Annotated in this window: 58 protein-coding genes, 4 tRNA genes and 2 pseudogenes (2 of these 64 only partly in view); 36 read left to right on the forward strand and 28 right to left on the reverse strand. The window is 69.9% G+C overall.

Features of this window, described 5'->3' with window-relative positions; all coding sequences use genetic code 11:
- The 5 genes in view from BMY97_RS20230 to BMY97_RS20250 are tightly spaced (at most 28 nt apart) and all read left to right on the forward strand, a layout consistent with a single transcriptional unit that may run on beyond the window.
- A protein-coding gene (locus BMY97_RS20230) for an alginate lyase family protein (RefSeq protein WP_091618425.1) crosses the window boundary here: on the forward strand, positions 1–68 show its end. Its footprint begins 1,843 nt before the window's first position; only the last 68 of its 1,911 coding nucleotides appear in the window; its start codon lies off the left edge, out of view; its stop codon occupies positions 66–68.
- A 28-nt stretch (positions 69–96) separates the two neighbouring features.
- Positions 97–1,620 (forward strand): right-handed parallel beta-helix repeat-containing protein, encoded by a 1,524-nt coding sequence (locus BMY97_RS20235; RefSeq protein WP_425425302.1) that lies wholly within the window; start codon positions 97–99, stop codon positions 1,618–1,620.
- A 7-nt stretch (positions 1,621–1,627) separates the two neighbouring features.
- Positions 1,628–2,863 carry an O-antigen ligase family protein gene (locus BMY97_RS20240; protein WP_425425303.1) on the forward strand — a complete coding sequence of 412 codons (1,236 nt, stop codon included), beginning with the start codon at positions 1,628–1,630 and terminating at the stop codon, positions 2,861–2,863.
- On the forward strand, positions 2,860–4,050 hold the full coding sequence (locus tag BMY97_RS20245; RefSeq protein ID WP_091618427.1) for a glycosyltransferase: 1,191 nt from the start codon (positions 2,860–2,862) through the stop codon (positions 4,048–4,050). The genes BMY97_RS20240 and BMY97_RS20245 overlap by 4 nt, the downstream gene beginning before the upstream one ends.
- Positions 4,047–4,703, forward strand: a complete 657-nt coding sequence (locus tag BMY97_RS20250) for a phosphatase PAP2 family protein (protein ID WP_091618428.1) — start codon at positions 4,047–4,049, stop codon at positions 4,701–4,703. The genes BMY97_RS20245 and BMY97_RS20250 overlap by 4 nt, the downstream gene beginning before the upstream one ends.
- On the opposite strand, the gene BMY97_RS20255 is transcribed toward BMY97_RS20250, so the two are convergent.
- Positions 4,645–5,040, reverse strand: coding sequence for a winged helix-turn-helix transcriptional regulator (locus BMY97_RS20255; RefSeq protein WP_091618429.1), 396 nt, complete (start codon positions 5,038–5,040; stop codon positions 4,645–4,647). The genes BMY97_RS20250 and BMY97_RS20255 overlap by 59 nt on opposite strands.
- Positions 5,041–5,146: 106 nt before the next feature.
- Here BMY97_RS20255 and BMY97_RS20260 point away from each other — a divergent pair, with 106 nt between their 5' ends.
- The 4 genes and pseudogenes from BMY97_RS20260 (at position 5,147) to BMY97_RS20270 (ending at position 7,752) form a co-directional block, all read left to right on the forward strand.
- Positions 5,147–5,515 (forward strand): DoxX family protein, encoded by a 369-nt coding sequence (locus tag BMY97_RS20260; RefSeq protein WP_091618430.1) that lies wholly within the window; start codon positions 5,147–5,149, stop codon positions 5,513–5,515.
- A gap of 40 nt (positions 5,516–5,555) precedes the next feature.
- Positions 5,556–6,257, forward strand: coding sequence for an SAM-dependent methyltransferase (locus BMY97_RS20265; RefSeq protein ID WP_245787402.1), 702 nt, complete (start codon positions 5,556–5,558; stop codon positions 6,255–6,257).
- Between the two features lie 60 nt (positions 6,258–6,317).
- Positions 6,318–6,545: pseudogene (locus tag BMY97_RS49590) on the forward strand (hypothetical protein); the annotation flags it as partial.
- A 157-nt stretch (positions 6,546–6,702) separates the two neighbouring features.
- The gene (locus BMY97_RS20270; protein WP_091618431.1) at positions 6,703–7,752 is read left to right on the forward strand and encodes a S8/S53 family peptidase; all 1,050 of its coding nucleotides are present in this window, start codon (positions 6,703–6,705) and stop codon (positions 7,750–7,752) included.
- A 3-nt stretch (positions 7,753–7,755) separates the two neighbouring features.
- Here BMY97_RS20270 and BMY97_RS20275 read toward each other — a convergent pair whose 3' ends face one another.
- From BMY97_RS20275 to BMY97_RS20335, 13 genes are all read right to left on the reverse strand, one after another.
- Positions 7,756–9,066 (reverse strand): glutamate-1-semialdehyde 2,1-aminomutase, encoded by a 1,311-nt coding sequence (locus tag BMY97_RS20275; protein ID WP_091618615.1) that lies wholly within the window; start codon positions 9,064–9,066, stop codon positions 7,756–7,758.
- 5 nt (positions 9,067–9,071) lie between these two features.
- Positions 9,072–9,620: a dTDP-4-dehydrorhamnose 3,5-epimerase gene (rfbC, locus tag BMY97_RS20280; RefSeq protein WP_091618432.1), complete on the reverse strand. Its 549-nt coding sequence runs from the start codon at positions 9,618–9,620 to the stop codon at positions 9,072–9,074.
- A complete protein-coding gene (locus tag BMY97_RS20285; protein ID WP_091618433.1) occupies positions 9,617–10,801 on the reverse strand; it encodes a polysaccharide pyruvyl transferase family protein in 1,185 nt (394 codons plus the stop codon). The genes rfbC and BMY97_RS20285 overlap by 4 nt, the downstream gene beginning before the upstream one ends.
- Positions 10,798–11,751: a glycosyltransferase family 2 protein gene (locus tag BMY97_RS20290; protein ID WP_091618434.1), complete on the reverse strand. Its 954-nt coding sequence runs from the start codon at positions 11,749–11,751 to the stop codon at positions 10,798–10,800. The genes BMY97_RS20285 and BMY97_RS20290 overlap by 4 nt, the downstream gene beginning before the upstream one ends.
- On the reverse strand, positions 11,748–13,025 hold the full coding sequence (locus BMY97_RS20295; protein WP_245787411.1) for an MATE family efflux transporter: 1,278 nt from the start codon (positions 13,023–13,025) through the stop codon (positions 11,748–11,750). Before BMY97_RS20295 ends, BMY97_RS20290 begins: the two co-directional genes overlap by 4 nt.
- A gap of 41 nt (positions 13,026–13,066) precedes the next feature.
- Positions 13,067–14,332, reverse strand: a complete 1,266-nt coding sequence (locus BMY97_RS20300; RefSeq protein WP_091618435.1) for a DUF4910 domain-containing protein — start codon at positions 14,330–14,332, stop codon at positions 13,067–13,069.
- The gene (locus tag BMY97_RS20305; RefSeq protein WP_091618436.1) at positions 14,332–15,354 is read right to left on the reverse strand and encodes an NAD-dependent epimerase/dehydratase family protein; all 1,023 of its coding nucleotides are present in this window, start codon (positions 15,352–15,354) and stop codon (positions 14,332–14,334) included. The genes BMY97_RS20300 and BMY97_RS20305 overlap by 1 nt, the downstream gene beginning before the upstream one ends.
- 6 nt (positions 15,355–15,360) lie before the next feature.
- Entirely contained in the window at positions 15,361–16,008 is a 648-nt protein-coding gene (locus BMY97_RS20310; protein ID WP_091618437.1) for a PIG-L deacetylase family protein, read from the reverse strand.
- Positions 16,005–16,796, reverse strand: coding sequence for a sugar phosphate nucleotidyltransferase (locus BMY97_RS20315; protein WP_091618438.1), 792 nt, complete (start codon positions 16,794–16,796; stop codon positions 16,005–16,007). Before BMY97_RS20315 ends, BMY97_RS20310 begins: the two co-directional genes overlap by 4 nt.
- A complete protein-coding gene (locus tag BMY97_RS20320) occupies positions 16,793–18,028 on the reverse strand; it encodes a class I SAM-dependent methyltransferase (RefSeq protein ID WP_091618439.1) in 1,236 nt (411 codons plus the stop codon). The genes BMY97_RS20315 and BMY97_RS20320 overlap by 4 nt, the downstream gene beginning before the upstream one ends.
- A 215-nt stretch (positions 18,029–18,243) precedes the next feature.
- A complete protein-coding gene (locus BMY97_RS20325; RefSeq protein ID WP_091618440.1) occupies positions 18,244–19,116 on the reverse strand; it encodes an LLM class F420-dependent oxidoreductase in 873 nt (290 codons plus the stop codon).
- Positions 19,113–19,988, reverse strand: coding sequence for an LLM class F420-dependent oxidoreductase (locus tag BMY97_RS20330; protein ID WP_091618441.1), 876 nt, complete (start codon positions 19,986–19,988; stop codon positions 19,113–19,115). Before BMY97_RS20330 ends, BMY97_RS20325 begins: the two co-directional genes overlap by 4 nt.
- Positions 19,989–20,028: 40 nt before the next feature.
- A complete protein-coding gene (locus BMY97_RS20335) occupies positions 20,029–21,009 on the reverse strand; it encodes a YncE family protein (RefSeq protein WP_091618442.1) in 981 nt (326 codons plus the stop codon).
- Positions 21,010–21,154: 145 nt separating this feature from the next.
- Between BMY97_RS20335 and htpX the strand changes: the two genes are divergently transcribed.
- A complete protein-coding gene (gene htpX, locus BMY97_RS20340; protein WP_091618443.1) occupies positions 21,155–22,012 on the forward strand; it encodes a zinc metalloprotease HtpX in 858 nt (285 codons plus the stop codon).
- Positions 22,013–22,029: 17 nt separating this feature from the next.
- Here the strand turns inward: htpX and rfbA are convergent, their stop codons facing one another.
- Positions 22,030–22,911, reverse strand: coding sequence for a glucose-1-phosphate thymidylyltransferase RfbA (gene rfbA / locus BMY97_RS20345; protein WP_091618444.1), 882 nt, complete (start codon positions 22,909–22,911; stop codon positions 22,030–22,032).
- Between the two features lie 82 nt (positions 22,912–22,993).
- Positions 22,994–24,145 carry a sialidase family protein gene (locus BMY97_RS20350; protein WP_091618445.1) on the reverse strand — a complete coding sequence of 384 codons (1,152 nt, stop codon included), beginning with the start codon at positions 24,143–24,145 and terminating at the stop codon, positions 22,994–22,996.
- A 213-nt stretch (positions 24,146–24,358) separates the two neighbouring features.
- Between BMY97_RS20350 and BMY97_RS20355 the strand changes: the two genes are divergently transcribed.
- Positions 24,359–25,051, forward strand: a complete 693-nt coding sequence (locus BMY97_RS20355) for a hypothetical protein (protein WP_091618446.1) — start codon at positions 24,359–24,361, stop codon at positions 25,049–25,051.
- On the opposite strand, the gene BMY97_RS20360 is transcribed toward BMY97_RS20355, so the two are convergent.
- The gene (locus BMY97_RS20360) at positions 25,038–25,424 is read right to left on the reverse strand and encodes a nuclear transport factor 2 family protein (protein WP_091618447.1); all 387 of its coding nucleotides are present in this window, start codon (positions 25,422–25,424) and stop codon (positions 25,038–25,040) included. The two genes, BMY97_RS20355 and BMY97_RS20360, sit on opposite strands and share 14 nt — an antisense overlap.
- Before the next feature lie 102 nt (positions 25,425–25,526).
- Positions 25,527–26,018 (reverse strand): YajQ family cyclic di-GMP-binding protein, encoded by a 492-nt coding sequence (locus BMY97_RS20365; RefSeq protein ID WP_091618448.1) that lies wholly within the window; start codon positions 26,016–26,018, stop codon positions 25,527–25,529.
- Positions 26,019–26,147: 129 nt separating this feature from the next.
- Between BMY97_RS20365 and BMY97_RS20370 the strand changes: the two genes are divergently transcribed.
- Positions 26,148–26,229, forward strand: a tRNA-Tyr gene (locus tag BMY97_RS20370).
- Between the two features lie 197 nt (positions 26,230–26,426).
- Here the strand turns inward: BMY97_RS20370 and BMY97_RS20375 are convergent.
- On the reverse strand, positions 26,427–26,639 hold the full coding sequence (locus tag BMY97_RS20375) for a type II toxin-antitoxin system HicB family antitoxin (protein WP_091618617.1): 213 nt from the start codon (positions 26,637–26,639) through the stop codon (positions 26,427–26,429).
- 63 nt (positions 26,640–26,702) lie between these two features.
- Between BMY97_RS20375 and BMY97_RS20380 the strand changes: the two genes are divergently transcribed.
- The gene (locus BMY97_RS20380; protein ID WP_245787403.1) at positions 26,703–27,065 is read left to right on the forward strand and encodes an alpha/beta fold hydrolase; all 363 of its coding nucleotides are present in this window, start codon (positions 26,703–26,705) and stop codon (positions 27,063–27,065) included.
- A 51-nt stretch (positions 27,066–27,116) separates the two neighbouring features.
- On the opposite strand, the gene lon is transcribed toward BMY97_RS20380, so the two are convergent.
- The 4 genes from lon to BMY97_RS20400 all read right to left on the reverse strand — a co-directional run bounded on the left by lon (position 27,117) and on the right by BMY97_RS20400 (position 32,339).
- Entirely contained in the window at positions 27,117–29,519 is a 2,403-nt protein-coding gene (lon, locus tag BMY97_RS20385) for an endopeptidase La (protein ID WP_091618449.1), read from the reverse strand.
- Between the two features lie 88 nt (positions 29,520–29,607).
- The gene (locus BMY97_RS20390) at positions 29,608–30,447 is read right to left on the reverse strand and encodes an SAM-dependent methyltransferase (RefSeq protein WP_091618450.1); all 840 of its coding nucleotides are present in this window, start codon (positions 30,445–30,447) and stop codon (positions 29,608–29,610) included.
- The gene (locus BMY97_RS20395) at positions 30,444–31,298 is read right to left on the reverse strand and encodes an SAM-dependent methyltransferase (protein WP_091618451.1); all 855 of its coding nucleotides are present in this window, start codon (positions 31,296–31,298) and stop codon (positions 30,444–30,446) included. Before BMY97_RS20395 ends, BMY97_RS20390 begins: the two co-directional genes overlap by 4 nt.
- 102 nt (positions 31,299–31,400) lie before the next feature.
- The gene (locus tag BMY97_RS20400; RefSeq protein WP_091618452.1) at positions 31,401–32,339 is read right to left on the reverse strand and encodes a GNAT family N-acetyltransferase; all 939 of its coding nucleotides are present in this window, start codon (positions 32,337–32,339) and stop codon (positions 31,401–31,403) included.
- Positions 32,340–32,604: 265 nt separating this feature from the next.
- Between BMY97_RS20400 and BMY97_RS20405 the strand changes: the two are divergent.
- From BMY97_RS20405 to BMY97_RS20430, 6 genes and pseudogenes are all read left to right on the forward strand, one after another.
- Positions 32,605–35,234: pseudogene (locus BMY97_RS20405) on the forward strand (putative bifunctional diguanylate cyclase/phosphodiesterase).
- A gap of 77 nt (positions 35,235–35,311) precedes the next feature.
- Positions 35,312–35,384: transfer RNA gene (locus tag BMY97_RS20410), tRNA-Thr, on the forward strand.
- 50 nt (positions 35,385–35,434) lie between these two features.
- Positions 35,435–35,507: transfer RNA gene (locus tag BMY97_RS20415), tRNA-Met, on the forward strand.
- A gap of 50 nt (positions 35,508–35,557) precedes the next feature.
- Positions 35,558–35,722: a 50S ribosomal protein L33 gene (gene rpmG, locus BMY97_RS20420; RefSeq protein WP_020668467.1), complete on the forward strand. Its 165-nt coding sequence runs from the start codon at positions 35,558–35,560 to the stop codon at positions 35,720–35,722.
- 124 nt (positions 35,723–35,846) lie between these two features.
- The gene (locus BMY97_RS20425; protein WP_091618453.1) at positions 35,847–36,296 is read left to right on the forward strand and encodes an FAS1-like dehydratase domain-containing protein; all 450 of its coding nucleotides are present in this window, start codon (positions 35,847–35,849) and stop codon (positions 36,294–36,296) included.
- Positions 36,293–36,691 (forward strand): MaoC family dehydratase, encoded by a 399-nt coding sequence (locus BMY97_RS20430; RefSeq protein ID WP_177231452.1) that lies wholly within the window; start codon positions 36,293–36,295, stop codon positions 36,689–36,691. The genes BMY97_RS20425 and BMY97_RS20430 overlap by 4 nt, the downstream gene beginning before the upstream one ends.
- 4 nt (positions 36,692–36,695) lie before the next feature.
- On the opposite strand, the gene BMY97_RS20435 is transcribed toward BMY97_RS20430, so the two are convergent.
- Together BMY97_RS20435 and BMY97_RS20440 are read right to left on the reverse strand one after the other, a co-directional pair.
- Complete coding sequence (locus tag BMY97_RS20435; RefSeq protein ID WP_091618454.1) at positions 36,696–37,604, reverse strand: SGNH/GDSL hydrolase family protein; 909 nt, start codon at positions 37,602–37,604, stop codon at positions 36,696–36,698.
- Between the two features lie 73 nt (positions 37,605–37,677).
- Positions 37,678–38,568 (reverse strand): TIGR03619 family F420-dependent LLM class oxidoreductase, encoded by an 891-nt coding sequence (locus BMY97_RS20440; protein WP_218156819.1) that lies wholly within the window; start codon positions 38,566–38,568, stop codon positions 37,678–37,680.
- A gap of 305 nt (positions 38,569–38,873) precedes the next feature.
- Here BMY97_RS20440 and BMY97_RS20445 point away from each other — a divergent pair.
- The 6 genes from BMY97_RS20445 (at position 38,874) to BMY97_RS20470 (ending at position 42,554) form a co-directional block, all read left to right on the forward strand.
- Positions 38,874–38,946 (forward strand) — tRNA-Trp (locus BMY97_RS20445).
- 26 nt (positions 38,947–38,972) lie between these two features.
- Positions 38,973–39,416: a preprotein translocase subunit SecE gene (secE, locus tag BMY97_RS20450; RefSeq protein ID WP_091618456.1), complete on the forward strand. Its 444-nt coding sequence runs from the start codon at positions 38,973–38,975 to the stop codon at positions 39,414–39,416.
- 79 nt (positions 39,417–39,495) lie between these two features.
- Positions 39,496–40,356, forward strand: a complete 861-nt coding sequence (gene nusG, locus BMY97_RS20455; RefSeq protein ID WP_091618457.1) for a transcription termination/antitermination protein NusG — start codon at positions 39,496–39,498, stop codon at positions 40,354–40,356.
- 79 nt (positions 40,357–40,435) lie between these two features.
- A complete protein-coding gene (rplK, locus tag BMY97_RS20460) occupies positions 40,436–40,870 on the forward strand; it encodes a 50S ribosomal protein L11 (RefSeq protein ID WP_091618458.1) in 435 nt (144 codons plus the stop codon).
- Between the two features lie 85 nt (positions 40,871–40,955).
- The gene (rplA, locus tag BMY97_RS20465) at positions 40,956–41,675 is read left to right on the forward strand and encodes a 50S ribosomal protein L1 (RefSeq protein ID WP_091618459.1); all 720 of its coding nucleotides are present in this window, start codon (positions 40,956–40,958) and stop codon (positions 41,673–41,675) included.
- A gap of 69 nt (positions 41,676–41,744) precedes the next feature.
- Positions 41,745–42,554 carry an alpha/beta fold hydrolase gene (locus tag BMY97_RS20470; protein ID WP_091618460.1) on the forward strand — a complete coding sequence of 270 codons (810 nt, stop codon included), beginning with the start codon at positions 41,745–41,747 and terminating at the stop codon, positions 42,552–42,554.
- On the opposite strand, the gene BMY97_RS20475 is transcribed toward BMY97_RS20470, so the two are convergent.
- Positions 42,506–43,693, reverse strand: coding sequence for a CaiB/BaiF CoA transferase family protein (locus BMY97_RS20475; protein ID WP_091618461.1), 1,188 nt, complete (start codon positions 43,691–43,693; stop codon positions 42,506–42,508). The two genes, BMY97_RS20470 and BMY97_RS20475, sit on opposite strands and share 49 nt — an antisense overlap.
- Before the next feature lie 85 nt (positions 43,694–43,778).
- Between BMY97_RS20475 and BMY97_RS20480 the strand changes: the two genes are divergently transcribed.
- Positions 43,779–44,489, forward strand: coding sequence for an IclR family transcriptional regulator (locus BMY97_RS20480; protein ID WP_091618462.1), 711 nt, complete (start codon positions 43,779–43,781; stop codon positions 44,487–44,489).
- Here the strand turns inward: BMY97_RS20480 and BMY97_RS20485 are convergent, their stop codons facing one another.
- Entirely contained in the window at positions 44,490–45,326 is an 837-nt protein-coding gene (locus BMY97_RS20485) for a hypothetical protein (RefSeq protein WP_143086241.1), read from the reverse strand.
- Positions 45,327–45,843: 517 nt separating this feature from the next.
- Between BMY97_RS20485 and rplJ the strand changes: the two genes are divergently transcribed.
- On the forward strand, positions 45,844–46,398 hold the full coding sequence (gene rplJ, locus BMY97_RS20490; RefSeq protein ID WP_091618464.1) for a 50S ribosomal protein L10: 555 nt from the start codon (positions 45,844–45,846) through the stop codon (positions 46,396–46,398).
- A gap of 49 nt (positions 46,399–46,447) precedes the next feature.
- On the forward strand, positions 46,448–46,834 hold the full coding sequence (gene rplL, locus BMY97_RS20495) for a 50S ribosomal protein L7/L12 (RefSeq protein ID WP_091618465.1): 387 nt from the start codon (positions 46,448–46,450) through the stop codon (positions 46,832–46,834).
- Between the two features lie 141 nt (positions 46,835–46,975).
- Here rplL and BMY97_RS47110 read toward each other — a convergent pair whose 3' ends face one another.
- Positions 46,976–47,134 carry a hypothetical protein gene (locus tag BMY97_RS47110; protein WP_177231453.1) on the reverse strand — a complete coding sequence of 53 codons (159 nt, stop codon included), beginning with the start codon at positions 47,132–47,134 and terminating at the stop codon, positions 46,976–46,978.
- 317 nt (positions 47,135–47,451) lie between these two features.
- Between BMY97_RS47110 and BMY97_RS20500 the strand changes: the two genes are divergently transcribed.
- The 8 genes in view from BMY97_RS20500 to BMY97_RS20535 are tightly spaced (at most 41 nt apart) and all read left to right on the forward strand, a layout consistent with a single transcriptional unit that may run on beyond the window.
- Positions 47,452–48,690 (forward strand): ABC transporter ATP-binding protein, encoded by a 1,239-nt coding sequence (locus tag BMY97_RS20500; protein WP_091618466.1) that lies wholly within the window; start codon positions 47,452–47,454, stop codon positions 48,688–48,690.
- 41 nt (positions 48,691–48,731) lie between these two features.
- Positions 48,732–49,484 (forward strand): MlaE family ABC transporter permease, encoded by a 753-nt coding sequence (locus tag BMY97_RS20505; RefSeq protein WP_091618621.1) that lies wholly within the window; start codon positions 48,732–48,734, stop codon positions 49,482–49,484.
- 2 nt (positions 49,485–49,486) lie between these two features.
- On the forward strand, positions 49,487–50,323 hold the full coding sequence (locus BMY97_RS20510) for an MlaE family ABC transporter permease (RefSeq protein WP_091618467.1): 837 nt from the start codon (positions 49,487–49,489) through the stop codon (positions 50,321–50,323).
- Positions 50,320–51,654 (forward strand): MCE family protein, encoded by a 1,335-nt coding sequence (locus tag BMY97_RS20515; RefSeq protein ID WP_091618468.1) that lies wholly within the window; start codon positions 50,320–50,322, stop codon positions 51,652–51,654. Before BMY97_RS20510 ends, BMY97_RS20515 begins: the two co-directional genes overlap by 4 nt.
- Positions 51,651–52,682: an MCE family protein gene (locus BMY97_RS20520; RefSeq protein WP_091618469.1), complete on the forward strand. Its 1,032-nt coding sequence runs from the start codon at positions 51,651–51,653 to the stop codon at positions 52,680–52,682. The genes BMY97_RS20515 and BMY97_RS20520 overlap by 4 nt, the downstream gene beginning before the upstream one ends.
- Positions 52,679–53,665 (forward strand): MCE family protein, encoded by a 987-nt coding sequence (locus BMY97_RS20525; protein ID WP_091618623.1) that lies wholly within the window; start codon positions 52,679–52,681, stop codon positions 53,663–53,665. The genes BMY97_RS20520 and BMY97_RS20525 overlap by 4 nt, the downstream gene beginning before the upstream one ends.
- Positions 53,662–54,840 carry an MCE family protein gene (locus BMY97_RS20530; RefSeq protein WP_091618470.1) on the forward strand — a complete coding sequence of 393 codons (1,179 nt, stop codon included), beginning with the start codon at positions 53,662–53,664 and terminating at the stop codon, positions 54,838–54,840. The genes BMY97_RS20525 and BMY97_RS20530 overlap by 4 nt, the downstream gene beginning before the upstream one ends.
- 2 nt (positions 54,841–54,842) lie before the next feature.
- On the forward strand, positions 54,843–54,956 hold the beginning of the coding sequence (locus tag BMY97_RS20535) for an MCE family protein (protein WP_091618471.1). The gene runs 1,113 nt beyond the window's last position; 114 of the gene's 1,227 nt are visible here — the first part of the coding sequence; it begins with the start codon at positions 54,843–54,845; its stop codon lies off the right edge, out of view.

Raw genomic sequence — 54,956 nt, forward strand, 5'->3', positions numbered from 1 at the left:
CGGCGACCACCTTGGTGGGCAACGGCTTTGTCACCGAACCGCTGACCACCGTGCTCCGCTTCACCTGACCGATTCGCCGAGAGGAACGACGTGCGACTGACCAGCAGGCTGGCTCTGCTCCTGGGTGCGCTGTGCCCGCTGGTCCTGGCCGGGTGCTCCGGCGCGCCCGACGAAGACCCGGCGTCGAGCCAGGTCGCCGCGACCTCGGCGGCGCCGGACGGGCCCGTCGCCGCGGTGTGCGACAAGCTGCCGCCCGGTCCCGCCACTGCCCCGGCGGGCGCGGTGACCGTGGACCCGGCGGTGCCCGACGACCTCGCGACGAAGACCAAGGACTCCCCGCCTGGCACCACGTTCTGGCTCGAGCCCGGCGCCCACCACCTCGGCGACGACCGGTTCGACCAGGTGCAGCCCAAGGACGGTGACACCTACGTCGGCGCGCCCGGCGCCGTGCTCGACGGGCGCCGGGTCAACCAGTACGCGTTCACCGGGCACGCGAAGAACGTCAAGATCCAGTCGCTGACCGTGCAGGGATTCACCGCGCCCCGCGACGAAGGCGTGGTCAACCACGACTCCGGTGACGGCTGGCTGATCCAGCACACCACCGTCCAGGACAACGACGGCGCCGGGCTGATGGCCGGCGCGAAGCAGCAGGTGCTGGACAACTGCCTGCGGCGCAACGGGCAGTACGGCATGAACGCGTTCTCCGGCGACGGCGACATCACCGGGCTGGTGGTGCGCGGCAACGAGATCACCGGCAACAACACCGGCGACTGGGAGAAGAAGGTCGACGGCTGCGGCTGCACCGGCGGGATCAAGTTCTGGGCCGTGAACGGCGCGGACGTCGTCGGCAACTGGGTGCACGACAACCGCGGCACCGGGCTGTGGGCCGACACGAACGACAACGACTTCCTGATCGAGGGCAACCTGATCGAGGACAACGACAGCTCCGCGATCACGTACGAGACCAGCTACAACGCCGTGATCCGGAACAACACGCTGCGCCGCAACAACCTCGTCGACGGCCGCGCCTACACCGACCGCGGCGACACCTTCCCGGTGGCGACGATCTACCTGTCCGAGTCCGGCGGCGAGCCGCGGGTGCAGGCGCGGACCTCGAAGCTGGAGGTCTACGGCAACGTGCTGGAGAACAACTGGAACGGCATCACGCTGTGGGAGAACGCGGACCGCTTCTGCAACAGCCCGGCCAACACCTCCAGCGGCGTCTGCACCAGGCTCGTGCCGGACACGGCGAAGTGCGCAGCGCCGGCGATCGCACAGAAGCCGCTGTACGACGACTGCCGCTGGAAGACCCAGCGCGTGGACGTGCACAACAACCGGTTCGTGCTCGACCCGGCGGTGGTCGGCTGCCAGGAGACCTGCGCGCGGATGGGGCTGCTGTCGAACTTCGGCACCTACCCGGACTGGTCCCCGTACATGGGCGACGTGGTGCAGACCGCGATCACCCAGAGCCAGGGCAACACCTGGCACGACAACGCCTACACCGGGCCGTGGACGTTCATCGCGGGCGACCAGAGCCACATCCTGGGCATCGGCGAGTGGGAGGGCGCGCCGTACGACCAGGACGCCCGCACCACTTATCAACGCGGCGGAGGTGGCTGAATTGGCGCTGCTGAACAACATCCGGCAGCCGACGCCCGTGGAGACGGGTGAGCCGACGCCGAAGCTCGTCGGCGCGTCGTGGGCGCTGCTGATCCTCAACACGCTGGGCTCCACCGGAGCCCAGACGGTGATCCCGCTGCCGCGCTCGGTGATCCAGATCGTCACCATGGGCGCGCTGATGTCGGCGTTCGCGCTGGCGCTGGTGCTCAACCCGCGGGTGAAGGTGCGGCCGAGCGCGTACCTGATGCTGCTGAGCCTGCTGCTCGTCACGAGCATCGTGGCCAGCCTCGACCTGGAAAGCGGGCTCGGGGCGTTGTTCCGGTGCTTCCGGTTCGCGGTCTTCGTGGTGACGCTGTGGCTGCTCACGCCGTGGTGGAACGGGTCGTTCACCTTTGTGCGCCACCACATCCGGATGTTCGGGGCGGTGCTCGTCTCGGTCGTGATCGGGCTGGCCGTGTCGCCCGGCAAGGCGATGCCCGGGACGTACGGCGGGCGGCTCGCGGGCGCGGTGTGGCCGCTGACCCCGCCGCAGGTCGGGCAGTACGCGGCCGTGATCGCGGGCCTCGCGGCGCTGCTGTGGCTCGGCAAGCGGCTGGGGTACAAGCCGGCGCTGGCGGTGATCGTGCCCTCGCTCGCGCTGCTCCTGTTGTCGCACACCCGCACCGCGACGCTCGGGCTGGTCGCCGGCCTGGTCGTCGCGCTGCTTTCGCTGGCGCTGACCAGCGCCCGCGCGCGCAAGGTGTTCGCCGCGGTGGTGGTGCTCGGCGGGTTCTCGGCCGTGGTGCTCGGCGGGCTGCTGCAGGCGTGGTTCCTGCGCGGGCAGAGCGAGGAGAACTTCTCCAGCCTCACCGGCCGCGCGAAGGTGTGGGACGCGCTGCTTTCGGCCCCGCGCACGATCAACGAGTACATCTTCGGCGTGGGGCTCACCGACAAGTCCTACGACGGGCTCCCGATCGACAACAGCTGGCTCGCCGTCTACCACGAGCAGGGCTTCGTGGGGATTGCCATCGTCGCGTCGTTCCTGCTGGTGCTGATCGCGGTGGCGGTGCTGCGGCCGCCGTCGCTGGCCCGCGCCTGCGCGATCTTCCTGATCACCTACTGCGTCTCCGCGTCCTACACCGAAGCCGGGCTCGGCGACGCTTCGCCGTACCTGCTGCACCTGGCGCTGGCCGCGACGCTGCTCGCGCAGGGCGGCGGGCGCCTGCGCGAGGACGACTTCATCCCGAAAGGCCGGCCCGCATGAGGGTGCTCGTCGTCCACAACCGCTACCGCTCCGAGCAGCCGAGCGGGGAGAACAACGTCGTCGACGCCGAGGTGAAGCTGCTGCACGACGGCGGCGTGCAGGTCGGCCGGTTCGAGCGGCAGAGCGACGACATCGCGTCGATGTCGTTGCCGCGCAAGGCTTTGGTGCCGTTGCAGGTGCCGTGGAACCGCGCCGCGCGGGCCGAGCTGGCCACCCGGCTGCGGGTGGAGCGGCCGGATGTGGTGCACGTCCACAACACGTTCCCGCTGCTTTCGCCCTCGGTGCTGGCGGCGTGCGCGGACGCGCGGGTGCCGGTGGTGGCGACGCTGCACAACTACGGCCTGGTCTGCCCGCCCGGCACGCTGTACCGCGACGGTCACGTGTGCACGGACTGCGTCGGCGGCGCGCCGGTGCCCGCGGTGCGGAACGGGTGCTACCGCGGGTCCGCCGTCGCGACGCTGCCGATGGCCGTCAACCTCGTCGCGAACCGGCACCGCTGGCGCACCGGGGTCACGCGGTTCTTCTGCATCTCCGACGCCCAACGGTGGCTGCTCGTGGACGCGGGACTGCCGTCGGACCGCCTGACCGTGAAGCACAACTTCGTCACCGACCCCGGCGTGCGCCGGACCGGCGCCGGCGAGCACGTGCTGTTCCTCGGCCGGCTGACCGAGGAGAAGGGCGTGCCCCTGCTGATGGCGGCGTGGCACCGGCTCGGTGGCTCACTCGGCCTGCCGCTGGTGATCGCCGGCACCGGCCCGCTGGCGGACGAGGTGGCCGCTTGGGCCTCGCCGCGCGACGACGTGTCGTACGTCGGGCTCCAGAATGCCGAGGAGTGCCGTGACCTGGCCGCGAGGGCGGTGGTGATGGTCGCGCCGTCGGCTTGGCTGGAGGCGTTCGGCTTGGTGGTGGTGGAGGCGATGGCCGCCGGCGTGCCGACGGTCGCACCCGCGCACGGCGCGTTCGAGGAGCTGATCTCCGACGGCGTCACGGGCCTGCTGCACACGCCCGGCTCGGCGCCTGCGCTGGCCGACGCGCTGCGCGACGCCGTCATGGATCCGGAGCGCAACCGCAAGATGGGGGCGGCCGCGCGGGAACGGTACGAACTGGAGTTCACCCCGGAAACCGGCCTGCGCCGGCTGATCGAGGGCTACGAGGCGGCGATCACGGCGTACGGTTCGGCTCGATGAGAACTGCGGTCCGCCCGGCGTTGCCCGCTTCGGTGCGCGCGCCCTCGCTCGCGCTCGCCGGCCTGGGGCTCGTGACGCTGGTGGTGCTCGGCCTGCTGTTCGCGGGCCATTCGGCCCCGAGCACGTTCGACGCGGGTCTGCTGCCGGGCCCGGACGGCCTGCCCGACCCGTGGTGGTACTTCGCCAACGCGATCGACTTCTGCGGCGAACCGGTGGGTTCGGCGATCTTGATGGTGCTGTTCGTCGGCGGCTCGCTGCTGGCGGGCCGCACTCGGACGGCCGTGCTCACCCTCGTGGGCTGCGGGATCACGGTGGCGCTGACGTCGATCTCGAAACCGGTGACCGGCCGGACGATCCACGGCAGCTTCCTGTCCTACCCGAGCGGGCACACGGCGTTCGCCACGGCGTTGGCCCTGATCGCCGCGTTCGTGCTGGTGGACCGCTTTCGCCTGGGCCGCGCTCCTGCCGTGGCGCTGATGCTGGGACTCGCCCTGGTCTGCGGATTCCTGATGGCGTGGGCGGAAGTCGGCCTCGGCGCCCACTACCCGACGGACACGATCGGCGGCTTCGCCACGGCACTGGCGGTGATCCCGGCTACGGCGTTCGTGGCGGACCGGGTGTGGCTTCGACGGCACGAGACCGGTTCGCGTTGATCTGCTCGTGGTTGGCCATCGCCCACTCGGCGAGCGCCATCACCAGCGGCACCAGGCTCCGGCCCAGCTCGGTCAGCTCGTACTCGACCCGCGGCGGCACTTCGGCGTAGGCGGTGCGCGTGATCAGGCCGTCCTCGACCAGGTGTTTGACCGTCAGCGTGAGCATCCGCTGCGAGATGCCGGCGATGCCTGCCTCCAGCGCGCCGAACCGCAGCGGCCCGGCCCGCAGGGTGCCGACCACCAGCAGGCTCCATTTGTCGCCGATCCGGTCCAGCACCTCGCGGACCGCGCCACCCTCACGGATCCGCGGCGAGCCCTTCGATGTGACCTCCGTCATATCTGAAGCTCCTTTCCTGGACGCATACATCGCTGTGCCTTTTGTGGCCGCCCCCGTGCGCACAGATCATCAGGCTACGCACAAGGGGTAAGGATTGGGGAATACGGTGAATATCGCATTGTGGATCGGCCAGGGCCTGCTCGCACTGGTGTACCTCGCGGCGGGCGGGCTCAAGGTTGCGCGGTCCCGCGAACGGCTGATCGCCACGGGTCGCCTGGACTGGATGAAGGACACGTCGGACGCCGGGGTGAAGGCGGTCGGGCTGGTGGAGCTCCTCGGCGCGCTCGGCGTGATCCTGCCCTGGCTGACCGGAATCGCGGCGGTCCTGACCCCGATCGCCGCCGTCGGCCTGGGTGTCGTGCAGATCTGCGCACTCCGCGTGCACCTGGCCCGCAACGAGCGCCAACCCTTGCCGGCCAACGTGTTTCTGCTGCTGCTCGCCGCCTTCGTCGCGGTTGGACGATTCCTCGGCTAATTCGCGCGACGCGAGCGCGTGGACTTGCCATGCTGCGCACGTGGTCGACGACTATGCGCTCGCGCGGCGGGCGAACATGCGCTGGAACACCCCGCTGGACGAGCAGCACGCGGACTTGCTGTTGCGCAGACTCGACGTCCGCGAGGGGACCATCGTGGACCTCGGCTGTGGGTGGGGCGAGCTGCTGATCCGCGCGGTCGACGGCACGGCGGCGCGGGGGATCGGCGTCGACGTCGACGAGGTCGCGCTCGACCGGGGGCGGAGGGCGGCGACCGAGCGGGGTGCCGAGGTCGAGTTCGTGGAGCAGGCCGCTGCCGAGTGGCGCGGGAAGGCCGAGCGGGCCATGTGCATCGGCGCCTCGCACGCGTTCGGCGGGACCAAGCCCGCCCTCGAAGCCCTCGCGGCGACCACCGACCGGCTGCTCTTCGGCGACGGCTACTGGGCCGCCGAACCCACCGAAGCCGCGCGGGAAATCCTCGGCGACGACATCCTCACGCTGCCCGGACTGCTCGAAGCCTGTCGCGAAACCGGGTGGCGCGTGCGGCACCTCAGCACGGCCGACCAGCGCGAGTGGGACGACTTCGAGTCGACCTCCTGGTCCGGCCGGCTCGAGTGGCTGCTGAGTCACCCCGAAGACCCCCGGGCCGCCGAGACGCGCGAGTGGCTCGACCAACGCGAGCGGGAGTACGTGTCCGTCTACCGGGGCGTGCTCGGGCTCGGCTATCTGGTGCTGGTTCGCTGACAGGTTCCTGAAACATTCTTCCTAGGCTCCAGCGCATGAGATCGGGTGGCCGTCCCGACCATGGACTACCGGCCGGCCAGCGCGGTCGACGCCGGGCCGACCGACCCGGCCGAGCCCGCGTATGCCCGGTCGGTGTCCGATCCCGGCGGCCCGGATTACGGCCATTACCTCACCCCGGCCCAGGAACGGGCCCGCTTCGGCCCGACCGCGGCCCAGGCCGCCACGGCGTTCGGCACCCAGCTCGAGAATTACCGCTCCGGCACGTCGACCTATCACGCCCCGACCACCGCGGTCACGGCCCCGGCTGCGGTGGCGCCGAACATCCTCACGGTGAATGGCCTGGACAACCTCCCGGCGAAAGCCGCGAAGCCGCCCGCGGCCAAGAACGTCGCGAAGGCAAGCGCCACAAAGAATCCGCCGGCCAACCCGTTACACCCCACAGGCGGTGCGGGATGCCTACGGGGTCACCGGAACCGGCCTGGACGGCAAGGGGGTGACCGTCGGGATCATCGGCCTCGACGACGAGACGAACGCGCCGGCCGACGCGGACCGGTTCTCCGCCGAGCACGGTGAACCGCCGTTCGCGCCGGGCCAGTTCACCACGTACGTCCCGGAAAACGCGGGGACCAGCCCCGCGGGCGGTGAGTTCACCATGGACATCGAGGCCGCGCACGCGATGGCCCCGGCGGCGGACATCGCGTACGTCGTCGCCCCCGGCAAGCACGACGGGCACCCCGTGCTGGACGCGATGACCCGGATCGTGGACGAGCACCTGGCCGACGTCGTGTCCGGTTCGGTCCTGGTCGGCACCGGCCTCCCCGGCTTGACCGCCGGCTCGATCGCGCCGTACGAGCAGGCGGCGGTCGGCGGCACAACGCTGGCCACCGGTCCGGGCAACCGGTACGCGTGGGAGACCGGCTGGGCCAACGACGCGTCGGCACTGTCCGACGACGGTACACAGTGGACTCCGGCCCCGCCCGGCGACCAGGACGGCAGCGGCTTCCCGCAACCCGGCTACCAGCGCGGCACCGTGCCACCGGACATGGCGGGCAGCCCGCCGTCGCGAACCGTGCCGGACGTCGCCGCGCTCGCCGACCCGAGCCTCGGCCTGCGCTACGGCCACACTTCGTTCGACATCAAGGGAAACCTCGTCTACAGCACGACCAACGGTGGCGGCACCAGCCTCGCCTCCCCGCTGTTCGCCGGTGTCGAAGCGCTGATGGCGCAGGCACACCACGGCCCGATCGGGTTCGCCAACCCCGCCCTGTACGCGCGCCACCAGGATTTCCACCACATGCTGGACAATCCGGTGAACACCCCGAACACGAAGTCCTTCGCGACGGTGGAACAGGCCGTCGCCGGCGGGGGCACCTGGGTCCAGCTGACCACCCCGGGCCAGTACGCCGATTCCGACCTGACCTCCGGCCCCGGCTACACCATGGTCACCGGCCTCGGCTCACCGACCCGCGCCCTGCTCGACTCGTTCCGGCGCTAGGCGCTAGGCCTTCCGCCGGAACACCGGTTTCACCGGCCGCCCGCCGAGCCAGGGTGACGGGTCGCCGGCGTCGAGGGCCTTGCGGTAGACCACGCAAGCCGCGGCGACGGCGTCCAAGGTCTGTTGCAGGTCCGCGTCCGTCAGTGCGGCGCTGACGACAAACGAGGGGCCCAACACGCCGCCCATCAGGAGCTGGCGCAGGAACAGTGTCCGGTAATCCTGCGAGGGGCGACCGTCCGTGTCCAGGGTGCCGAAGACGAGGTTGCTGTTGCGGCCGCGCACGACCACCTGATCGGCCAGGCCGTGGCTCGCCGCGATCTCGCGGACGCCGACGGCCAGGCGGGAGCCGATGGCGTGCAGCCGGGCCGTGATCGCCTCGGTTTCGTAGACGTCCATCACGGCCATGGCGGCGGCCAGCGCGTGCGTCTCCGCGCCGTGGGTGGTGGACAGCAGGAACACCCGGTCACGGTCCGAGCGCAGGCCGCCCAGTTCCATCAGCTCGCGTTTGCCCGCCAGCGCGGACACCGCGAAGCCGTTGCCCAGCGCTTTGCCGAACGTCGAGAGATCCGGGGTGACGCCGTACAACCCCTGCGCGCCATGCTCGGAAAACCGGAAGCCGGTGATCATCTCGTCGAACACCAGCAGCGCGCCGTGCCGGTGGGCCAGGTCGCGCAGGCCGGCCAGGTAGCCCTCGGGCGGGTCGGCCTGCGTCGCGGCTTCCAGGATCAGGCAGGCGACCTGGCCCTCGTGCTCCCGCAGCAGCGCCTCGGTGGCCGCGAGGTCGCCGTACGGGAAGCGCACGGTCAGGTCCGTGATCTCACCCGGGACGCCGGCCGCCATCGCCGTGGTGCCGATGAACCAGTCGTCGGTGGAGAAAAACGCGTGGTCGGCGCACAGGGCCACCAGCGGACGGCCGGTGGCGGCGCGGGCCAGGCGCACCGCGGCCGTGGTCGCGTCGGAGCCGTTCTTGGTGAACTTCACCATGTCCGCGGTCGGCACGGTGGCCAGGAACCGTTCCGCCGCTTCGGCCTCCACAATGGACGGACGGGAGAAGTTGCTGCCCCGCCCGATCTCCCGCTGCACCGCCTCGGTCACCCGCGGATGCACGTGGCCGAGGCTCACCGCGCGCAACCCCGACCCGTACTCGACATAGGAATTCCCGTCGACGTCCCAGACACGCGCGCCGAGTCCGTGCGAGATGACCGGCGCCAGGTTTTCCGGGTACTGGTCCGAGCCCTTGGCGTACGTGTGCGCGCCGCCGGGGATCACCCGGTGCAGCCGCTCGTTCGCCGCGCGGGAGGCGGGAAGTTCCATGGTCTTCACCCCAAGCGTTCGAGGGCCTCGGCCAAGGAGCCCGCGGCCGAATCCCGCGCGGAAACCAGCGCGGCCGGCAGTGGCCACGGGATGGCGAGTTCCGGATCATCATAGGCGATTGCGACGTCTTCGTCCGGATTGTGCGCCCGGTCGATCCGATACGAGACGTCGGCGATATCGGAAAGCGCCTGGAAACCGTGCGCGCAGCCGGCCGGAATGTAAACGCTCTCCTGGGTGTCGCCGGAAAGCCGGAAGAATTCACGGTTCCGGAACGTCGGCGACTCCCGCCGCAGGTCCACCACCACGTCGAAGACCTCGCCGAACGAGCAGCGCACCAGCTTCGCCTCGCCGTCGCCCGAGCGCAGGTGCATTCCCCGCAGCACCCCGCGGTACGAGCGGGAAACGCTGTCCTGCACGAACGTCTCCGGTTCGATTCCCACCGACCGGGCCACGTCCGCGTCGAAAGTGCGCGAAAAGAAGCCGCGGTCGTCACGGTGCGGGGTGGGCTGGAAAAGATACGCGCCCGCGATGGTCGGCACGGGAATGGCTTTCATCGGACCTCCGAAGCAGGGAACAGCGAAGCGGACAGCGCGGCGAACTGGTGTTTGAGGCGCTGTTCGTTCTCCTCGTTGTGCTCGGCCAGCGTCTGCCGCAGTTCCGGCGCGCGCCGATCCAGTTCCGCGAACTGCGTGATCAGCCGGTCGACGTCGACCGCGCGGGCCTCCTGGCAGAACCCGTCCAGCCCCATCTCGGCCATCAGCACGTCGTTCTTCTTCGCGTACCCGATCGCGAGCGTCGGCTTCCCGAGCTTCAGCGCGCACAGCACGTTGTGGTACCGCGTCGCGACGACCGTGCCGACGCCGGCCATCGAGCGCATGAGCTCGTCCAGCGTCTCCAACGGCGTCGCCGTGACCAGCGGCGACGCCACGGCCGCCTGGATCTCGTCGACCACCGCCGTGTCGATCCGGTCGCCGATGAACAGCCGCACCGGCCGCTCCTGGGCCACGAGATGCCGTACGAAGCGCGTCATCGCGTCCACATAGGACCGATAGATCCGCTCGCCGTCGGCCCGGTCGTCGTTGCCGCCGTAGTACGCCATCACGCCGACGCCGACGGTGCGCGGGTCCTCGGCGACGGTGGGCACCGGCAGCGAGAACGCCAGGTCGGGGTACACGGCGTCGGAGTCCACGGCCACGCCCATCGAGCGCATCGCCGTGCGCGAAAGCTCGTCACGGTACGAGCGGTACGCCGCCAGCCGTGCCGCCTGCCGGACCAGGAACCGGGTGGCCGGCACCGTGATCCGGTCGGCCCCGACGCTCACCAGCGCCACCTTCGTGCCGAAGAGCCGCCCGGCCGCGCTCAGCAGGAACAGCGCGTACGGGAAACCCCACGGCCGCAACGGAAGCGTCGCCTCGAGCACGCCCATGCCGGGCACGAACACCACGTCCTGACGCCGTACCCACGCGGCCGTGCGTACGACATCGACCAGCTTCCCGAACGCCTTCATCACGATGGACCGCAGGCCCGAGGCGGTTTGGTACTCGTCGGCGTACCAGTTCAGCCGCGTCGCAGGGATGCCGTAGCGGGCCGAAACCACCGCCGGCCCGCCGCAGAAGGCGGACACGGTCGCGTCCGGGTGCTCGGCCCGCAGATAGCCGAGCACTGCCTCCAGCGACCCGTCGTTGCCGAGGTTGCCCGAGCCGAGCAACCCGAACACGCCGACGCGAGCACTCACGAAACCCGTCCCTCCCGGCCGGCCACAACCTGGTCGACGGTCAGGGAAAGCTCGTCCGCGGTCACCGGCGCGCGGTCCTCCACGCGTTCACCGGCGTCGCCCGGCTTGGCCCGGCTGGAGAACCACTCGGCCAACGCGAGGTAACAGCGCCGCCGCTCGCGCGAGGAGAGCGGGGCGACGCGGATCCCGTGCACGTAACCCCAGACGTACTCGGCCAGCAGCCGCGCGGTCGGATTCGTGAACGGGTTGCCGCGCTTCGGGTCGAGGTTCGCGCACCGCGCGCGCTTGCTGGGGTTCGCGCGCTCGGCCCGGTCCGGGTGGTCGCGGCGGAAGTACAGCAGCTCCGGGACCTGGTAAAACGGGCCGTGCAGGGCCAGCTCGGCCACGTACGTGCGGTCGGCGTGGTGGTAGCTGCCCATCGGCGTGACGCGGCGCAGCACGTCGGTCCGCACGACCCCGTAGAAGTCGTCGCCGCCGGGCTCGAACAGCAGGCTCTTGAACCGGACCGAAGGCCGGGCCGCGTCCGTCTTGTGCACGTACTCCAGCGGCACGGTGACGGCGCCCTGGCCGTCGATGATCGCCTGCCAGGAGTGCGCGAGAACGATCTCGGGCCGCGCGTCGAGCGCCTCGACGCAGCGGCGCAGCAGGTCACGGCCGTACAGGTCGTCGTGCGAGGCCCACTTGAACAGCTCGCCGCGCGCCATGTCGAGCAGGACGTTGTGGTTGGGCGTCGCCCCGACGTTGCGGGCCTGGCGCCGGTAGCGGATGCGCGAGTCCTTTTCCGCGTACTGACGGCAGATCTCCTCGGTGCCGTCGGCGGAGGCGTTGTCGGAGATGATCAGCTCGAAGTCCTCGTACGTCTGGCCGAGCAGCGCGTCGAGCGCCTCTCCCAGGAACTCCTCGCCGTTGTAGACGGGCAGGCCGATGCTCAGCCGGGGAACGGTCCTCATCGCGTTCTCATTTCCTCATGACCGACGGATGATTCGACGGATGATTCGACTGGGGTGATTGGCGCCGCGAAGTAGTCGCGCAGGGCGAAGTGCAGCTGTACCCACCACACTCCGGAGCCGGCCAGCGTGGCCGCCGCGACGCCCCACGCGGAGCCGAGCGCGCCGCCCATCGCGGCGCCGGTGAGGCCGAAGGTGACGTACATGGCCGAGGCGATCAGCTGCGAGCGAAGGCTCCTTCGTGCGACGCCGAGTGCGCGCAGTCCAGCCGCCGCGCCAGTGGTGAAGCTGGCGCCGACCACAGCGAGCGTGACGGGCAGGATCAGCTTCGACGAGGTGTCCCACAGCGAGCCGAGCACGAACCGGCCCGCGCTGTCGGGCACGAGCAGCAGCAGAGCGAGGCCCCAGAGCAACGCGGCGGCCGCCTGCGCGCCGCCGAGGATCAGGCAGAAGTGCCGAAGCCGGTGCGGCGACCGTTGCAGCACTCGCGCGCCTTCGGCCACCGTGACCAGCGAAAGCCCCATCAGCAGCGCGAGGAACGGCCCGAGCAGCTGTTCCGCGCCGCGCACCGTCCCGACCGCCGCGAGCCCGGCGATCGCGCCCAGCCCGTACGCGCGTAGCTGCGAAGCCCCGCTGTTGCTCACGTTCTCGACCAGGTAGCGCACGCCCAGCTCGCGGTGGTCCCGCACCCAGTGGCGCACCGCGCCCAGGTTCGGCACCACGCTCGTCTGCACCCAGCCGTACAGCGCCGCGACGCCCGCGGACGCGCCCCAGGCGAGCAGGAACCCGACCACGGTGCCGTGTCGCGCGGCCAGGACCATCGCCGGGAACAGCGCGACGCCCCAGATCGCGTCGTTCAGGAACGCCTTCTGCCCGGCGCCCGCGGCGAAGAAGCCGAACCGCCACGCGTCCTGCAGCAGCAGCGCGGGCAGTACCACGCCGAGCGCGACAAACGCCCCGCCGACCGCGCCGCCCACCAGAAGTCCGAAAAGGACACTCAACACGCCGGTGGCCAGCCCGACGCCCAGCGCCGTGCCCGCGGCCCGGCCGAGCGCCTCCCGCCAGCGCCGCCGGGCCACCCCGGAGAAGCGCACCATCAGCGGGTCCGTCGCCAGGCCGCGCGAGACGTTGAGGATCACGCCGTAGGTCACCCAGGCGATGCTGAACACGCCGAACGCCGTCGCGCCCAGCGAGCGCGCGACGTACAGGCCGACGACGAAGTTCGTCAGGCTGGAGACGGCCTGGTCGCCGAGGCCCCAGCTGAGCCGCCCGGCCATCGCGCGGACGGCCCGTGAGCGCAGGATCGAGGGCACCGCCCTCACTCCTTGAGCAGGCCGGCGGCCTGCAGGGCCCGCGCGGCGCCGTCCACCGCGTCGAACGGCAGGCCGGCGCGTTCGGCGATGTCGAGCAGGCTGGTGGCGCCGTCGGAGTAGCTGAGCACCCAGAGCATCGCGAGCTGGGCGTCCTTGGCGTCGCTGCGCCCGCCGAGCGAGTCGTACAGCCCGCGCTTGCCCAGTTGCGGCTCGCCGTACGGGCTGAGGTTGACGAAGCGGCGGTTGCGGTCGAGCACGGAGAACGCGGTGCGCAGCGTGTCGAGCGTGTCCTCCATCGACTCCGGCGAAACGAAACCCGGGTTGTCCGCGGAGGTGTGGTACTCCGGGTAGCCCGCGTACGGCGTCCGCGTCAGCGAGCCGACGCCGAGGTTGAAGCCGGGTGAGCAGAACTGCCGCTCGTCGTAGCCGTACGGGGAAAAGTCGCGGATCTCGTGCGGCTTGTCCTTCAGTACGTGGGCCATCACGTGGTCGATGTCCGCGTCGCCGCGGCGGCTTCGCTTGTACGTGAGCGAGCCGCGGTCGCCGGCGCAGGCCAGCACCACGCCGTGCTTCACGCGGTCCACGCGCTCGCCGTTGCGCGCCAGCCAGGTGATCGCGCCGATCGTGCCCGGCATGAACAGGAACCGGTAGGTGTGGAACGGTTTTTCCGCGGCCAGGGCCTGCGCGAGCGAGACGGCCACCGCGATGCCCGCGAGGTTGTCGTTCGCCAGCGAGGGGTGGCAGATATGGCAGGAGACGATGACCTCGTTGCCCACCTGACCCGGCACCGTGTGCTCGCCATAGGTCAGCGAGCCGTCGGCCAGCGTCGAGTCGATCTTCACGCGGTAGTCGCCGTCCGGCAGCGCGTCGAGCACGTCCTGGGCGAGGCAGAACCCCCAGGCCGGCGAGTAGTAACTGGTCCGGTACGGCACCCACGACGGGGTTTCGGGCAGCGTGTGCAGGTGCCCGCGCAGCTCGGCCAGGCTCATCGTCTCGTCGACCGGCACGCTGTAGCCGACCACGTGCAGGTTCGACTCGCGGAAGTCGATCACCCGGCGGCCGGCCGCGTCCGCCACGTAGGCGTCGCGGATGTTCCACTCCTGCGGCACGGTCCAGTCCAGCACCGCGGTACCGGTCGGCACCTCGTGCAGCCGGAGCGGGATGTGCTCGCCGACGACAGCGAGCGTCTCGCGCACGCCGTCGCCCGTGATGCTCCGGCAGAACGGGTACATCCGCTCCACCAGCGCGTGCATCTCGGCCCCCGTCAGCATCAGGAGTGCCGCAGCGTTTCGTCGACGGCGCCGGCGTTCTGGCGGTCGTTCAGCCAGTTCAGCCGGGTGAACCGGCGTTCGAACTGCGCCCGGGTGAGGCCGTAGTCGCGGTAGGCGTCGATCAGCTGGAGCGCGCCGTCCTTGACCGACCACTCGCAGTCGAAGCCCGGGATCGCCTCGCGGAAGCGCGCGAAGTCCACGCGGTACGAGCGCGGGTCCGCCCCGGCCTCACCGGTGATCCTCAGCGTGGACCCCGGCACGGCCTCCACGACCTCCTGCGCGATCTCCGCGACCGTCACGTTGTTGCGCTCGGTGCCGATGTTGAACGCCCGGTTGTGCACCACTTCGCGCGGCGCGGACAGCGCGGCGGTGAAGGCGTGCGCGATGTCCTTCGCGTGCACCAACGGACGCCACGGCGTGCCGTCGGAGAGCACCAGCACCTCACCGGAGAGGAAGGCGTGGGCGGTGAGGTTGTTGAGCACGATGTCGGCGCGCAGCCGCGGCGAGAAGCCGAACGCGGTGGCGTTGCGCATGTACACCGGCGTGAAGCTGTCGTCGGCGAGTTTGGAAACGTCGTCCTCCACGCGCACCTTCGACTCCGCGTACGGCGTCACGGGGCGAAGCGGGGCGTCCTCGTCCACCAGGCCACCGCCGCCCGAAGCGCCGTACACCGAGCAAGTGGACGCGTACAGATAGCGCCCCACTCCGGCGTCCTTCGCCAGCTGCGCGAGCCGGACCGACGCGTGGTGGTTGATGTCGTAGGTGAGCTGCGGCGCGAGCGAGCCCAACGGGTCGTTCGAGAGCGCGGCGAGGTGGATCACGGCGTCGAACCCGTCGAGGTGCTCGGGCCGCACGTCACGCAGGTCGACGGTGATCCCGGCCGGGTCGGCGGGCGCCGGGCCCAGCAGGCAGTCCGCGAACAGGCCCGAGTCCAGCCCGGTGACCTCGTGCCCGGCCTCGGCCAGCACCGGCGCCATCACCGTGCCCAGATACCCCGTATGCCCGGTCAGCAACACCCGCATGTCTGTTCAGCCCCTCAAGTCGAGAACGAGTTTGTTCAGTTCGAACGCCTCCGCGTACTGCTCCTGACACTCGATGCCGCGGATCCGCGCGAGGCCGAGGAAGGCTTCGCGGTCGTACCAGGGGCGGTGCCGCTGGGAGGCGTAATGCTCTTGCAGCAGCTGGACTTTCCGCTCGGCCAGCTTGGTGGTGAGCGGCACGTACGCCGGCAGCCGGCCGAGGTCGCCGTCCCACTTGACGATCTCGTAGCCCAGCGTCAGGTACCCGCGCCAGACGGTCGGCACCAGCATGGCGAGGCCGCGGTGGTCCTGGTGCGCGTCGACGGTCCGGGGCGCGAGGACCACCCCGGGGTCGGTGCGCGCGCGCAGCTCTTCGAGCGCGTTCTTGGCCTCGTCCCAATGCGCCGGGAGCCGGCCGTCGGGCAGCTTCAGCACGGTGAGCTCGAGGTCGGCGCCCGGGCAGAACGCGGCGAGCGCGGACCGCTCCTCGGCCTCCCGCTCGGTGCCGCCGCCCGAGAGCACCAGCGCGTCGACCCGGATTCCGGGCCGCAGCGCGCAGATCGTCAGCAGGGTCCCGCCGGCGCCGATCGCGATGTCGTCGCAGTGCGCGCCGAGCACGACGATGCTGTCCAGCCGTTCCGCCGCCAGCCGGATCACGCGTGCACTCGCTGTCCTCGTTCCCAGAGCGCCCACGGTCGTTCGCCGTGGGTGTACGCCTCGTCCAGCGCGAAGCGCTCCTTCACCGTGTCGGTCGGCTTCCAGAACCCGCGGTACGGGTACGCCAGCAGCCGGCCGCGCTTCGCGAGTTCGCCACAGCCGTCGGCGACCAGGTCGCCGTTCTCCGGGATGTGGTCGAAAACCTCCTGCCGCAGCACGAAGTACCCGCCGTTCTCCCACAGCGGCATGTCGCTGACCGGCGTGATGGCGCCGATCCGCCCGCCCTCGTCCATTTCGACGCAGTGGAACGAGGACTGCGGCGGCACCACCATCATCGAGGCGCCGGCGTCGCTCCGCTCGAACCGCTCGACGATCTGGTCCAGCGGCGCGTCGGTGAGCACGTCGGCGTAGTTGGCCAGGAACATCTCGTCGCCGTCGAGGTGCTCGCGCACGCGGCGCAGCCGTTCGCCGATCGGCGACTCGATGCCGGTCTGCACGAACGAGATCGTCCAGTCGGCGATGTCGGTGGACAGCAGCTCGGTCCGGCCGCCGCGGAGCACGAAGTCGTTGGACGTCGTCTCCTGGTAGTTGAGGAAGAACTCCTTGATGTGGTGGGCGCCGTAGCCCAAGCACAGGATGAACTCGGTGTGGCCGAAGTGCGCGTAGTAGCGCATCACGTGCCAGATCAGCGGGCGCGGGCCCACCATGGCCATCGGCTTCGGCACGTCGGAGGCATCTCCGTTGCGCATCCGCATGCCGTACCCGCCGCAGAAGAGGACAACCTTCACTGCTTCACCTCGACGATCTCCAGCCGGGGGATCGGGAACACGAGCCGCCCGCCCCACTTGTCTACATAGGACAATTGCTCGGTGAGCTCGGTCCGCAGGTTCCAGGGCAGGACGAGCACGTAATCGGGCCGGTCGGCGGCGATGCGGTCCGGCGCCAGCACGGGAACGCGGGTGCCGGGGGTGAACCGGCCGTGCTTGTACGGGTTGCGGTCGACGGTGTAGGCGAGCAGGTCGGGCCGGATGCCGCAGTGGTTCAGCAGCGTGTTGCCCTTGCCGGGCGCGCCGTAGCCGACCACCGTCTTGCCTTCCTTGGCCGCCTTGACCAGGAACTCCAGCAGGTCGAGGCGCACCCGCGTGACCCGCTCGGCGAACTCGGTGTAGCCGGACAGCTCGTGCAGGCCCGCCGCCTTCTCGCGGGCCAGCACGTCGACCATCCGCGCGCTCGGCTCGCCGGCGACCGCGGCGGGCCGGGCCCACAGCCGGATCGAGCCGCCGTGCGTCGGCAGCAGTTCGACGTCCACAACGGACAGTCCGCCGACGGCGAGCGCGCGGCGCGCGGATTCCACCGTGTAGTACTGGAAGTGCTCGTGGTAGATCGTGTCGTACTGGTTGTCCTGGATCAGCGTGAGCAGGTGCTGCACCTCGATGCTGACCCAGCCGTCGTCGGCCACCAGTGTCCGCAGGCCGTGGGTGAAGCCGACGATGTCCGGGATGTGCGCGTAGACGTTGTTGGCCGCCACCAGGTTCGCGGGGCCGTGCGCTTCGCGGACCTCACGCGCCGTTTCGGGGGAGAGGAACGCCGTTTTCGTCGGCACGCCCTTTTCGCGCGCCGCTTGCCCGACGTTCACCGAGGGCTCGATGCCGAGACAGGGGATTCCCTGCGCCACAACGTGTTGCAGCAGGTAACCGTCGTTGCTGGCCACTTCGACCACCAGCGAGTCCGCGCCGAGGCCGAGGCGCTCGACCGATTCGTCCACGTACTCGCGCGCGTGCTCCACCCAGGAGGTCGAGTACGAGGAGAAGTACGCGTAATCGGTGAACGTGTCCTCGGGCGTGATCAGCGGCGGGATCTGCGCCAGCCAGCACTCGGTGCAGACCTGCAGGTGCAGCGGGTAGGTCGGCTCCGGCTCGGCCAGCTGCGCCGCGGTCAGGAACCGCTCACAGGGCGGCGTCGCCCCGAGGTCGACAACGCTCGCCAGAGCTGTCGATCCGCAGAGTCGGCATGTGGTCATCAACGGGCTCCTCGGCTCGCGGCGTGCGTGCTAAACACGTCGACGACCAGCGGAGGGTCGTTACACGTTCCGGGGGTTTGCATGCACCCCGAAGCGGGATTGTGACAACGGTCCGGTTCAGCTTGTCAAGGCGGGAAAGCGTGCCTTGACAAGCTGAACCGGACCGCGTTTTGGCTTCGGATCGGGGTGCAGGGTGGGGGCTGGGTGCGTGCGGGTCAGAGCTTGGCGGCCGCCGGGATGACGTCGGTGGCGAACTTCTCCAGCAGCTCGAGGCTGGGCACGCCGGGCACCCAGCCCATGGTGGCTTGGATGCCCTGTGCGCTCAGTTCGCCCAGTCGGTCTAGCAGTTCCGCGGTTTTTTCGCCGTTTTCCCCGATATCCAGCCAGAGAGGAACGGTTTTGGTGATGTCGTCGTAGTTTCGGCCCACGTCCTCGCAGTGCTGTTTCAGCACCGCCAGCTTGTGTCCCAGGTCCGGGCCGGGGAAGACGTTGCAGGCGTCGCCGTACTGCGCGACGAAGCGGAGCGTCTTCTTCTCGCCGCTGCCGCCGATCAGGATGGGCGGGTGGGGCGACTGGAGGGGCTGCGGCACGTTGAGCAGCCGTTCGGCGGAGACGTGGGTGCCGGTGAACGGGGCATCGCCGTCGGACCACATCTGGCGGATGTACCGGAGGGCGTCTTCGAGCTGTTCGAAGCGCTCCTTCATGGGCGGGAAGCGGAAGCCGAGGCCGCGGGACTCTTCCTCGTTCCAGCCGGCGCCGATGCCGAGGAGCGCGCGGCCGCCGGACAGCACGTCCAGCGTGGTGACGGCCTTGGCCAGCAGCCCGGGGTGACGGTAGATCACGCCCGAGACGATGGTGAGCAGCTTGATCCGCTCGGTGTGCCCGGCCAGGTAGCCCAGCGTGGTGTAGGCCTCCAGCATCTCGTGCTCGGGCGGGCCGTAGCGCTCGATCTGGAAGAAGTGGTCCATCACCGACAGGTACTCGAAGCCGGCCTGGTCCGCGGCCTTCGCCACCGCCGCCAGGTCGGGCCCGAGCGCCGCCGGGCCGTTCGGCCAGGTCAGCTGTGAAAGGTGGAGTCCGAGCTTCATCCGAGCTGCTCCGCGGCCGGGATCACGTCCGTGCCGAACTTCTCGATCAGGCCCAGGTCCGGCACGCCCGGCGCGGCGCCGATCGCGGCGTGCACGCCGAGGCCGCGCAGCCGCTCCAGCTCGCCGAGCAGCTCACCGGCCTTCTCGCCCTTCGGGCCGATGTCCAGCACGTGGTAGACGGTCTTGGTGATCTCGTCGTAGTCGCGGCCCTCGTTCTCGCAGTGCTGCTTGAGCACGTCGAGCTTGTGCTCCAGCTCGGGGGTGTTGAAGATGTTGCACGAGTCGCCGTACTTCGCGACGAAGCGGAGCGTCTTCTTCTCCCCGCTGCCGCCGACCATGATCGGCGGGCGCGGCGACTGGAGCGCCTGCGGCACGTTCAGCAGCCGCTCGGCCTCGAAGTGCTTGCTCGTGAACGGGCCGTCGCCCTCACCCCACATCTGCAGGATGTACTGGAGGTTCTCCTCCAGCAGCTCGAAGCGCTCGCCGGTGGGCGGGAACGGGAAGCCGAGGCCCTTCGACTCCTCCTCGTTCCAGCCCGCGCCGATGCCGAGGATCGCGCGGCCGCCCGAGAGCACGTCGAGCGTCGTGACGGCCTTCGCGAGCAGGCCGGGATGGCGGTAGAGCACGCCGGTGATCACGGTCAGCAGCTTGGCGCGCTCGGTGTGCGCGGCCAGGAAGCCCAGCGTGGTGTACGCCTCGAGCATGTCGTTCTCGCTCGGCCCGACCGCGCGGATCTGGAAGAAGTGGTCCATCACGGCGAGGTATTCGAACCCGGCCTGATCGGCCGCGCGCGCCACGGCGGCGAGATCGGCACCGAGCTTCGGGGCGCCGCCGGCCCAGGTGAAGTCGGGAATCTGCAGTCCAAGTTTCATGTCACCAACGGTATACCTGGAGTCGCACCATCTGCTCGCCTCAGAAGTCGCGCACGATGGAAACGGTGCCGTGCAAGGGATCCGTCACGTAAACGGCGCGCGTGCGCTGGTCCACCGCCACGTCGCCGGGGTTCACGCCGAGGCTCAGCTCGCCGCTGAGCACGCCGGCCTTGCCGTCCACGCGCGACAGTCCGTTCTGCCCGCCGTTGGTGTACACGGTTTCCGAGCCCTGGTGCACGGTGAGCGAGGAAGCCTCGCTGCGCAGCAGGACGGTCTTGCTCTGCACCCGCGTCACGGAGTCCACAATGGACATGTTGTGGATCGCCGAGTTGGCCACGAACACCGTGCCGCTCGCCTGGTGCACGGCGACGCCGGTGGGGGACGGGCCGACGCCGGTGCTGCCGGTGAACTTCCCGGAGTCGAGGTCGAAGACCTCCACCGAGTTCGTGCCGGGGCTGGTGCAATAGGCGATCCGCCGCCCGGTGTCGAGCGCGATCCCGGCCAGGCCCGGCTTCGGCGCGGGCACGATCTTCTGCGTGCTGAGGCTGACCCCGTCGAGGATCGCGAGCGTGCCGGTGCTGTCGCTGACCGCGTAGACCTGGTTGGCCCGCGAGTCCACCGCCACACTGGACGCCCCGGCGCCCGCACCGATCACGCTCACCGTCTCGTGGCTCTGCGCGTCGATCACGATCACCGTGCCGCCCGGCGGGTTCGCGACGTACACGCGGTTCGCGACCGGGTCCACGGCGACGTCGCTGGGCGCGCCGCCCACCGGGAGGACGGCGACGACCTGGACACTGCCCGGGTCGAGCACCGCGACCGAGCCGGACGCCGGGTCGGTGACGTACACCAGCCCCGTGACCGGGTTCACCGCCACGGCCGAGGGCGCGCCCCCGACGTCGACCACCCGCACCTGCTCCGCCCAGGCAGGCCTGGCCAGCACGGCCGTGGCCGCACCCGCCGTGACCAGCGCGAACAATCCGCGCCGGGTCAGCCGCCCGGAAGGCCCCGGACCCCGCATCGCGCACCTCCGCCGGAGGATGATCGGTTGGGATAGCGCCCCGACCCTAACCCGCGAGACGATCAGCCGAAGGAACTAAGAGTCCCCCGATGGCGTTGTTTCCGGTGGGTAACCACCATGGAGAGCGGACGGAGGTCAGGCGGGCGTGCACAAGCACCAGAACGGGCTGAAGACGGCGCTGTTGCTCGGCCTGTTGTCGGCGATCATCATCGTGATCAGCGGGTTCTTCGGCCGCGGGGCACTGATCATCGGCCTGCTGCTGGCACTGGGCGTGAACGGGTTCGCCTACTTCAACTCCGACAAGATGGCCCTGCGCGCGATGCACGCGCGGCCCGTCTCGGAGGTCGAACAGCCCGCGATGTACCGGATCGTGCGCGAGCTGGCGACCCATGCGCGCCAGCCGATGCCCGCGCTGTACATCAGCCCCACGGTCGCGCCGAACGCGTTCGCCACCGGCCGCAGCCCCCAGCACGCCGCCGTCTGCTGCACCACGGGCATCCTCGACCTGCTGGACGAGCGCGAGCTGCGCGCGGTGCTGGGCCACGAGCTGTCCCACGTCTACAACCGCGACATTCTGATCTCCTGCGTCGCCGGCGCGCTGGCCGGCGTGATCACCGTGCTGGCGAACGTGGCGATGTTCTTCGGCGGCTTCGGCGGAAACAGCCGCGAGGGCAACCCTTTCGTCTCGCTGGTGCTGATCCTCGTGGGCCCGATCGCGGCGGCCGTGGTCAAGATGGCCGTCAGCCGCTCCCGCGAATACCAGGCGGACGCCTCGGGCGCCCAGCTGACCGGCGACCCGCTCGGCCTGGCCTCCGCGCTGCGCAAGCTGGAGCGCGGCACCCGCGCGGCCCCGCTGATGCCGGAGCCCGCGGTCGTCTCCCAGTCACACCTGATGATCGCGAACCCCTTCCGCCCCGGCGAAGGCCTGTCGAAACTGTTCTCCACCCACCCGCCGATCGAAGACCGGATCCGCCGGCTGGAGGAAATGGCGCGCGGCCACTGATGGGGGGAACCGGCCCGTCAGCCGGTGGCGCCCGCGGTCCGGGCCACGTTCATCACGTAATCGCCGTAGCCGGACTTCGCCAGCTTCGTGCCCAGTGCGTAACACTCGTCCGCGCTGATGAAGCCCATGCGGAGCGCGATCTCCTCCAGGCAGGCGATCCGCACGCCGGTCCGGTGCTCCAGCACCTGCACGAACTGCCCGGCCTCCAGCAGGGAGTCGTGGGTGCCGGTGTCGAGCCAGGCGAAGCCGCGGCTCAGCTCGATCAGGTTCGCCCGGTCCTGACGCAGGTAGGTGAGGTTGACGTCGGTGATCTCGAGCTCGCCGCGCTTGGACGGCTTGAGCTTGCGCGAGATGTCGACGACCTCGTTGTCGTAGAAGTACAGCCCGGTGATCGCGTTGTTCGAGCGCGGGTTCGCGGGCTTCTCCTCGATGGACAGCAGGCGCCCGTTCGCGTCGACCTCGCCGACCCCGTAGCGCTGGGGGTCCTTCACCTGGTAGCCGAACAGCACGCAGCCGTCGAGGTCGGTCGCCGCCGTCTTGAGGGTGCTGGAGAAGCCCTGGCCGTAGAAGATGTTGTCGCCCAGGACCAGCGCCACGGACTCGTCGCCGACGAAGTCCGCGCCGATCACGAAGGCCTCCGCGAGACCGTTGGGGCTGGGCTGTTCGGCGAAGGAGAACGACAGCCCGTACTGGCTGCCGTCGCCGAGCAGCCGGCGGAAGTTCGGCAGGTCGGACGGCGTCGAGATGATCAGGATCTCCCGGATGCCGGCCAGCATCAGCACGGAGATCGGGTAGTAGATCATCGGCTTGTCGTAGACCGGGAGCAGCTGCTTCGACACGGCCTGGGTGATCGGGTGCAAGCGCGTCCCACTGCCCCCCGCCAGCACGATGCCCTTCATTCCCGCTCCTCGCCTCGTCGGACATTCACCGTACCGGGTGAGTGTGCCGTGACCTGCTCGACAACGGGTACAGGGGGCGGGCTCAGGGCATCGGGCCCTTGCCGAAGTACGCCTTGCAGCCGGAGTCGTACTGCGTGGCGACCTCCAGCACGCCCGTCCCGTTGTCCACCGGCAGCAGCGTGGAGGAGTAGTTGGGGCAGAAGTTGTTGTAGATACCGGTGATGAGGATGGGGGCGGGCGCCTCGTACCAGTCGCCGACGCCGAGATTGTCGTTCACCAGCAGGACCTGGCCGTTCTTCGCGGCCACCGGGGTGCCGCCGGCGTCGGTGTAGATCTGGCCGACCATCACCAGCCGCACGCCCTGGGGGCCGCCGGGGAAGAGCGTGATCGTCTGGGCGTGCTGGAAGTAGTCGCCGTTCGCGGTGGTGACGCGGGTGCCGGGATCGGCCGGATCACCCCAGTTCGCACCGTCGGTGGAGATCTTGTAGTACGGGTCGCAGTAGCGGTCGCCGTAGTTGCAGATCTCGTAGCTGAACCAGTAGCGGCCGTCGGGCAGCCGCCGGATGATCGGCATGCCGGGGCGCACCCGGTCCGGCGGGATGGCCAGCGTGAGCTGCTTGGTGCCCCAGTGGACGCCGTCGGTGGACGCGACGCGGTTGATCACCTGCGCGTACTTCGGCGCCTGCGTTTCGTCGGCGTAGTTCACCCAGAGCGTGCCGCCGGCGTCGACGTTGAACTCCGGCTCCCAGATGCCGTCGTGGTTGTGCGAGCGGGCGGCCTCGGAGAGGAACGTCCAGGTGTGGCCGCCGTCGCGGCTCGCCCAGACCTTGATGCCGATGCGCCGCTGGGCGCCCGCGTCCTGGCGGTAGCTGGCGCCCCAGAGCAGCGTCCCGGGGCGGAGCGCGCCGACGCGCTGGGGCAGCTCGTAAAGCGTCCCGCAGCATTCGCCGAGTTTGCCGTCGGGGTCGCGCACCTCGCCGATCTTGTGGAAGCTCGCGCCCTCGTCGGTGCTCTCCATGATCGGCGTGAACTTGCCGCCGCCGTCCTCGCTGGTCAGCGCCGCGAGGATGTGGCCGCGGCCGAACGCCGAGTACTGGAGCCGGACCAGCCGCGGGTACGAGCCGAAGCCGTCCACCAGCTGCTGTTTCCCGACCACGGCGGACGCCGGCGAGAGGCTCGCGGCGACCACCGCCAGGGCGGTGAGGAACGCGATCAAGGGGGTGGCACGGCGCATCCTGAACCTTTCTCACAACGGCCGCGCGATTACACCACGCACACGGCGGTCTCCCCGGCCTCGCCGCCGCGTCTCCGCAGGTCGGCGCCGGGATTCCACTCTTCCGAGGGGTTTGCTCGGCTCCACCGGGTGGCCGGCTTGGTAACGCGCGGTCAAAGGGTGACGAAAGAGGGCTTGAGGGCCGGGTCGCGGCCCACGAGGGGGATTGGCACGATGACTGGTTTCGTCGGGCGCGTCGCGCTGGTGCTGACGGGCGTCCTGGCGGCGGCCGCGCTGGCGGGCTGCTCCGTTCAGCCGTCCGGCTGGGGGATGATCGTGGGCCAGGCCCATGACCCCGTGTCCGCGCCGCCGTCGTCGTCGGCCCCGCCGCCACGCCCGGTGGAGGCGCCGACGGAGACGCACCAGGGCAAGGGCAACGGCAGCATCACCCTGACCTGGCCCGTGGACGTGGCCGGCTACCTGACGTTCGACTGCCCGCACTGCTCGTCGAACGTCGTCGTGAACACCGACGGCGACGAGGGCCTGCTGATCAACGCCATCGGCGCGTACCACGGCACGGTGTGGTTCAACGTCTCCGAGGACCGCAAGCCCTCGCGCACCTTCACCGTGAGCGCGAACTCCTCTTGGACCGCCACGATCACCGACCACCGCGCCCTCCCGACCATCAGGGCGGCCATCCCGTACGAGGGCAAGGGCGACGCCGTCCTGAAGGTCCCCGCGGGCGTCGCCCACGGCACCTTCAAGACCGGCTCGGACGGCCACTCCGCGGTCTGGGTCCAGGGCGGCGGCACGATGGACCTGGCGGTCAACCAGATCGGCGCCACCACGGTTGCCTTCGACGTCCCCGGCCCGACCCTGATCGCCGTGGAAGCCTACGAGTCGAAGTGGACTTTCACGGCTTCGTGACGGGGCTTCCGACGATCGTGGCGTGGGCCGCGATGACCTTCCACCCCTCGCGCCCGTCGGGAATCCAGGTCCGCGTGTACCGCATACGTGCGGCCAGTGGCTGCCCGTCGACGGTCGCTTCAAGCGTCCCGAGAAACCACGTGACGCCAACGTGTTCGGCGGCGAACACCCTCAGGTCCTCTTCTTGGAGGTGGCTCACCACCTGCCGCCCGCTCTCGTGCGCGCGCAGATCGTCCTGTTTGGAGGAGAGACTCCCGTCCGGCCCGGTGAACCGCATCGCGTCGTCGATCAGCTCGTCCAACGCCGCGACATCAGAGGCAAGCTGCGCCGCTTGGAGCCGCCGCTCGGCCGCACGGAGGGTTTCTTCGGTCATGGCCCCGACCTTCGCAGCCCGGGTGGGGCGGGGTCACGGGATTCCGCTCTCGGCGGAGCTGCCGAACCGCGGGCATCCGGCGTTGGGATGCCCGCGGGCGGGTCAGCGGTAGTTCGTGAACTGCAGCGCGATCTCGAAGTCCTCGCCCTTCAGCAAGGCGATCACGTCCTGCAGCTGGTCCTTCTTCTTGCCCGACACGCGCAGCTGGTCGCCCTGGATTTGGGCCTGGACGCCCTTCGGGCCTTCGTCGCGGATGAACTTCGCGATTTGCTTGGCCTTGTCGGAGGCGATGCCCTGGAGGATCTTGCCGCCGACCTTGTAGATCTTGCCCGAGAGGGCGGGTTCGTCCGCCTCGAAGGCCTTCAGCGAGATGCCGCGTTTGATCAGCTTCTCCCGGAAGACCTCGATCGCCGCGAGGGCGCGCTCCTCGGTCTCCGACTCGAAGGTGACGGCTTCCTCGCCGGCCCAGCTGATGGTGGTGCCGGTGCCCCGGAAGTCGAACCGGGTGCCGAGTTCCTTGCTCGCCTGGTTCAGGGCGTTGTCCACCTCCTGGCGGTCGACCTTGCTCACCACGTCGAAAGAGGGATCCGCCACGTGTCCTCACACCTCGTACTCGCTCGTCAGGGGCCACCAGCCTAGCCCCTGCCCCAGGCGCGGGTATCCCGGTTGACCCCGGCCCCGGCCGGTTGGGTATCCTTCTCCACGGCTGGTTCGCCCGGCCATGGCGAGTTGCCCGAGCGGCCAAAGGGATCTGACTGTAAATCAGACGGCTCAGCCTTCGGGGGTTCGAATCCCTCACTCGCCACACCAGCCAGATCGGCCCGGTGACCAACAGGTCGCCGGGCCGATCTTGGTTTGCGGGTGTTCAGGTCTCGCTGGTTCTAGCCGAGCAGGTCGAGGAACTCCGCCGCGGTGAGGCCAGCCTGCCGCAGGATCGATCGAATCCGACGGATTCGAGAATGCGAATCACTTTGCGGACCGGGAGGTCGGAGAGAGCCGGGCTCACGCGGCGCCGGGCACCTGGAACGAGGTGACCAGGGGTGTCGCGCTGGGGTGCGGGTCCTCGGCCTCTTCGAGGTACAACTCGACGGCTTCAGCCAGGTTGGCCAGCGCTTCATTCACGCTCGTACCTTGGCTGGCCACGTCGACCTCCAGGCACTGGGCCACGTACCAGTCCTCTTCCTGATGGACGGCGGCGGTGAACACGTTCGACATACCTCCAAGGATAGGGGCTCACGGGTTCGAACGGGACTCCAGGACTGGTCCGACCGCACAGCCGTGGCGGAGTACGCCGCCGCCGGCGCGGAGATCCTCGGCAACGATCCCGCCGAGGCCCGCGCGACGGCCGAGCGCGTCTTCGACCGCACCCCGGGCACGGATCCCGCGGTCCAGCTGGCCAACCAGCTGGGCATGGTGTTCGCCAAGCTCGACTGCACGCCGCGCTGGCGCGAACGCCTGCCCGATCTGGTGATTCCGACGCTCGTGGTGCACGGCCGCCGCGACACCTTCTTCCCGGTCGGCAATGGCGAAGCACTCGCGCGTGAGATCCCAAACGCGCGGCTGCTCGTCCTCGAAGAGGCCTCGACCGCCATTCCCGAGACGGCCGCCGGCGAGGTCGCCGAGGCGATGCTCGCGCTGTAGAAGGAAAAGGCCCCCGCTCCGGAGAACGGGGGCCTCACCGAACAGAACCGCTCACGCCGCCTGGCGCACCGCCGTGGAAGCCGGCGTCAGGGCCAGGTCCAGCACCTCACGGACGTTCGCCACGGCGTGGACGTCCAGTTGGGAAAGGACTTCGGCCGGGACGTCGTCCAGGTCGGGCTCGTTGCGTTGCGGGATGATGACCGTCTTCATGCCCGCGCGGTGGGCCGCCAGCAGCTTCTGCTTCACGCCGCCGATCGGGAGGACGCGGCCGGTCAGGGAGACCTCGCCGGTCATCGCGACGTCGGCGCGGACCACGCGGCCCGAGAGCAGCGACGCGAGCGCCGTGGTCATGGTCACGCCGGCCGAGGGGCCGTCCTTCGGCACCGCGCCCGCGGGGACGTGGACGTGGATGCCGCGGTCCTTCAGGTCACTCACCGGCAGCTCCAGCTCCGCGCCGTGCGAACGCAGGTAGGACAGCGCGATCTGCACCGACTCCTTCATCACCTCGCCCAGCTGCCCGGTCAGCTGCAGACCCGTCGCCCCGCTCTCCGGGTCCGACAGCGACGCCTCGATGTACAGGACGTCACCACCCGCGCCCGTCACCGCGAGACCCGTCGCGACACCCGGCAACGCCGTGCGCTGCGTCGACGCCGGCAGCGAAGACTCCGGCACGTGCCGCGGGCGGCCCAAGTACGTCTCCAAATCGGCCGCGTCCAAGGAAACCGGCAGGGAAAGCTCGTCGAGCGCCACCTTCGTCGCGATCTTGCGCAGCACCTTCGCGATGGTCCGGTTCACGTCGCGCACGCCCGCCTCGCGGGTGTACTCGGCGGCGATCCGGCTGTACGCCCCGTCGGTCAGCACCACGTCGCCCGGCTTGATGCCGGCCCGCTCCAGCTCACGCGGCAGCAGGTGGTCGCGCGCGATGGTCACCTTCTCGTGCTCGGTGTAACCGTCCAATGTGACCAGTTCCATGCGGTCCAGCAACGGGCCGGGGATGGTGTCCAGCGCGTTCGCCGTCGCCAGGAAGACCACGTCGGACAGGTCCAGCTCCACCTCGAGGTAGTGGTCGCGGAACGTGTGGTTCTGCTCCGGGTCCAGCACCTCCAGCAGGGCGGCCGTCGGGTCGCCGCGGTAGTCGGCGCCGACCTTGTCGATCTCGTCCAGCAGCACGACCGGGTTCATCGAGCCGGCTTCCTTGATGGCCCGCACGATGCGCCCGGGCAGCGCGCCGACGTATGTGCGCCGGTGGCCGCGGATCTCCGCCTCGTCCCGGATCCCGCCGAGGGCGACCCGGACGAACTTGCGGCCCATGGCCTTCGCGACGGACTCGCCCAGCGAGGTCTTGCCGACCCCCGGAGGACCGGCGAGCGCGAGTACGGCGCCCGAACGACGCCCGCCCACCGGGCCGAGGCCCGATTCCGCGCGGCGCTTGCGCACGGCCAAGTACTCGATGATGCGTTCCTTGACGTCGTCGAGGCCCGCGTGGTCCGCGTCGAGCACGGCGCGCGCGGCGGCGATGTCAAAATTGTCGCTCGTCCGTGAATTCCAAGGCAGCTCCAGCACTGTGTCGAGCCAGGTGCGGATCCAGCCGCCCTCGGGCGACTGCTCGGAGGTGCGCTCCAGCTTGTCGACCTCGGCCAGCGCGGCCTTCTTCACGTTGTCGGGCAGCTCGGCGGCTTCGACGCGGGCGCGGTAGTCGTCGTCCTCGGCGGTGCCGTCGAGCTCGCCCAGCTCCTTGCGGATCGCTTCGAGCTGGCGGCGCAGCAGGAATTCCTTCTGCTGCTTCTCCATGCCGTCGGCGACGTCCTTGCGGATGGTGTCGGTGACCTCCAGCTCCGCCAGGTAGGCCCGAGACCATTCCAGGGCCTTTTCCAGACGGGCGCTGACGTCGAGCGCGTTCAGCAGCTCGATCTTCTGGTCGGTGTTCAGGTACGGCGCGTTGCCGGACAGGTCGGCGACCGCGGACGGCTCCTCGATCTGCTGGACGGCGTCGATCATCTGCCAGCCGCCGCGTTGCTGGAGCACGGAGATCACCACGGCCTTGTACTCGGCGGCGAGCTTGGCGGAACGGTCGTCGGTGGTCTCGGCGGCGTCGTCGGCGTGGACCCAGCGGGCCGCGCCGGGACCGTCGGCGATGCGGCCGACGACCGCGCGGCCGGTGCCGCGCAGCAGGACGGCGGCCTTGCCACCGGGGACCCGGCCCACGCGCTCGACGGTCGCGACGGTGCCGAGCTCGGCGTACTCGCCGTGGACCCGCGGCACGATCAGGACCTCGGCCTTCGCGGCCACGCCGGAGTGGATGCCGGGGAAGGACGCCGTCGACGGCGTCTTGGCCTGTGCGGACTCCACTGCGGCCCGGGTCTCGGCGTCGGTGAGGTCGAGCGGGACCACCATGCCCGGCAGCACGACGTCGTCATCGAGCGGAAGGACGGGCAGGAGGCGGGTGTCGGTCATGTGCACTCCTCGGTTAGTTGAGTCTGCACTGCTCAACTCTCCGAAGGGCTGGTTTGTTTCCGCAGGAGTGTTCGCTGGGAGCGATCGGTCAGGAGGGCCGCCGCGCGACCGCGCACCAGGCGAACGGCCGGGTCTCGGCTTCCACCGCCGAGACCGTCTGCTCCGGGCGCCAGTCCGGCAGCGCCGTCATCCCCGGCTCCAGCAGGGGCCAGCCGCCGAACCACGGCAGGATCTCCTCGGCCGAGCGCAGGTACGCGGGGTTCGAGGTGTCGCGGTAGGCGTCGACGAAACGGCGGACCTCCGCGGCACGCTCGGGCGGCGCGTCTTCCGTGCAGGTGCCGTGTGTCACGGCCAGCCAGGACCCCGGCGCGAGCTTCGCGCGGTAGGTGGCCATCAGGCCGTCGGGGTCGTCGGCCGGGCCGATGAAGTGCAGCACGGTGATCATCAGCAGGCAGACGGGCTCCGACCAGTCGATCAGCCGCCGCGTGGCCTCGTCGTCGAACACCGCTGCCGGGTCGCGGATGTCGCATTGGGCCAGGCCGGCCCAGTCCGTGGCGTCTTCACGCTCGAGGATGAGGGTCGAGTGCGCGGCGGCCACGGCCTCGTAGTCCACGTAGACGACAGCGGCGGGCTCGTCCTCGGGCAGCCGGTCGCGCACGATCTCGTGCACGTTGCCCGCCGTCGGCACGCCGGAGCCGAGGTCGACGAACTGCCGGACGCCCGCGTCCAGCGCGGCCTCGACCACCCGGTTCATGAACGCCCGGTTCTGCCGCGAGATCGGCCGGATCAGCGGCCAGACCTTCTCCACCCGGCGGCCGAACTCGCGGTCGACGGCCCAGTTCTGCGAACCGCCCAGGTACCAGTCGTAGACCCGGGCCGCGGACGGCTTCTCGATGTCGACGCCGGGCGGCACCTCGTCCGCGGTCATGCCGGCGGCTTCTCCGCGACCCCGCACCAGGCGAACGGGCGCGCCTCGGCCTCGACCGCGTTCAGCTCCCGCTCCGGGCGCCAGTCCGGCAGGTGCGTGATGCCCGGCTCCAGCAGCGGCCAGCCGCCGAACAGCGGCTCGATCTCGGCGCGGTCGCGCAGCCACATCGGGTTGCTGGTCTTGCGGTACTGCTCGACGAGCCAGCGCAGGCCCTCCAGCGCCGGGCCGCTGCCGTCACCCTCGCTCATCTGGGAGATGGCGAGCCAGCTGCCGGGCGCGAGCGCGTCGCGGTAGGCCTTGACCATGCCCTCCGGATCGTCGTCCGGGCCGACGAAGTGCAGCACCGCCATCATCATCAGGCAGACCGGCCGGTCGAAGTCGATCAGCTCGCGGGTGACCTCGTCACGCAGCACCGTCCTCGGCTTGCGCATGTCCGAGTGGACGATGCCCGCCCAGTCGGTGGCCGCCGCTTCTTCCAGGATCAGCGTGGCGTGCGCGACGGCGACCGGCTCGTAGTCGACGTACACCACGGTCGCGCTGTCCTCGTCGTCCAGCTCGGCCTCGATGATCTCGTGCACGTTGCCCGCCGTCGGCACGCCGGAGCCGAGGTCGACGAACTGCCGGACGCCGGCCTGCAGCGCCGCGCGCACCACCCGGTTCATGAACTCGCGGTTCTGCTTCGCGCCGGGTTTCACCAGCGACCACTGCCGCTCGACCCGGCGGCCGAACTCGCGGTCGACGGCCCAGTTCTGGGTGCCCCCGAGGTACCAGTCGTAGATCCGGGCTGCCGACGGCTTGTCGGTGTCCACGCCTTCCGGCGCTCTCGGTGCGGAATCCGGCTGATCGGTCACGTCGACGACTCCCCTCGTCCGGCCATTGCAGCCAGCCTAGTCAGCGGGGCCGCGGCGGGCAGCCGCCAGTCGCCCCGGGGGGACCGCTCGTCGCAGGGGCGGTCAGCGGACGGCGGGTCGCCGCTGCCAGCCTGTCCACAGTGGACGGTAGCCCTGGGCGTACCAGAACGGCGTCGACCGCGGGTTGGCCAGCGCGTGGTGCAGGAGGACGACGTCGGCGCCCGCCTCGTCGAAGACCTGGTGCGCGTGCGCCGCCAGCGCGGTGCCGACGCCGGCCGAACGAGCCGCCTCGGCGACCGCCAAGGAAGAGAGGTACCCGACGCGCGAGGCGGCGACGCGGTGCTTGATCCACGACGTCTCGTCCGGCATCTGCAGCACGGCCATGCCCAGCGGCTGCCCGTACAGCTCCGCGATCCAGACCTGCGGCTCCGGGCGCTCCAGCTGGCGCAACAGCTCCTTCGACACCACTTCCTCGGCTCCGGGCCGCACCGTGACGCGGCCGAACTGCGCGTCGTACCGCTGCAGCTCCAGCATCAGGCCGACGGCGGTGTCCAGGTCGTCCGGCGTCGCGTGGCGGATGCAGACGCCGGGGGTCGCGGCGGGTCCGGGAGCGGCCATCCGCTGGGCCGGGCGGACCGCGATCACGCCGGCCGGCGCGAAGCCGTGGCGCAGGAGTTCGGCGGTTCCGGCGGTGTCCCGGCTGGGCCGGGAGAGCACTGCCGCACATTCGGGGTCCCCCGGGCGGGCGAGGGTCCGCAGGTGTTCATCCCATCGAGTGAGCAGGGCGTCCAGGGCGGCCGCGGGGTCGGGTCCGGCGAGCTGGACCTCGAGCCGGTGCTCGGCCAGCGCCCGCCAGATGGACTGGGGGCTGTCGGCGCCCAGCTCGGTGTGGGTGGCCAGGCCGGCCGCGCCGGTGGCGCCGACCTGGGCGGACAGGACCGTGGCGTCCCCGTTGACCTCGAAGGGGAATGGCGCGGGAAGCAAGGCGTCCACCGTGGCGATCCGCGCCGCGTGTCCGGTGGCAGTCACGTCGTTGTGCATGCTTTCCATTGTCGTCCCGCGAGCGCCGGCAGAACCCCAGAACACACCCCGCAGCGCCCGATGGGGCCGGATCAGAGCCGAACGGGGCGTTTCACTCCTTGGTCCACGCAGGTCAGCGCCACAACCCCATTGTTAACCCTGGGGTGATCTCCTACTGTCTCGAAAGGGACACGGGTACGCCCTACGGGGTACGGTATTGCCCTTGTCCACACCTGACGTCACTGATCGAGCGCGACCGGTTGGGCAGCCGGGAAGGAATGGTCGGATGCCGGACACGAACGCCCACCCCGATTCCACCGGGGCGAGGCAGGGCAGGGGTGGCGCCGGATCCGGGACCCTGACCGAGGCCCGGACGGACGAGCGGCGATTCCGCGTCTACACCTTCGCCGTGCTGAGCCTCGGGCTCGTCGCCGCGTTCGCGGTCAGCACGTGGCTGCCGTTCCACGGCTCGGCCAAGCTGTGGTGGATCGGCCCGGTCCTCGCGCTCGCCTTCCTGCTCGCCGAGCAGCTCGGTATCAACGTCGACGTGCGCAGCGGCATCTCGTGGACGATCTCGTTCACCGAAATTCCGCTGGTAATCGGTTTCTTCGTGGCGCCGTTCGAGGTCGTGCTGGCCGCGCACCTGGTCGCCGGCATCGGCACGCTGCTGGCCCGCAAGGTGTCCGGCCGCGTCCTCTACAACGCGGGCGCGTTCCTGCTCGAGATCACCGGCGCCTTCGCCGTGGCCGGGCTGGTGAAGCAGGCGATCGGCGGCGGCGAGGCCATGCCGTGGATCGCCGCGCTGGCCGGCACGCTGACCGCGCCGCTGGTCAGCACGCTGCTGGCGCTCGCCGCCGTGCGCGTGCTGCGCCGCCGGATGCGCGTGAGCACGGCGATCCGGCTCACCGGCCGCATCCTGGTGGTCGGCTTCGTGAACGCGTCGGTGGGCCTGTCCGGCTACCTCGTCATCTCCAGCACCCCGCAGGCCTGGCCGCTGGTGCTGGCCGTTTTCCTCGGCCTGACCGCGCTGTACTGGGCCTACTCCGACCTGCTGCGCGAGCAACGGGACATGGAGGCGCTGTCCGACGTGAGCCTGATGGTCGCGCGCTCGGGCCAGCAGGCCGCCGCGCGCCCGGCCAGCCGGGCCGACGAGCTCGTGGGCGGCGTCGACGTCCGCGAGTGGGCCACCATCGCCGAGCGGATCAAGGACCAGCTCGCCGCCGGGCGCGTGGTCCTGCGGCTGCGGCTGGAGGCGAAGGACACGATGCGCGTGGTCGTGGCCGGCGACGAGCTGCCGGTGCCGACCCGGCCGCCGACGACCCGCTGCTGCGCCTGCCCGGCGCGCACGTCCGCCACTTCCGCATCACCGAGGCGAACCCCGACGTCCGCGCCGCGCTGCTCGACCGCGGCGCGCAGGAAGCGCTCGTGGTGCCGCTGCGCACCGGGAACCAGCTGCTCGGCGTCGTCGAGGCGCACGACCGGCTCTCGCGCTGGCGGGGCTTCGGCAAGTACGACGTCCAGCTGCTCGGCACGATGGCCAGCCACCTCGCGACCTCGCTCGACAACCGCAGGCTGCTCGCCACGCTGCGCCACGACGCGTACCACGACCCGCTCACCGGGCACCTGAACCGGCCGGGCTTCCAGCAGATCGCGAAGGAGCCGCTGCGCGACTCGGCCGACGCCGTGGTGCTGCGCATCGACCTCGACGTCTTCTCCACCGTCAGCGACGCCCTCGGCTACTCGTGGGCGGACCGGATGGTGATCGCGGCCGGCCGGCGGATCCGCGACGCGCTGGGCCCGGACGTCCCGCTCGCGCGGCTGGAGGGCGCGTCGTTCGCCGCGCTGCTCGTCGGCTGCACGCAGGAGAATGCCCACGCCTCGGCCGAGCGCCTGCGCGTCCAGCTCTCCGCGCCGTACCCGGTCGACCGGCTTTCGGTCGAGGCGAACGCGATGATCGGCTACGCCGCCACGACCTCCGACGAGAACGGCGAGCAGGTCGACGTGGACGGGCTGCTGCAGCGCGCCGACGTCGCCGTCCGCGCCACCCGCGGCGGCGAGGAGGTCCGCGGCTACGCGCCGAGCATGGGCCAGATCTTCCTGCGCCGCTTCCAGCTCGTCACGCAGTTCCGGCAGTCGCTGGAGGACGGGCACGTGTCCGTGCACTACCAGCCGAAGATCTCGCTGCCGAACCGTCAGGTGCAGGGCGTCGAGGCGCTGGTGCGCTGGGTGCACCCGGAGTTCGGCCGGCTCGGGCCGGACGAGTTCGTGCCCGCCATCGAGGCGGCCGGCCTGATCGGCGTGCTGACGTCGTTCGTGCTGGAGGAGTCGCTCAAGCGCGTGCGCAAGTGGCTCGACGAGGGCCTGCGCATCTCCGCGGCGGTGAACCTGTCCGTGCGGAACCTGGCCGACGAGGACTTCCCGGCGAAGGTCCAGCGCGAGCTGGAGCGCTTCGACATCCCGCCCGAGCTGCTCACGTTCGAGCTGACCGAGTCCGGGGTGATGTCCGACCCGCAGAAGGCGCTGCCGATCCTGCGCGAGCTGCACTCGCTGGGCATCGAGCTGGCCGTGGACGACTTCGGCACGGGCTACTCGTCGCTGGCGTACCTGCGGCAGCTGCCGGTGGACCAGGTGAAGATCGACAAGAGCTTCGTGCTCGGCATGGGCACGGACCTCGGCGACCTCGCCGTGGTGCGCTCGATCGTCGAGCTGGGCCACTCACTGGGGCTGACGGTGGTCGCCGAGGGCGTCGAGGAGGACGTCGCGCGCGACCAGCTGGAGGCGATGGGCTGTGACGTGGCCCAGGGCTACCTGATCTCGCGCCCGCTGCCCGAGGACCGCCTGGAGGCCTGGCTGCAGGCCCGCACGGCGCGCTCGCCGGGCCGCCACTCCGAGACCGTCCTGACCCTCCTGACCTGAGGTTTTGCCGCAAACCGACCCCGGCTGCACGACCGGGTGAGGCGCCTTGTAATCTTTTCTAGGCTTCAACGAGGCAGGCCCCTTTAGCTCAGTCGGCAGAGCGTCTCCATGGTAAGGAGAAGGTCTACGGTTCGATTCCGTAAAGGGGCTCGTAAGCCTAAGCCGCGATACGTTACTGTGTCGCGGCTTGGGTCGTGTAGGGCGGTGTAGCTCAGTTGGCAGAGCAAGCGGCTCATAATCGCTGTGTCGCCGGTTCAAGTCCGGCCACCGCTACGCGGTAACACTGGGGCTGTTGTCCCCGGACCTAGAGAGAAGGAAACGCTGTGGCTGCCACCGACGTGCGACCCAAGATCACGCTGGCGTGCGAGGAGTGCAAGCACCGCAACTACATCACCAAGAAGAACCGGCGCAACGACCCGGATCGCCTGGAGATGAAGAAGTTCTGCCCGAACTGCGGTACGCACCGGACTCACAAAGAGACCCGCTGACGCGAGCGCGGTTCTTTCCAGCTTGAAGAAGCCGTCCCGGGTGTCCCGGGGCGGCTTCTTGCCGTCCGGCAACGCGTGCCGCGCACCCCGGCGTTCCGCGGCGCCCGTCGGATAACCTCACCGGGTGCCTTTGGACCAGTCGTTCGCCGGGCGGAGCTATCCGCCGACCAGCAAGTACGCAGTGAGCCGGGAGAAGATCCGGGAGTTCGCCGACGCGATCGGCGACGAGAGCGCGTTCTACCGCGACCCGGAGACGGCCCGCGCGGCCGGCCACCCGGACGTGCTCGCGCCCCCGACGTTCATCACCATCCTCAACCTGCCGAAGATCAACGGGATCGTGAACGACCCCGAGCTCGGCCTCGACTACTCGCGCATGGTCCACGGCGACCAGCGGTTCAGCTACGAGCGCCCGGTGCACGCGGGCGACGTGCTGGAGATCGCGGCGCGCATCGACTCGATCATGTCCCGCGCGGGCAACGACTTCATCAACCTGCGCTCGGAGATCACCGACGCGGACGGCAAGCTCGTCTGCGTCACCCAGGCCCAGCTCGTGGTCCGCGGGGAGGACGCGTGAACGTCGGAGACGAACTGCCGCCGCTGGAGGTCCGCGTCACGCGGGACCAGCTCGTCCGGTACGCGGGCGCCTCGCTGGACTTCAACCCGATCCACTGGAACCAGCGCTTCGCCACCGAGGTCGGGCTCCCGGACGTGATCGCGCACGGCATGCTCACCATGGCCCTGGCCGGCCGCGTGGCCACGGACTGGCTCGGCGACCCGGGCCGGCTGGTGGACTTCAGCGCCCGCTTCACCCGCCCCGTCGTCGTCCCGGACGACGACGAGGGCGCCCTGGTCGAGCTGAGCGGCAAGGTCGGCGCGATCTCCGAGGACGGCATCGCGCGCCTCGACCTGGTGGTCAAGTTCGACGGGAAGACGGTGCTGGGCAAGCCGCAGGTGCTCGTCCGCGCCTGACTCGTCAGTTCGAGCCGACCAGTGACTCGACGACGTCGGCCATGCCCGCTTCACCTCGCGCGTTGGGGTGGAGCGGGGCGGCCGGCGAGAGCGGGATGAGGCCTTCGATCCAGCGCGTGTCCGAGCCGGTGCAGACGTCGTGGCCCTTGCTCGGGGCGGCGGTGTCGGCATACCCCGCTTCGTGGGACTTCGCCTGGCCCTTGAGCATGTCGTTCATCTTGCCCAGCTCGTCGCGCAGGTACGCGACGTCGCCGGAGCCCAGCGGGACCGCGGGCCAGCAGCCGTCGCCGTCCGGGAGCACCGTGGGGTAGCCGACGACGATCACCCGCGCCTTCGGGGCCTTCTGGTGGATCCGGTCGAGCACCGCGCCGACCTTGTCCGCGGTGGCCGTGATCCGGTCGGCGAGCTGGTCGTGGCCGCCGGCGGTGAGCTTGTCATGGCACGGCTCGCCGTCGCGGTGCGAGGTCACGCAGCTCGGCGCGAGGGCGATGAAACCGATGTCGTTGCCGCCGATGCCGAGGGTGACCAGCGTGGTCGACGACGTCACGGCGTCCAGCTGCGGCGGGTTCGTGCCGTTGTGCGTGCTCTGCGAGCCGGCCATGTCCGACGTCTTCGCGCCGCTGCAGCTGACGTCCACGAACTCCGCCGGCTTCACCTTCGCGGCCACGAGGTGCGGGTAGTTGTTGTCCGAGCGGCTGCAGCCGGCCGGGCTGCCCGCCTGCTTCCCGGTCCGCGGCGCCGAGGTGTAGGAGTCGCCGAGCGCGACGTACCGCCCGGTGCCGCCGCCGGTGCCGGCGCCCGACGGCGGCGCGGTCGAGGAGTCGTGCTTGGACTTGTAGTAGCCGTACCCGAGCAGCCCGGCCACGATCACCAGCGCCAGCAGCCCGCATCCGCCGTTCTTTTTCCCCGCCACTCGTTCGTTTCTACTGGATCCGGTCCCGGGTTACGACCAGTATCCGGGTGATCACCGCGCCTCGCTGCCGGTGTCAGACGGCGGCGTACAGCTCCTCGGCCAGCTCCAGCGCGTGCGCCACGTTGTCGGCGACGTAGTGCAGGTCCACGAACGCCTCGGTGTACCCCTCGTCCGCGACCTGCTTGAGCCGGCCGGCGATGTCGGCCACCGTCATGCCCGCGCGCGGGTTGGCGCGCAGGACGCGGCGCAGCGACGCCGGGTCGCGCCCGGCCTCGGTGGCGGCCGCCGAGATCGTCGACCACATCCCGCGCAGGTGCTCCACGGGCGCCAGGGTCGGGAGCCAGCCGTCGGCCGCCTGGCCGACGCGGCGCAGCGCCCGCTCCGACATGCCGCCCACCATGATCGGCGGATGCGGCCGCTGAGCGGGACGCAGCCCGATCCGCGACTGGGGGATCTGCCAGTGCTCGCCTTCGTGCCCGGCCGGGTCGGCGGTCCAGAGCGTGCGCAGGACGTCGATCAGCTCGTCGAGGCGAGCGCCACGGCCGGCCCACGGGACGCCGGTGACGGTGTACTCGTCGCGCAGCCAGCCCAGGCCGAGGCCGACGTCGAGGCGGCCGCCGGAGAGCAGGTCGAGCGACGTGAGCGAGCGCGCCAGCAGGACGGGTGAGTAGACCGGTGCGACGAGCGTGCTCGTGCCGAGGCGCGCGGTGCTCGTGGCGCCCGCGGCGGCCGTGAGCGTGACGATCGGGTCGATGAACGTGACGAGCTCCGGCGGGTAGGGCTGCTCGGCCGTCCCGCCGCCCGGGTAGTAGTCCGACGGGTCGACCGGGGTGAGTACCCGGTCACCGGTCCACAGCGAGGAGTAGCCGATCCGCTCGGCCGCGGCCGCGAATCCGGCGATGGCGGCGGGGTCGGCGAGCTTGCCGTACTGCGGCAGGGCGAGTCCGAGTCGTAACGCGGTCACCGGGCCTCCTTGAAGGTGGCTTTCCTTGCGGGGAAGGGAGATTCGGTCGCCGCTCGCGGTTCGCCGCCCGCCGCGGGGCAGTTCGGCGATTAATCGCGAAACGGGGCACGCCGTCATCCTGGCACGGCCGCCCCGAGGGTGCCGCGCTCGGCGGTGGACGGGGCGGACTGCTCTGAAGGGGCGCGGTTGCGAGACTCCATACGGCTTGCCGTAGACTTCTGAACTCGGAACGCACTACGGTCAGCCCCGCTGGATGGTGGGGATGATGGAATGCGTCCTCCGGAGCCCGGGCAACCGGGTTCCACAGGGGTGTAGCTCAATTGGCAGAGCAGCGGTCTCCAAAACCGCAGGTTGCAGGTTCAAGTCCTGTCACCCCTGCGTACGGGTACTGGTGAAGCGGAGGAGTGGTCGTGAGCGACAGCGACGCCAGCGGCGAGCACGAGCAGGACGAGTCGGGCAAGCAGCCCGGGATCGAGTCCCGCCCGGTCAGCGCCGCGGCTCGGCGTGAGCGCCGCGCTTCCGCCCGCCCGTCCGGCAAGTCCGAGGCGCGTCCGGAGAGCAAGAACCGGCCGGCGGGCAAGGCGGGCGACAAGGTCGCGAAGCCCGCCGACGCCAAGGGCGCGCCGACCCCGAAGCGGGACCAGAAGGCCAAGAAGCCTTCGGTCTTCGCCCGGATCATGCGCTTCATCCGCGAGGTCTGGGCGGAGCTGCGCAAGGTCATCTGGCCCAACCGCAAGCAGATGGTCACCTACACCGCGGTCGTGCTGGTGTTCGTGGTGTTCATGGTGGCCCTGGTGAGCGGCCTCGACCTGGGCTTCAAGCAGGTCATCGGGCTGGTCTTCGGCTGACGCCGAAAGTGCGCGCCACCGTGCGCCGCGCGGGCCGGCCTGCCCGGACCCGGCAAGTGATCAACTGAGAGGACGGAACGTGACCTCCGACAACGGCACAGGAGCCGGTCGCGACCTGACCGAGCTTTCCGACGAGCAGGTGCACGCGGCCCTCGGCGACGAGGAGTCCGCCCACCTCGAGCCCGTCGAGGTGCCCGACGCCGACGAGGTCGACGGAACCGCCGACGAAGACACCGCGGCCGACGACACGACGGACGAGACCACCGAGGCCGATGCCGAGGTCGTCGAGGCAGAGGTGGCCGAGCCGGCCGCCGAGGCCGACGACCCCGTGGCCGCGCTGCGCGCCGAGCTGATGGCCGCGCCGGGCGAGTGGTACGTGGTGCACTCCTACGCCGGGTACGAGAACAAGGTGAAGACCAACCTCGAGACCCGGACCACGACGCTGGACGTCGAGGACTTCATCTTCCAGATCGAGGTGCCGACCGAAGAGGTCACCGAGATCAAGAACGGCCAGCGCAAGCAGGTGCAGCGCAAGGTGCTGCCCGGCTACATCCTGGTCCGGATGGACCTGAACGACCAGTCGTGGAGCGCGGTGCGCAACACGCCGGGCGTCACCGGGTTCGTCGGCGCCACCTCGCGCCCGTCGCCGCTCACCGTGGACGAGGTGCTCAAGTTCCTCGCGCCGCAGGTCGAGAAGGAAGCCCCGGCCAAGGCCGGCAAGGGCGACTCCTCGTCGGCTTCCGCCCCGCTCGGCGGCGGCACCGTGGAGGTCGACTTCGAGGTCGGCGAGTCGGTCACCGTCATGGACGGCCCGTTCGCGACGCTGCCCGCGACGATCTCCGAGGTCAATGTCGACGGGCAGAAGCTGAAGGTCCTGGTGTCGATCTTCGGCCGGGAGACCCCGGTCGAGCTGTCGTTCACCCAGGTCTCCAAGATCTGACGGCCGGGAATACGGCCGGCAGTCCCCGCGTACTGGCAGGTGTGCGGGGGACTCAAGTCAGTTAGAAGGACACAAGGTAATGCCACCCAAGAAGAAGAAGCTTGCGGCGATCATCAAGCTGCAGATCAAGGCCGGTGCGGCCAACCCCGCGCCGCCGGTCGGCCCCGCGCTGGGCCAGCACGGCGTCAACATCATGGAGTTCTGCAAGCAGTACAACGCCGCGACCGAGTCGCAGCGTGGGGACGTCGTCCCGGTTGAGATCTCCGTGTACGAGGACCGGTCGTTCGACTTCAAGCTGAAGACGCCGCCGGCCGCCAAGCTGCTGCTCAAGGCCGCGGGCGTCGACAAGGGCTCGGCCGAGCCCCACAAGACGAAGGTCGCCAAGGTCACCTGGGATCAGGTTCGCCAGATCGCCAAGACCAAGGAGACCGACCTCAACGCCCAGGACATCGACCAGGCCGCGAAGATCATCGCCGGTACTGCTCGCTCGATGGGCATCACGGTCACGGACTGACGTTCGGCTTGTAGCAACACAGTGGGAGAGCCAGTGCTGGCTCGACACCACACTGATCCGATTTCTTTCAGGTAAGGACAGAAGCATGACCAAGCACAGCAAGGCCTACCGCCAGGCTGCCGAGCTGATCGACAAGGCGCGCCTGTACGCGCCGCTCGAGGCCGCGAAGCTGGCGAAGGAGACCTCCAAGACCAAGATGGACGCGACCGTCGAGGTCGCGATGCGTCTCGGTGTGGACCCCCGCAAGGCCGACCAGATGGTCCGCGGCACCGTGAACCTGCCGCACGGCACCGGTAAGACCGCCCGCGTCATCGTCTTCGCCGTCGGCGACAAGGCCGCCGAGGCCGAGGCCGCCGGCGCGGACGCGGTCGGCACCGATGAGCTGATCGAGCGCATCCAGGGTGGCTGGCTCGACTTCGACGCCGCGATCGCGACGCCGGACCAGATGGCCAAGGTGGGCCGCATCGCCCGCATTCTCGGCCCGCGTGGCCTGATGCCGAACCCGAAGACCGGCACTGTGACCCCCGCGGTCGCGAAGGCCGTCTCGGACATCAAGGGCGGTAAGATCAACTTCCGCGTCGACAAGCAGGCCAACCTGCACCTGGTGATCGGCAAGGCGTCGTTCGACACCGAGAAGCTGGTGGAGAACTACGCGGCCGCGCTGGACGAGATCCTGCGCGCCAAGCCGTCCTCGGCCAAGGGTCGTTACGTCAAGAAGATCACCTTCACCACCACGATGGGCCCGGGCATCCCGGTCGACCCGGCGCGGACCCGCAACCTCCTCTCCGAGGAAGCCGGCGTCTGAGTCGGACATCACGGATGAGGGCGGCCACGCAGTGTGCGTGGCCGCCCTTTTTTCGTGTCTGATGGAGCCATGCCGACCTTCACGTCGTTCGACGGGCTCCAGCTGAGCTACACGGTGTGGGAAGGCGACGGCCGGCACCGGCGCCCGGTGCTGCTCCAGCACGGCTTCGCCGCGGACGCCCAGGCCAACTGGGTCGGCCCCGGTGTCGTCGAGGCGTTGCTGGACTCGGGTTTCACCGTGGTGGCCCTCGACGCCCGCGGCCACGGCGGGTCCGACAAGCCGCACGACGAGTCCCGCTACGGCGAGGAGACGATGGCCCGTGACGTCTCTGCCCTGCTCGACGAGCTGGGCTACGACGAGGTGTCGCTGGCCGGCTATTCGCTGGGCGCGATCGTCGCGCTGACCGTGGCGGCGAACGACAAACGCGTCCGCTGCCTGGCCACGGGCGGCGTCGGCTCCGGGGTGGTGGACTTCGGCGGCGTCGACGTGCGGGTGGTCTCGCCTGAGCAGGTCGCGGCCGGTTTGCTGGCGAAGGACCGCGCGGACGTGCCGGCGGCGGTCCTGCCGTTCCGGCGGCTGGTCCGGCGGACCGGCGGTGACGTCGAGGCGCTGGCCGCTGTGCTGCGCGCTTCCCAGCAGCAGACGCGGATCGACCTGACCGCGATCACCGTCCCGACGCTGGTGCTGGCGGGGGAGTCCGATCAGCTGGCGGCCGAGCCCGAGCGGCTCGCGGCGGCCATCGCGGGCGCCCGGCTGGTGCGCGTGCCGGGTGACCACATGACCGCCGTGGCCGACCCGGCGTTCGTGGCCGCGCTGGCCGGCTTCTTCGCCTACTCCGACACCGGCGACACCAGGCTGGCGATTTCCTCACCCGCGTAACCGAGTTCGGCCAGCACCTCGGCGGTGTGCTCGCCCTGCGCGGGGGTGTGCCGCCGGACCGAGGCGGGGGTGTCCGAAAGGATCATCGGCGGCCCCACCTGGCGGTAGGTGCCCTCGGTGGGGTGCTCGACCAGCGAGACCAGGCCGCTGCCGGTGTAGTACGGGTCAGTCTCGACGTCCTCGAGCTCCAGCACCGGCGCGAACGGGATGGACAGCCCGGCGCAGATCTCCTGCCACTGCGCGGTGGTCTTCTCGACCGAGACGCGGCCGATCTCGTCGTACAGCTCGCCGTAGTGCTTCGCGCGGCTGGCGGGATCGCCGAAGCGCGGGTCTTCGGCCAGGTCCTCGCGACCGGCGGCGAGGAAGAAGTCGTGGATGTTCTTTTCGGTGTAGGGCAAAATGCACGCCCAGCCGTCGGCCGTCTTGACCGCCTGGTGCCCCTCGGTCATCGAGCGGTTGAAGCCCATCGGGCCCACGGCGGGCTCGAAGGTGTGGCCCGCGAGGTGCTCGACCAGGTTGAACGCCAGCATCGTGTCGGCCATCGGCACCTCGACCCGCTGGCCGCGGCCGGTGGTGCGCTGGTGGACCACGGCGGCGAGCACGGAGTAGACGATGGTGAGCGCGCACAGCTTGTCGGCCAGAATCGTTGGTGCGTAGGTGGGTTTGCCGGTGGCGCGGCGCATCAGGTCGGCCATGCCGGAGGAGGCCTGCACGATCTCGTCGTAGGCGGCCAGCCCGGCGCGGTCGGAGTCGGTGCGGAAGCCCTGGGCGTTGCAGTAGGTCAGCCGGGGGTTCTCGCTCGCCAGCTGCTCGTAACCGAGGCCGAGGCGCTGCAGCGCGCCGGGGCGCATGTTGGTGACCAGCACGTCGGCGGACTTCACCAGCCGCAGGAACGCCTCGTGCCCCGCCGCCGACTTGAGGTCGAGCTGGACGCTGCGCTTGTTGCGGTTGACGTTGAGCGCGAGCGCGCCCATGCCGTCGTGCCGCTGCGGGTGCGTGCGCCGGGTGCTGTCACCGGCCGGCGACTCGACCTTGACCACGTCGGCCCCGAGGTCGCCCATGATCTGGGTGGCGTAGGGGCCCATGACCACCGACGACAGGTCGATCACCCGGATGCCGTGCAGGGCGCCTTGGTCCACTGTGCTCTTCCTCCTTGGTCGGATTTCCTACCCATAAACTTAGGCAACCTAAGTAATCTACGCAATGTGATACGTTGGTATCTATATGGGTAATTCTCGGCAGCACCATCGCACCGTCGACCGGGTGGCGTCGATCCTGGAAGCGGTGGCGAACAGTGCTTCGGGGCTGACCTTGACGCAGCTCGCGGCGCGGCTGGACGCGCCGGTGTCGTCCGTGCAGAAGCTGGTGAACGGCCTGGCGGCGGTCGGCTACCTCGACGAGCAAGACCGCCGTTTCGTGCTGGGCCCGGCGCCGCACGTGCTGACCGTGCGCTCGGGGCGGGTGCCGGTGCGGTCGATCCCGCACGCGTCGCTGGCCGCGCTGGCTTCGGCGTCGGGCTGCGCCGCTTTGCTCGCCGTGCAGGTGGGCGACAGCGCGGTGTACGTCGATTGGGCCGGCACGGACGAGCCGTTCGACTACGCGCTTTCGCGCTCCCTCCGCTCGGCCCTGCCGCACACGGCGTCGGGCCGCGTCTTGCTCGCGTCGCTCCCCGAGGCCTCACGCCGCGCCGTCGTGGCGCACGAATTCGGCGCCGACACCCGCGCGGCCGTCGACCTGCTCGCCACCCTGTCCACGCTCCGCACGGAGGGCTACGCCCTGGTCGACTCGGGCCACGTCCTGGAGACGATGGCGGCGGTCGCCGTCCCGGTCATCGAGTCGGACCGGGTGGTGGCGGCGCTGGCTTTGTCGGCCCCGTCGCAGCTCGTAACGCAGCGGTTGCCGGAACTGGTGGGGCTGCTCAGGAATCGCGGCTGATCAGCCGGTGGTCGTGGGCGGCGCCGTGCAGGTCGACGGGCCCTTGGAGTGGCCGACGATCAGCCACTGGCCCTTCTCGACCTGCTTCACGGTGAAGTCGCCCAGCGCCGGGCCGCCGGTGATGGTGAAGTCGCACGAGTTGACCGGCACCGTGTCGCCGGGCGGCCAGCCGGAGTGCTTGTCGATCGACTCGGCGTATTCGTCGACGGAGCCAGGGCTCTTGTCCATCTTGTCGTGGATGCCGGGCACGGCCGCGGCGCAGCTCGGGTAGCCGAGGTCGGCGGCGAACTGCTGCTGGCCGGTCTGGTCGAAGAGGCCGCAGACGTGGTCGACCATGCTTCGCTGGCCAGGCCCGTGCTGGGCGATTCCGTCGTACACCCGCCGCACCGATTCGTACGGCGAGGCCGTCGTGAGGATCTGGTTCGTGTGGTAGGTCCCGCCGCCTTCGGCTGCGATCTGGGCCGAGGACTTGCCCTCGTCGCTCGGGAAGAAGTGGCGGTAGGCCCAGGTGGCGGCGATCGCGATGAGCAGGATGACGATGAGCCAGCCCAGCACCTTGCCGCCGAGGCGCTTCAGCCAGCGGGGGGCTCCGCGGCGCGGGCGGCGGGGTTCTTCGTAGGGGGCCAACGCTCCCGGCGGGCCGGGTGGGACGGGCGGCTGCCAGCCCGGCTGCGTCGCCGGCTGCTGTGCGCCCACGGAGACCAGTCCGGCATCGGGTGCCCGGGCGGGCTGATTGCCCTGCTGGGACTGGGTGAACCGCAGATAGTCCTGGAACTGCTGGAATTGCTGGAACTGGCGCAGCTGCTCGGGATCGAGCTCGGCCGGGGGCTGCGGCACCGCAGGCGGTTGCGCGCCAGGCTGCGCCACGGCCGGGATCTGTGGCGGATTCTGTTGCGGCGCAGGCGTTTGCGCGGCCGGGCCGGGCGCTGAACCCGGCGACGGCGTCACCCCCTGCGTGCCGTCGGCAGGGGTGGGGCCCGGGTCGGGTTCGCCGGTCCGCTCGCTGTGATCACGCTGCTCCGCCACGTCACCATGATGCCCGCTCGGAGGTGAATTCTCCGAGTGCGGGTCTCTTGTCGCTGGTCAGGAGGGGGTGGTGGGAAGACTCGGGAAAGCGTGTCGTATGCTTGTCCACGGTTCTACCGAAGACCGCTGGTTTTCCGAGCGCCCCATGGCGTGAAGAACGAAGGTCCTGCCACCAAAACGTGCAGGCGGCCCGCGCAGGAGGAACGAGGCTCGCCCGCGACTGTGTCGTGTGCCATCGAACGCCCCGCGCCTGTCTGCGCCGGGGCGTTTTGTCGTTTCGATGGGGCTCTCGTGCCAGTGGAAACACTAGCCAAGAGAGGAGGCGACCATGGCGAAGCCCGACAAGGTGGCGGCCGTCGCCGAGATCGCGGAGAGCTTCCGCAGCAGCTCGGCCACCGTCGTTACCCAGTACACCGGCCTCTCCGTGTCCCAGCTGTCCCAGCTGCGCCGCGCTCTCGGCACCAGTGCCAAGTACCGGGTCGCGAAGAACACCCTCGTCGAGCGTGCCGCCAAGGACGCCGGCGTCGAGGGGCTCGAGGACCTGTTCGTGGGCGCGACCGCGATCGCCTTCATCGAGGGTGAGCCGGTCGACGCCGCGAAGGCCCTTCGCGACTTCGCGAAGGAAAACAACGCGCTTGTCATCAAGGGCGGCTACATGGACGGCAAGCCGCTGTCCGTGGACGAGATCACCAAGATCGCCGATCTCGACAGCCGTGAGGTCCTGCTCTCCAAGGCAGCGGGCGCGTTCAAGGCGAAGCTTTCCCAGGCCGCTGCGCTGTTCCAGGCGCCGGCGTCCCAGGTCGCCCGCCTGGCTGCCGCGCTGGAGGAGAAGCAGCGCAACGCCACCGGTACCGAAGCAGCCGAAGCACCCGCCGAGAGCTGAACACCCCCACCCCGAACGTTCCCGTTCGTTTTTTTGAGAGGAAGCCATCATGGCGAAGCTGAGCACCGCCGAGCTGATCGACGCCTTCAAGGAGCTCACCCTTCTTGAGCTGTCCGAGTTCGTGAAGGAGTTCGAGGACACCTTCGACGTCACCGCCGCCGCCCCGGCCGCCGTCATGGCCGCCGCCCCGGGTGCCGCTGCCCCGGCCGCCGCCGAGGAGCAGGACGAGTTCGACGTCGTCCTCGAGGGCGCCGGCGACAAGAAGATCCAGGTCATCAAGGTCGTCCGCGAGGTCGTCTCGGGCCTGGGCCTGAAGGAGGCCAAGGAGCTGGTCGAGGCCGCTCCCAAGGCGCTCCTGGAGAAGGTCGACAAGGAGGCCGCCGAGGCCGCCAAGGAGAAGCTCGAGGCCGCGGGCGCCAAGATCTCCATCAAGTGATCACGGGCGCGTGAGCGCCTGCTGCACCACCTCGTGAAGGGGCGGGCATCCCGAGTGGATGCCCGCCCCTTCCGTTTTGCGTCACTCCGCGTTGCGTAACAGACAGCGCACGCGAGCTCCAGCGGCACCTACTGCCTGCCGTCACCGGAGGGCCGTTGCTTGAAGACTTCCGCTGAGGAAGGCCAGAACCAGCTCCACGTGCAGCGCATCCTCATCGAGGTACTGGCTCAGCAGGTCGCCACGCGCCGTTATCTCCTCGGGCTCACGGCCATCGCCGTGCGGGCGATGGAGGTCAGCCATGTCACGTCCAGTAGCGAATCGATCTGTTCCGCTTACTCCTGTTAGTCCGAACGAGTGCGAATCGTTGCGCCGCCTGGCTCTGCATCCCGGAGTGACGTGCACTACCGTGCTGCCAGCGGTCACCCGAACTCTGCTCTACCGGGTGAGGTGCCCACAGGCCTGGCCAGGAAAGAAAACTGGTGAGTAACCTATGCGCATTCAGCTCGTTGCACCTGGTTGACGCGGGGATCGCGGCGCGCATTCGGCGCGGGCTCCGCTGCCGGCCGGTGGCGCGGGGCGGCAGTGCGCGACGACGCGGAACAGCTCCTGGAGGTGCGATGGGTGCCGAGGTGGTCATCGAAGGTCTCACGAAGTCCTTCGGCAGGCAGGCCATCTGGCGGGACGTCACGCTGACCCTGCCGCCCGGCGAGGTGTCCGCGATGCTCGGCCCGTCGGGAACCGGCAAGTCCGTGTTCCTGAAGTCGATGATCGGACTGCTCAAGCCCGACCGCGGGCGCTGCGTGATCAACGGCGTCGACATCGTCACGTGCTCCGAGCACAAGCTGTACGAGATCCGGAAGCTCTTCGGCGTGCTGTTCCAGGACGGCGCGCTGTTCGGCTCCATGAACCTCTACGACAACGTCGCCTTCCCGCTGCGGGAGCACACCAAGAAGTCCGAGACCGAGATCCGCCGCATCGTCAGCGAGAAGCTGGAGATGACCGGCCTCGCCGGCGCGGACAAGAAGCTCCCCGGCGAGATCTCCGGCGGTATGCGCAAGCGCGCCGGCCTCGCCCGCGCCCTGGTGCTCGACCCGCAGATCATCCTGGTCGACGAGCCGGACTCCGGTCTCGACCCGGTGCGCACCGCGTACATCTCGCAGCTGCTGATCGACCTGAACACGCAGATCGACGCGACGATCCTGATCGTCACCCACAACATCAACCTGGCCCGCACCGTGCCGGACAACCTGGGCATGCTGTTCCGCAAGGAGCTGGTCATGTTCGGCCCGCGCGAGGTGCTGCTGACCAGCGACGAGCCCGTGGTCGAGCAGTTCCTCAACGGCCGCAAGCGCGGTCCCATCGGCATGTCCGAGGAGAAGGACTCCGCGACGATGGAGCGCGAGGAGGCCGAGGCCGCGGCCGGGCACTCCGACGGTTCCCCGGACGAGGACGTCCGCGGCGTCGTCGCGCAGATGCAGCCCAGCCCCGGCCTGCCGGAGCGCGTGGGCGCCCGCCGCCGGATGGACCGCGTGATGCGGATCCTGCACACCCTCCCGGCCGCCGCGCAGGAAGGGATCATCGAGTCCCTTTCGCCGGAAGAGCAGCGGCATTACAACGTGCGCCCGAGCCACGGCGCGCCCGTCGCGGCGCCCGCCCGGCACGGCCTCGCGGACACCCAGCAGATCCCGCGGGTCACCGGCCCCGTGCCCAGCCAGCACCAGGGCGAGCTGCCCGCCGACCAGGTCGCCCGGATCCCGGGCGGCTGGAGCGGCAACCCCGGCAATCCCGGCAACACGGGTGAAGCCCCGAGACCGGGCTCCGGCTACCCGCCCAGGAACGGGCCAGGTGGCGCGTGAGCTCCGACGCGACGCAGGCGAAGAAGATCCCGGGCTACGGCATGCTCCGCGAGACCGGGAACCTGTTCGCCCTCGGCCTCGACATCATCCGGGGCCTGTTCCAGCGCCCGTTCCAGCTGCGGGAGTTCATCCAGCAGTCGTGGTTCATCGCGAGCGTGACGATCCTGCCGACGGCACTCGTCGCGATCCCGTTCGGCGCGGTCATCTCGCTGCAGTTCGGCTCGCTCGCGCGTCAGCTCGGCGCGCAGTCCTACACCGGCGCGGGCTCGGTGCTCGCCACCGTGCAGCAGGCCAGCCCGCTGGTCACCGCGCTGCTGGTGGCCGGCGCGGGCGGCAGCGCGGTCTGCGCCGACATCGGCGCCCGGACCATCCGCGAGGAGATCGACGCGATGGAGGTGCTGGGCGTCTCCGCGGTCCAGCGCCTGATCGTGCCCCGCGCGCTGGCCATGATGCTGATCGCGTTGCTGCTCAACGGCATGGTCAGCGTCATCGGCGTGCTCGGCGGCTACTTCTTCAACGTCATCCTCCAGGGCGGCACCCCGGGTGCGTACCTGGCGAGCTTCTCCGCGCTGGCGCAGCTGCCCGACCTCTGGGTCGGTGAGATCAAAGCGCTGATCTTCGGGTTCATCGCCGCGGTGGTGGCCGCCTACCGGGGCCTGCACCCGAGCGGCGGCCCGAAGGGCGTCGGCGACGCCGTGAACCAGTCCGTCGTCATCACCTTCCTGCTGCTGTTCGTCGTGAACTTCGTGATCACGCTGATCTACCTGCAGATCGTGCCCGGAAAGCTGGACTAGCCATGACGTTCATCGCGGGGGCCAAGCGGTTCGCGAACCGCCCGCTCCAGACCCTGGACACGCTCGGCGACCAGATGTCGTTCTACGGCCGGGCGCTGCTCTGGACGCCGCGGACGCTGCGTCGCTACATGAAGGAAGTGCTGCGCCTGCTGGCCGAGGTCAGCTTCGGCTCCGGCTCGCTCGCCGTCATCGGCGGCACGGTCGGCGTGATGGTCGGCCTGACGCTGTTCACCGGCGTCCTGGTCGGCCTGCAGGGCTACTCGGCCCTGAACTCGATCGGCACCTCGGCGTTCACCGGCTTCCTGACCGCGTTCTTCAACACCCGCGAGATCGCGCCGCTGGTCGCCGGGCTCGCCTTGAGCGCGACGGTCGGCGCCGGGTTCACCGCGCAGCTCGGCGCGATGCGGATCTCCGAGGAGATCGACGCGCTCGAGGTGATGGGCGTGCCGAGCCTGCCGTACCTGGTGACCACGCGGATCATCGCCGGCTTCGTCGCCGTGATCCCGCTGTACATCATCGGCCTGCTCAGCTCGTATCTCGCCTCGCGGCTGGTCGTTATCTACATCTACAACCAGTCCGCCGGCACCTACGACCATTACTTCGACCTCTTCCTACCTCCACAGGACGTGTTGTACTCGTTCATCAAGGTGCTGATCTTCAGCGTCTTGATCATTCTTTCGCACTGCTACTTCGGCTACCGGGCCTCCGGCGGGCCGGCCGGGGTCGGCGTGGCGGTCGGCAAGGCGGTGCGCCTGAGCATCGTCACGGTTTCGATCGTGAACTTCTTCATCGGTTTCGCTATCTGGGGGACCGACGTCACGGTGAGGATTGCGGGATGATCGCACTACGGCGCAGGCTGCTCGGCCTGCTGCTCGTGGCCCTGCTGGTGGGGGGCATCGCGCTGAGCATCGCCCTGTACAACAAGTCGTTCACCAGCTTCGTCACCGTGAAGCTCGAGGCCGACAGCATCGGCAACCAGCTGCTCAAGCAGTCGGACGTGAAGGTGCGCGGGCTGATCGTCGGCTCCGTCGACGACATCACGGTGACCAACGACGGCGCCGAGCTGACCCTGCGGCTCGACCCGGCGTCGGCGAAGCTGATCCCGCAGAACGTGTCCGCGCGGTTCCTGCCGAAGACGCTGTTCGGCGAGCGGTACGTCTCGCTGGAGATCCCGAAGGACCCGTCCACGCAGACGCTGGCCACCGGCGACGTGATCCCGCAGGACCGCACGTCCAGCGCGATCGACCTGGAGCAGGCGTTCGAGCACCTGCTGCCGGTGCTGCAGGCCGTGCAGCCGCAGAAGCTTTCGAGCACGCTCACCGCGATCTCGACCGCGCTGCAGGGCCGCGGCAAGCCCCTCGGCGACACGCTTTCCCAGCTGGGCGACTACATCGGCCAGCTGAACCCGCACGAGCCACAGCTGCAGCACGACCTCAAGGCGCTCGCGCAGTTCTCCGGGAACCTGAGCAACTCCGCGCCGGACCTGGTGCAGAGCCTCGACAACCTGAGCACGACCACCCGCACCGTGGTGGACGAGCAGCAGAACCTGTCGAGCCTCTACGGCAGCCTGACCACGGCCTCGCAGGACCTGCAGACGTTCCTGGACAACAACGAGCAGAACATCATCAGCCTGGCGAGCACCGCGCGCCCGACTGCCGAGCTGCTGGCCAAGTACGCGCCCGAGTACCCGTGCGTGATCGGCCAGATGGCGAAGATGGTGCCGGTGATCGACAAGGCGCTGGGCAAGGGCACCGGCCAGCCCGGCCTGCACGCGACCATCGAGGTGGTGGTCAACCGCGGGCCGTACAAGGCGGGCCAGGACGAACCGCGGTTCGACGACAAGCGCGGCCCCCGCTGTTACGACCTGAACCCGGCGCCGAACCCGTTCCCGCAGGATCCGCCGGACGGCGCGTTCAAGGACGGCACCACCCACACGACCGCGCCCAAGACGGTCGGCGAGGGCCTGAACCCGGCCAACTTCAAGGCCGACGTGGCCAACAGCCTCGGCGGCGGCGCGGCGGGCGGCAACCCGGCCTACTCGACCGGTGAGAACGAGTTCCTGTCGCAGCTGGTCGGGCCGCAGGTCGGCATGCCGGCGAGTGACTTCCCGGGCTGGGGCGCACTGCTCGTCGGCCCGCTCTACCGAGGCGCGGAGGTGACGGTCAAGTGAGGGGCCTGCTCGCGCCGCTGATCAAGCTGCTGGTCTTCGTGGTGGTCACCGTGCTGTTCACCACGGTCCTCGGCATCAGCATCGCGAACATCAACACCACCAGCACCAACGAGTACTCGGCGCGGTTCACCGACGCGACGCTGCTGCTGCCCAACGACGACGTCCGCATCGCCGGCGTCCGCGTGGGGCAGGTCAAGGACGTCAAGATCGTGGACAAGCGCCAGGCGCAGGTGGACTTCGAGGTGGACACCGGGCTCAAGCTGCCGGCCGGCGTCACCGCGCAGATCAAGTTCCGCAACCTGGTCGGCCAGCGTTACGTCTCGCTCGGCGAGGGCGGCAACACCGGCGGCGCGATGCTCCAGCCCGGCGGCACCATCCCGCTGGAGCGGACCACGCCGGCGCTGGACCTCACCGAGCTGTTCAACGGGTTCAAGCCGCTGTTCACGGCGCTGAACCCGGACGACGTCAACAAGCTCTCCTACGAGGTCATCCAGGTCCTGCAGGGCGAGGGCGGCACCGTGGAGAGCCTGCTGTCGCACACCGCTTCGCTGACCACCGCGATCGCCGACAAGGACCAGGTCATCGGCGAGGTCATCGACAACCTCAACTCGGTGCTCGACACGGTGAACGCGCACACGCCGCAGCTGTCCGACCTGATCGTGAAGCTGCAGCAGCTGGTGTCCGGCCTGGCCGCCGACCGCAAGCCGATCGGCGACGCGATCGCGGGCCTCGGCAACCTGGCCACCACGACCGCCGGCCTGCTCGGCGACGCCAGGGCGCCGCTGAAGGACGACATCAGCGCGCTCGGCACGCTCACCAGCCGGCTCGACCAGAACCAGCCGGACCTAGAGCACTTCATCCAGTTCCTGCCGCAGAAGGTCAGCGCGCTGACCCGCACCGCGGACTACGGCTCGTGGTTCAACTTCTACGCGTGCGAGATGAAGGGGAGCGTTGCCCTGCCTCCGCTGATCAACCAGCCGATCGACGTCCCGCTCCTGCCCTCGAACCGCGAGAGGTGCAGCGGATGAAGTCGTTCCAGAAACGCAATCCCGTGCCGATCGCGCTGGTCGGCCTCGCGGTGCTCGTGCTCGGCTTCATCGCCGCGCTGAACTCCGACAGCCTCCCGATCATCGGCGGCGGCACCACCTACAGCGCCGAGTTCTCCGAGGCCGCCGGACTGGCCACGGACAACGACGTGCGGGTGGCCGGCGTCAAGGTCGGCAAGGTGTCCGCGATCAAGATCGACGGCGCGAGCGTCAAGGTGTCGTTCAAGGTCAAGGACGCCTGGCTCGGCGACAAGACCACGGCGGCGATCAAGATCAAGACGCTGCTCGGCCAGAAGTACCTGTCGCTGGACCCGCAGGGCGTGGGCACGCTGAACCCGGACCAGGCGATCCCCCGGGACCGCACGATGTCGCCGTTCGACGTGCTCGACGCCTTCCGCGGCCTGTCCCAGACGGTCGACAACATCAACACCGACCAGCTCGCGCAGAGTTTCGACGCCATCACCCAGACCTTCGCCAACACCCCGGCGGACGTGAAGGGCGCGCTCTCGGGCCTGTCGAAGCTGTCGGACACCATCGCGAAACGCGACTCGCAGCTGTCGAACCTGCTCGCCAACACCCGTGAGGTGTCCCAGACGCTGGTCGACCGCGACGCCGAGGTGACCAAGCTGATCACCGACGGAAACCAGCTGCTGGACGAGGTGTCGAAGCGCGAGCAGGCGATCAGCGCCCTGCTCGACGGCTCGCGCCAGCTGGCCACGCAGCTGCAGGGCCTGGTCGACGACAACGACAAGCAGCTGGACCCGGTGCTCACGAACCTCGACCAGCTGACCTCGATGCTGCAGCGCAACCAGGACTCGCTGGCCCAGGGCATCGCGAAGTTCGCCCCGTTCATCCGGGTGTTCACCAACACCATCGGCACCGGGCACTGGTTCGACAACTACATCTGCGGTCTGGTGCTGCCCTCGGTCGGCCCGCTCAACCAAGAGGGGTGTTACTCGAAATGACCGACACCCGCTTCGGCCAGTCCCTCACCCGCGGCTTCACCATCGCGATCGTGCTCGCGCTGGTGGTCGCCGGTGGCCTCTGGTGGACGCTCAAGGACGCCGGGCGCACCCACCTGACCGCGTACTTCTCCGGCGCCGTCGGCCTGTACGAGGGCAACAGCGTCCGGATGCTCGGCGTGGACATGGGCACCGTCACCAAGATCCAGCCGATGGGCAACCAGGTCCGCGTCGACTTCGAGTACGACCGCTCGATCCCGGTGCCCGCCGACGCGAAGGCGCTGATCGTGGCGCCGTCGCTGGTCAGCGACCGCTACGTGCAGCTGGCCCCGGCCTACACCGGCGGCCCGCAGATCTCCGACGGCGCCGTGATCCCGTTGAGCCGCACCGAAGTGCCGCTGGAGGTCGACCAGCTCGCCGCCAGCCTCGCGAAGGTGAGCGAGACGCTCGGCCCGAACGGCGCCAACAAGAACGGTTCGCTCTCGGACCTGCTGAACACCGCGGCGAAGAACCTCGACGGCAACGGCCAGGCCCTGCACGACACGATCACCAAGCTGGGCCAGGCGTCGGGCACGTTGGCGGGCAACAAGGACGACCTGTTCCAGACCGTCCAGAACCTCGGCCAGTTCTCCCAAACGCTGGTGAACAGCGACGGCCAGGTGCGCCAGTTCGAGAGCCAGCTGGCCGACGTCAGCGGCTATCTGGCGGGGGAGAAGGACAATCTCGCCGCCACGGTGCAGCAGCTGGGCACCACGCTGACTTCGGTGCAGAGCTTCATCGAGCAGAACCGCGGCCGGCTGAAGTCCAATGTGGACAAGCTGGCCAGCGTCACCAAGGTGCTGGTCGACCAGCGCAGCGCGCTCGCCGAGATCCTCGACGTCGCGCCCGTGGGCCTGTCGAACCTGGTGAACGTCTACAACGGCTCGTCCGGCACGCTCGACGCCCGGCCGAACCTCAACGAGCTGACCGCGCCGCCGCTGGTGATGGTCTGCAACCTGCTCAAGCAGACCGACGCGACCAAGGCCCTGCTCGGCAGCGCGTGCGACGGTGTCGCCGGCGTGGTCAACGGGCTGGTGCCGCTGCCGTCGACGGCGCAGGTGCTGCAGTCGCTGCAGAACGGCAAACTGCCGCCACTCCCGCTCCCGCTCGCGGGCCAGGTCTACGGGACGGGGAGCTGATCGTGAAGCGACTCACGAAGTTCGCCGGCGCCGGGGTGGTCACCACGGTGTCCGCGCTGGTGCTGAGCGGCTGCGGGTTCAGCGGCATCTACGACGTGCCGCTGCCCGGCGGCGCC

The sequence above is a fragment of the Amycolatopsis saalfeldensis genome, assembly GCF_900110575.1.
Taxonomy (GTDB): domain Bacteria; phylum Actinomycetota; class Actinomycetes; order Mycobacteriales; family Pseudonocardiaceae; genus Amycolatopsis; species Amycolatopsis saalfeldensis.

Excerpts from the sequence above, each read along its gene's own strand:
- BMY97_RS20330 (WP_091618441.1), bottom strand. The coding sequence starts at position 19,988 with ATGAAACTTGGACTGCAGATTCCCGACTTCACCTGGGCCGGCGGCGCC.
- BMY97_RS20505 (WP_091618621.1), top strand. The coding sequence starts at position 48,732 with ATGCTCCGCGAGACCGGGAACCTGTTCGCCCTCGGCCTCGACATCATC.
- BMY97_RS20530 (WP_091618470.1), top strand. The coding sequence starts at position 53,662 with ATGACCGACACCCGCTTCGGCCAGTCCCTCACCCGCGGCTTCACCATC.
- rplL (WP_091618465.1), top strand. The coding sequence starts at position 46,448 with ATGGCGAAGCTGAGCACCGCCGAGCTGATCGACGCCTTCAAGGAGCTC.
- rplJ (WP_091618464.1), top strand. The coding sequence starts at position 45,844 with ATGGCGAAGCCCGACAAGGTGGCGGCCGTCGCCGAGATCGCGGAGAGC.
- BMY97_RS20390 (WP_091618450.1), bottom strand. The coding sequence starts at position 30,447 with ATGACCGCGGACGAGGTGCCGCCCGGCGTCGACATCGAGAAGCCGTCC.
- rplA (WP_091618459.1), top strand. The coding sequence starts at position 40,956 with ATGACCAAGCACAGCAAGGCCTACCGCCAGGCTGCCGAGCTGATCGAC.
- BMY97_RS20400 (WP_091618452.1), bottom strand. The coding sequence starts at position 32,339 with ATGCACAACGACGTGACTGCCACCGGACACGCGGCGCGGATCGCCACG.
- BMY97_RS20305 (WP_091618436.1), bottom strand. The coding sequence starts at position 15,354 with ATGCGGGTGTTGCTGACCGGGCATACGGGGTATCTGGGCACGGTGATG.
- BMY97_RS20325 (WP_091618440.1), bottom strand. The coding sequence starts at position 19,116 with ATGAAGCTCGGACTCCACCTTTCACAGCTGACCTGGCCGAACGGCCCG.
- BMY97_RS47110 (WP_177231453.1), bottom strand. The coding sequence starts at position 47,134 with ATGGCTGACCTCCATCGCCCGCACGGCGATGGCCGTGAGCCCGAGGAG.
- BMY97_RS20300 (WP_091618435.1), bottom strand. The coding sequence starts at position 14,332 with ATGCTGACGGGGGCCGAGATGCACGCGCTGGTGGAGCGGATGTACCCG.
- BMY97_RS20255 (WP_091618429.1), bottom strand. The coding sequence starts at position 5,040 with ATGACGGAGGTCACATCGAAGGGCTCGCCGCGGATCCGTGAGGGTGGC.
- rplK (WP_091618458.1), top strand. The coding sequence starts at position 40,436 with ATGCCACCCAAGAAGAAGAAGCTTGCGGCGATCATCAAGCTGCAGATC.
- BMY97_RS20525 (WP_091618623.1), top strand. The coding sequence starts at position 52,679 with ATGAAGTCGTTCCAGAAACGCAATCCCGTGCCGATCGCGCTGGTCGGC.
- BMY97_RS20290 (WP_091618434.1), bottom strand. The coding sequence starts at position 11,751 with ATGAGGACCGTTCCCCGGCTGAGCATCGGCCTGCCCGTCTACAACGGC.
- rfbA (WP_091618444.1), bottom strand. The coding sequence starts at position 22,911 with ATGAAGGGCATCGTGCTGGCGGGGGGCAGTGGGACGCGCTTGCACCCG.
- BMY97_RS20375 (WP_091618617.1), bottom strand. The coding sequence starts at position 26,639 with ATGTCGAACGTGTTCACCGCCGCCGTCCATCAGGAAGAGGACTGGTAC.
- rfbC (WP_091618432.1), bottom strand. The coding sequence starts at position 9,620 with ATGAAAGCCATTCCCGTGCCGACCATCGCGGGCGCGTATCTTTTCCAG.
- BMY97_RS20245 (WP_091618427.1), top strand. The coding sequence starts at position 2,860 with ATGAGGGTGCTCGTCGTCCACAACCGCTACCGCTCCGAGCAGCCGAGC.
- lon (WP_091618449.1), bottom strand. The coding sequence starts at position 29,519 with ATGACCGACACCCGCCTCCTGCCCGTCCTTCCGCTCGATGACGACGTC.
- BMY97_RS20335 (WP_091618442.1), bottom strand. The coding sequence starts at position 21,009 with ATGCGGGGTCCGGGGCCTTCCGGGCGGCTGACCCGGCGCGGATTGTTC.
- BMY97_RS20515 (WP_091618468.1), top strand. The coding sequence starts at position 50,320 with ATGATCGCACTACGGCGCAGGCTGCTCGGCCTGCTGCTCGTGGCCCTG.
- BMY97_RS20360 (WP_091618447.1), bottom strand. The coding sequence starts at position 25,424 with ATGACCGAAGAAACCCTCCGTGCGGCCGAGCGGCGGCTCCAAGCGGCG.
- BMY97_RS20355 (WP_091618446.1), top strand. The coding sequence starts at position 24,359 with ATGACTGGTTTCGTCGGGCGCGTCGCGCTGGTGCTGACGGGCGTCCTG.
- BMY97_RS20250 (WP_091618428.1), top strand. The coding sequence starts at position 4,047 with ATGAGAACTGCGGTCCGCCCGGCGTTGCCCGCTTCGGTGCGCGCGCCC.
- BMY97_RS20275 (WP_091618615.1), bottom strand. The coding sequence starts at position 9,066 with ATGGAACTTCCCGCCTCCCGCGCGGCGAACGAGCGGCTGCACCGGGTG.
- BMY97_RS20295 (WP_245787411.1), bottom strand. The coding sequence starts at position 13,025 with ATGGCCGGGCGGCTCAGCTGGGGCCTCGGCGACCAGGCCGTCTCCAGC.
- BMY97_RS20480 (WP_091618462.1), top strand. The coding sequence starts at position 43,779 with ATGGGTAATTCTCGGCAGCACCATCGCACCGTCGACCGGGTGGCGTCG.
- BMY97_RS20470 (WP_091618460.1), top strand. The coding sequence starts at position 41,745 with ATGCCGACCTTCACGTCGTTCGACGGGCTCCAGCTGAGCTACACGGTG.
- BMY97_RS20510 (WP_091618467.1), top strand. The coding sequence starts at position 49,487 with ATGACGTTCATCGCGGGGGCCAAGCGGTTCGCGAACCGCCCGCTCCAG.
- BMY97_RS20320 (WP_091618439.1), bottom strand. The coding sequence starts at position 18,028 with ATGACCACATGCCGACTCTGCGGATCGACAGCTCTGGCGAGCGTTGTC.
- BMY97_RS20350 (WP_091618445.1), bottom strand. The coding sequence starts at position 24,145 with ATGCGCCGTGCCACCCCCTTGATCGCGTTCCTCACCGCCCTGGCGGTG.
- BMY97_RS20500 (WP_091618466.1), top strand. The coding sequence starts at position 47,452 with ATGGGTGCCGAGGTGGTCATCGAAGGTCTCACGAAGTCCTTCGGCAGG.